The following is a 56,871-nucleotide window of genomic DNA, read 5'->3' as shown; positions in this document are numbered from 1 at the left end:
GAGCCGAAGGCGCCGGCCACCCAGCCGGCCTCGCTGTTCACGCTGATGACCCAGGGCCCGGTGGCCGCCGTGCTGGCCTACGCCGACAAGATGCGCCCGCTCAGCGGCGCCGAGCTGAACGCCGAGATCCAGCGCCTGGGCGACCCCGGCGACGCGCCCACGGCGCAGATGCACCTCGCGATCCTGCTGTCGCAGACCCGCGTGCCGGCCGACCTGGCGCGCGCGCTGGGCCTGCTGCAGCGCGTGATCGCCAATCCCGCGCCCGAGGCCCAGCCGCTGCAGCCGCTGGCACGCGCGCTGGCCGCGCGCTACATCGAGCAGCGCCGCGTCGAGGACGACCGCGACAAGCAGGTGCAACAGCTGCGCGACAGCCAGCGCCGCATCGACCAGCTCAACGACCGCATCGAAGCCCTGCGCGCCATCGAGCGCAGCTTTGCGCGGCCCAACACGCCCGCGGCACCGGCCTCGGCACCCAACGGAAGCAGGTCCACTCCATGAGTACTTCGGGCGCCCGCCTGCTGGTCGTCGACGACGATCCGGACATGCTGCGGCTGCTGTCGATGCGGCTGAGCTCGGCGGGCTACCAGGTCACGGCCGTGACCTCGGCCGAGACGGCGCTCACGCAGCTCGAGATCGAGCATCCGCAGCTGGTGCTCAGCGACGTGCGCCTGCCCGGGCGCGACGGCCTGGCGCTGTTCGACGAGATCCGCAAGCGCCATCCCTCGCTGCCGGTGATCCTGCTGACCGCGCACGGCACCATCCCCGACGCGGTGGAAGCCACCGCGCGCGGCGTCTTCACCTACCTGACCAAGCCCTACGACGGGCGCGAACTGCTCGACAAGATCGCCCAGGCGCTCGCGCTGGGCGCGCCGGCCACGGTGCCGAGCAAGACCGGCGACGACAGCTGGCGCGTCGACATCGTGAGCCGCAGCAACCGCATGGCCGAGCTGCTGGCCGAGGCGCGCATGGTCGCCAAGTCCGACGCCTCGGTGCTGCTGCGCGGCGACTCGGGCGCCGGCAAGGAGATGCTGGCGCGCGCCATCCACAAGGCCAGCGCGCGCGCCGACAAGCCCTTCGTGGCGGTCAACTGCGGCGCCATCCCCGAGGCGCTGCTCGAGTCCGAGCTGTTCGGCCACATGAAGGGCGCCTTCACCGACGCCCACGCCAACCACAAGGGCCTGTTCCAGCAAGCCGATGGCGGCACCCTGCTGCTCGACGAGATCGGCGACATGCCGCCCGCGCTGCAGGTCAAGCTGCTGCGCGTGCTGCAGGAGCGCGCGGTGCGCCCGCTGGGCGCCAGCCAGTCGATCGAGGTCGACGTGCGCATCATCTCGGCCACCCACCGCGACCTCGATGCCGCGATGGAGGCCGGCCAGTTCCGCGAGGACCTCTATTACCGGCTCAACGTGGTGACGCTCACGCTGCCGCCGCTGTCGGCGCGCCGCGAGGACATCCCGCTGCTGGCCAACCACTTCCTTCAGAAGCTCTCGACCAAGTACGGCAAGCGGCTGTCGGGCTTCGCGCCCGAGGCGCTGAAGGCGCTGACCACCGCGGCCTGGCCCGGCAACGTGCGCCAGCTCTACAACGTGGTCGAGCAGGTCTGCGCGCTGTCGAGCTCGCCGCTGATCCCGCTGGCGCTGGTGCAGCGCGCGCTGCGGGTGCCGACCGTGGAGGTCCAGACCTATGCCGAGGCCAAGCAGCGCTTCGAGCGCGAATACCTGGTCGGCCTGCTGAAACTGACCGACGGCAACGTCGCCGACGCGGCCCGCCTGGCCGACCGCAACCGCACCGAGTTCTACCGCCTGCTGCAGAAGCACGAGCTCACGCCGGGCCACTTCAAGGCCGACGCTGTCGCTCCGGGTGGCGAGGGTGTCGCTGACGAGCGACGCCCCTAAGTCGTTGATTCATATGGTTGTTTTTCGGCAGGCCGGTGAGCTTGTCGGGATTCGGCGACAAAAACGGGGGTTTTGAGGCCCTTTTTGCCCTCCGGCCCCCGGAAATTCCGGCCGAAGCGGCCCAAGTGCTTGATTCCAAAGCACTTTTCCATGCTGGCACAGGGTTTGCCCCTGTAGTGGCATGACAGCATTCAACAGCCCATCTTTCGCACTGCGTCCGCAGCGCGACGGCCTGCGTCAAAAGCAGTTTTCCGCCTCGCGGCCCCGTGCCGCGGGCCATTCGCCAGCCGCGCTCGCCAGCGCCGGCGGCGTCGCGACGGATTGCGTCTTCAAGCGCTTTCCGGCCATTGGCGACACCTCCTCCTCCCTCGACAAGCAACGTTGGTAAACACCATGAAGCCGAACGACTTCTCCCAACTCAATGTCCTGGCCGATTCCGACTTCTCGCGCCGCAGCCCGGTGCGTGAGGAACGCCATCCCAACGCCGTCACCGCGCCTCCGGTCAACCGCGGCTCGATGACGCCCCGCCCCTGGCGCGGCTTCTGGAACAGCATCGGGACCGCCCTGCTGGTCCGCCTGGGTGCCGGCGGCAAACGCGAAAGCGCCCCGGCCGAAGCCAGGCAGCCGTGGCAGCGCGCCGCCTCGCAGCGCCGCCTGGCCTTCATGCTGCTGACCGTGCTGAGCACCGTGGTCGCTTCCACGCTGTTCGCGGGCGTGCAGCCCGACTACGACAACGTCTGGCTCGAATACGGCCAGATCGGCCTCTACGGCCTGCTCTCGGGCTGGGTCGTGACCGGCTTCGTGACCGCCCTCATGGGCTTCTACGTCTCGGTGCGCGGCGACAAGCATGCGCTCTCGGTCAAGCAGGTGGCCAACCACCCGATGAACCCCGAGGCCCGCACCGCGATCATCATGCCGATCTGCAACGAGGACGTGGCCACCGTGTTCGCCGGCCTGCGCGCCACCTGCGAATCGGTCGCGGCCACCGGCCACGCGAAGCAGTTCGACGTGTTCGTGCTGTCCGACAGCTACAACCCCGAGACCGCCGCCGCCGAGCGCGCCGCCTGGGAAGACCTGCGCGCAGCGCTGGCCGACAGCCCGAACCAGCCGCAGGTCGAGGTCTACTACCGCCTGCGCACCCGCCGCACGCACCGCAAGGCCGGCAACGTGGCCGACTTCTGCCGCCGCTGGGGCAAGGACTACCGCTACATGGTCGTGCTCGACGCCGACTCCGTGATGAGCGGCGACTGCCTGACCTCGATGGTCAAGCTGATGGAAGCCAACCCGAGCGCCGGCATCATCCAGACCGCCACCCAGGCCATCGGCCACGTGACGCTGCATGCCCGCGCCCAACAATTCGCTTCCCGCGTGACGGGCCGCCTGTTCACGCTGGGCATGCAGTTCTGGCAACTGGGCGAATCGCACTACTGGGGCCACAACGCGATCATCCGCGTCGAGCCCTTCATGAAGCATTGCGCGCTGGCCCCGATCAAGGGCACCGGCGGCATGTCGGGCGGCATCATGTCGCACGACTTCGTCGAAGCCGCGCTGATGCGCCGCGCCGGCTACAACGTGTGGCTGGTGTCCGACCTGGTCGGCAGCTACGAACAGCAACCGCCGGACCTGCTGGCCGAACTGCAGCGCGACCGCCGCTGGTGCCAGGGCAACCTGCAGAACGCCCGCCTGATGGCCGAGCCCGGCATCCACTCGGTGCACCGCGCGATGTTCGTGACCGGCACCATGGCCTACGTTTCCGCTCCGCTGTGGCTCGCGTTCCTGACGCTGGGCACCGCGCTGTGGCTCAGCGGTTCCAGCCTGATCTCGAGCTGGAGCGTGCTGCCGGCCGAACTCGCCGGCCTCTGGATCTGGACCCTGTGCCTGCTGTTCCTGCCCCGCGTGCTCGGCATCGTTGCCGTGCTGATGCGCGGCGAGCAACGCCAGTTCGGCGGCCTGTGGGGCCTGATCAAGAGCTCGGTGATGGAAAGCGGTCTCGCGATCGTGCAGGCACCGGTGCGCATGCTGGCCCACTCGCTGTTCGTGCTGGTCGCCCTCACCGGCATCAAGCTCGACTGGAAGTCGCCCCCGCGCGAAGCCGCCGCCGTGCCGTGGAGGGTTGCCGCCTCGCAGCTGGCCCCCATGACGCTGGTGATCGCGCTGCTGGCCGTCGGCGTCGCGATGATCGACCCGAGCGCCCTGATGTGGCTCATGCCGGTCGGCCTGCCGCTGCTGCTGGCGATCCCGCTGACCGTGCTGACCAGCCAGATCGCGCTGGGCACCACGCTGCGCGACCGCGGCTTCCTGCTGATCCCCGAGGAATCGCGTTCGCCGGCCGTGCTGCGCCGCGCCTGGATGCATGCGCTGCGCCTCTCGCGCCCCGCGGCGCTGGCCACCGCCTGACGCGCGCACGCCACACGCCTCGCACGAAGCCGGCCCCGAGGGGCCGGCTTTTTTCATGGCGCGCCTAGAATCGCGCCTTCCTTTTTTCCACCCACGGATCTCCCGATCCCCTGGAGCGCCAAGTGCCCCGATTCGCCGTCACCACCCTCTGACGCCGACAACACCACTTCACTGGTCATGTCGGGCGCCAAGCTGCGCATCCGCTGACCGGACACGGCCCTTCGCTGGAAACGGCGCCCGTCGAAGTCGCTCCCGATCCCTCTCAGCTTCGCTCCCGCACGTTGTCGGTTCTTCCTGGTTTCCATCCGGAGAACAAACGTGTTTCCCCTTTCTTCTTCCCTCTCGTCGCTGCCGCTGCTGAAGTACCCGCGGACCGCGCACCTCGAAGGCTCGCGGCTGCAGCCCGGCGACAGCGACGACGGCCAGACGCCGTTGGCGGCGCTGCACGGACTGCACGTGGTCATCGAGGAAAAGCTCGATGGCGCGAACGCCGCCGTGTCGTTCAGCGCGGCCGGCGAGCTGCTGCTGCAGTCGCGCGGCCACTACCTCGCGGGCGGTGCCGGCGAGCGCCAGTTCAACCTGTTCAAGCACTGGGCCGCCACGCACGAGGCGGCGCTGCTCGAACGGCTCGAGGACCGCTACGTGATGTACGGCGAGTGGTGCTTCGCCAAGCACAGCTGCTGGTACGACCGGCTGCCGGCCTTCTTCCTGGAGTTCGATCTCTACGACCGCCAGGCGCAGCGCTTTCTCTCGACGCCGGCGCGGCAGGCGCTGCTCGCGGGCGGCCCGGTGCTGTCGGTGCCGGTGCTCTACGAGGGCGCGATGCCACGCCAGCCGAAGGCCCTGCGTTCGCTCGTGCGGCCTTCGCTCGCGCGCAGCACCGACTGGCGCTCGGCCTTCGAGCAGGCCGTGGCCGACGAAGGCCAGCCGCTCGCGCTGGCGCGGCAGCAGACCGACCTGTCGGACCTGGCGGAGGGCCTGTACCTCAAGGCCGAGTCGGACGGCCAGGTGACGGGCCGCTACAAGTGGGTGCGCCCGGACTTCGTCCAGACCATCCTCGACTCGGGCTCGCACCACAGCCGCCGACCGCTGCTGCCGAACCGGCTGGCGCCGGGCGCGGACCTCCATGCGCCGGTGCCGCCGCTCGGCTGGCACGACCTGGGACTGCGCACGCTGCGCGATCCCGCCGAACTCACGACCACCGGGAGGCCGCGATGACTTTCGACGAACTTCGCACGCTGGTGCCCGCGCCCGGAGCAGGCGCCGAGTGGGCGCGCTGCTGCGAACTGCTGCCGGGCCTGCTGCGCCTCGAGGAGACGCCGCAGGATCCGTACTACCACGCCGAGGGCAACGTCGGCCTCCACACGCGCATGGTGCTCGATGCACTGCTGCAGGACGAGCACTACCGGCGCGCCGATGCCGACGGCCGCTTCGTGCTGTTCATGGCCTGCCTGCTGCACGACATCGCCAAGCCCGACACCACGGTGATCGACGAGGCCAGCGGCCGCATCGGCCAGCCCGGCCATTCGCGCCGCGGCGCGGTCGACGTGCGCGTGCTGATGTGGAAGGCGCGCGTGCCGTTCGCGCTGCGCGAGGCCGTGTGCCGGATCGTCGCGGTGCATCAGTTGCCGTTCCATGCCTTCGCCTCGCGCAAGGGCGAGCGGCCCGAGCGGCTGGTGCACCGGCTGTCGTGGGAGCTGAGCCTGCCCGACCTGTGCTGCGTCGCGCGCTGCGACATGCTGGGGCGCCATTACGAGAAACGCTCCGACAGCCTGGCCGACATCGCGCTGTTCGAGCAGCTCGCGCAGGAGGAAGGCTGCTGGGACGGCCCGCGACAGATGGTCGACGCCCACACGCGCCTGGCGTACTTCCGCGGCGCCGACACCAGCCCCGACTACCCGCTGTTCCAGAACCCGGGCTCGCGCGTGACGGTGATGTGCGGCCTCCCCGCGAGCGGCAAGAACCACTGGGTGGCGCAGCAGCGCAAGGGCTGGCCGGTCGTGTCCTTCGACGATGCGCGCGCCGGGCTGGGCCTGAAGCACGGCGAGAACGACGGGCTCGCCGCGCACCACGCGGTCGACCAGGCGAAGGCGCTGCTGCGCAGGCAGGAACCCTTCGTCTGGAACGCCACCCACCTGAGCCAGCAGATGCGCACCAAGACGCTGGACCTGCTGTGGGCCTACCACGCCCGGATCGAGCTGGTGTACCTCGAGGTGCCGCATGCCGAGCTGATGCGCCGCAACCGCGAGCGCGACACGACGCTGTCGAACGCGGGCATCGAGCGCATGCTGCACCGCTGGGAGCTGCCGACGCCGATCGAGGCGCACGCGACGGTCTACGAGGTGCAGACCTGAAAACGACGAAGCCCGCCGGGTCATCCCCAGCGGGCTTCGTCCATCTCTCTATATATGTACGCGGCTCAGAACGGCAGCTTCGGCCCGCCGGGACCACCCATCCCGCCCATGCCCTTCATGCCGCCCATCTTCTTCATCATCTTCATGAGGCCGCCGCCCTTCATCTTCTTCATCATCCCCTGCATCTGCTCGAACTCGTTGAGCAGGCGGTTCACTTCCTGAACCTGCACGCCCGCGCCGGCCGCGATGCGGCGCTTGCGCGTGGCCTTGAGCAGCTCGGGCTTGCGGCGCTCCAGCGGCGTCATGCTCTGGATGATCCCTTCCTTGCGGCGGATGTCGCGCTCGGCGCGCGTCATGTCGGCCTCACTGGCCTTGGCGGCCATCTGCGTGGGCAGCTTGTCCATCAGGCTCGAGAGGCCGCCCATCTGCTTCATCTGCTGCAGCTGGCCGAGGAAGTCGTTGAGGTCGAAGCCCGCGCCGCTCTTGACCTTGGCCGCGAGCTTCTGCGCCGCCGCCACGTCGACGCCGGCCGTGACCTGCTCGACCAGCGCGACGATGTCGCCCATGCCCAGGATGCGGCCCGCATGGCGCTCGGCGTCGAACACCTCGAGGCCGTCGATCTTCTCGCTCACGCCCGCGAACTTGATCGGCACGCCCGTGACCTGGCGCACCGACAGCGCCGCGCCGCCGCGCGAATCGCCGTCGGTCTTGGTCAGGATGATGCCGGTGAGCGGCAGCGCCTCCTTGAAGGCGCGCGCCGTGTTGATCGCGTCCTGGCCCTGCATGGCGTCGACCACGAACAGGGTCTCGACCGGGTTCAGCGCGCCGTGCAGCTGCTGGATCTCGGCCATCAGCACCTCGTCGATCGCGAGCCGGCCGGCCGTGTCGACCAGCAGCACGTCGAAGAAGTGGCGCTTGGCGTGGTCGAGCGCGGCGCGCGCGATGTCCAGCGGCTTCTGGTCGGCCGTGCTCGGGAACCATTCGGCGCCGGCCTGCTTCGTGACGGTCTTGAGCTGCTCGATGGCGGCGGGCCGGTAGACGTCGCCCGAGACCGTGAGCACCTTCTTCTTGCGCTTCTCGATCAGGTGCTTGGCGAGCTTGGCGGTGGTGGTGGTCTTGCCGGCGCCCTGCAGGCCGGCCATCAGGATCACCGCCGGCGGCTGGGCCGCGAGGTTGATGTCCGAGACGCCCTCGCCCATGGTGGCGGCGAGCTCGCGGTTGACGATGCCCACCAGCGCCTGGCCCGGCTTGAGCGAGCCCAGCACTTCCTGGCCGAGCGCCTTTTCCTTCACGCGGGCGACGAAGTCGCGCACCACGGGCAGCGCCACGTCGGCTTCGAGCAGCGCCATGCGCACTTCGCGCAGCATGTCCTGCACGTTGCTTTCGGTGATGCGCGCCTGGCCGCTCATCGTCTTGACGAGGCGGGAGAATTTTTCGGTGAGAGCGCTGGCCATGGAGGGGATGCCTTGCTTGCTGCCCCGCTGCGGCGGGACGGATGGGAGAAGTCGCGGGAGACGGGTAGGAGGGAAGCTGGCGCGCGGCACCCGGAAATGCAAGGGTGAGCGGCTAAACTCCGATCGATGATTTTAGCGATCCCCTCCCCACTCGGCGTGGCGCTGGGCATCGCCGCCGCGGCCGCCTACGGTTTTGCCGCCGCCGCAGGCGCCCGGCTGAGCCGGCAGGCCACCCAGTGGGCGCTCGGCCTGGCCTGGCTGCTGCATGCCGCGGTGCTCGGCCATGGCCTGGTCGGCCACGAACCCCGCTTCGGCTTCGCGCCCGCCCTGTCGGTCACGGCCTGGCTGGTGCTCACCGTCTACGCGGTCGAAAGCCGCATGTATCCGCAGCTGCAGGTGCGCCGCGCGCTGGCCTGGCTCGGCGCGGCGGCGGTGCTGCTCGCGATCCTCTTTCCCGGCACGCCGCTGCACGTGTCGGCCTCGCCCTGGCTGCCGCTGCACCTGGCGCTGGGCATCGCCTCGTATGGCCTGTTCGCCGCCGCGGTGGTGCACGCCTGGCTCACGACGCGCGCCGAGAAGCAGATTCGCCTGGCCACCGAGCCGCAGGGCGGCGTGCCGCTGCTGACGCTCGAACGCCTCACCTTCCGCTTCGTGACGGCCGGCTTCGTGCTGCTGTCGGCCACGCTGCTGGCCGGGCTGCTGTTCAGCGAACAGCTCTACGGCGCCGCGGGCCGGGCCTGGAAGTGGGACCACAAGTCAGCCTTCTCGGTGCTGGCCTGGATCAGCTTCGCGGTGCTGCTGATCGGCCGCGCGCGCTTCGGCTGGCGCGGGCGCACCGCGCGGCGCGTGCTCTACGCGGGCTCGGCGCTGCTGCTGCTGGCCTACGTGGGCTCGCGCTTCGTGCTCGAAGTGGTGCTGGCGCGTCCGCCGGCCTGAAGACACCTCATGAAATACCTTCTCGTCCTCGCGGTGGTCTGGGTCGCGATCTGGCTCTGGCGCAAGAACCGCCGCGAAGAAATGCAGGAGCGCGCCGCCCGCACGCCGCGTCCCGCCGCGCCGCCCGCGGTGGGCGCGCCGCAGGCGATGGTGCGCTGCGCCCACTGCGGCCTGCACCTGCCCGCGAGCGACGCGGTGCGCGGTACCGACGGCACCCCCTACTGCAGCGCCGCGCACCGGCAGGTCGCCGAGCGCGCCTGAACGGCGCCGAGCCGGCTTCGTCGCAGCGATGGGCAGCAGCTCCTCCCTCTGGGCCAGCGGCGAACCGGTCACCGACTGGGACGTGCTGGAGCCCGGCGCGCGCGAGAGCGCCGCGCTGCTGCGGCTGTGGCGCGGCTTCATGGGCGCGCGCTGCTTCGTCGCGCTGGTGCTGGTGCTGCTGCAGGGCGTGAGCTTCGCGCTCGGCCAGACCATGCAGCCGGTGGCGGTGGTGCTGTCGGCCAGCTACCTCGCGGCGGCGGCACTGGGCGCGCGCTACGTGCATTTCGAGCCGCCGATGCGCGGCTTCGGCGCCACCTGGATGCTGAGCACCGGCGTCGACCTCGCGGTCTTCGCCGCGCTGCAGGTCACGCAGGGCGGCAACATCAACTACACACCGCTGTTCGCGTTGCCGGTGCTCATGAGCGCGGTGCTCGGCACGGTGATGGTGAGCATGGGCACCACCGCCACCGTCACGCTGCTGCTGCTGGCCGACGCCGCCTGGCACTGGGTGCAGCAGCCCGGCGACTCGCCCGCGCGCTTCGTGCAGGCGGCGCTGACGGGCACCGGGCTGTTCGTGGTGGCGCTGCTGGCGCACGAGCTCGCGCGCCGGCTGGCGCGCGAAGAAGCGGTGTCGCAGCACAACCGCAGCAGCGCGCAGATGCAGGCGCAGGTCAACGACCTGGTGATCGAGACGCTGAGCGAAGGCGTGCTGGTGATCGACGCCGAAGGCCTGGTGCATGCGGCCAACCCGGCGGCCGATGCGATCCTGGGCCAGGGCCTGGGCCAGTTGCGGCTGCCCTTTCCGCTGCATGCCCAGCCGGCCTGGCATGCGCTGGCCGCGCTGGCGCGCCAGACCTATGCGCGCCGCGAATCGCAGTCCGAGGAGATCCCGGTCGCGCAGGCGCGCGGCGCGGCGCGCGAGGTGCGCGTGCGCACCCGCCTCACGCCCTCGAGCGACCAGCGCATGGGCAGCCTGTGCGTGATGTTCCTGCAGGACCTGCGCGAGCTCGAGGCCCGCATCCGCACCGAGAAGCTGGCCGCCATGGGCCGCATGTCGGCCGCGGTCGCGCACGAGATCCGCAACCCGCTGGCCGCCATCACGCAGGCCAGCGCGCTGCTCAACGAGGACCTGACCGATCCCGCGCACCGCCAGCTCACGCACATGGTGCAGCACAACGCGCAACGCCTCGCGCGCATCGTCGACGACGTGCTCGACGTCTCGCGCGCGCGCCAGCAGCGCGTGCTGTCGCTCGGCGAGCAGGTGGTGCTCGACCCCACCGTGCAGGCACTGACCGAGGAATGGATGCGCCAGACCCAGCGCAAGGGCGTGACCGTGGTGCTCGACGCACCGGGCGTGGAGGTGCGCTTCGACGTCGAGCACCTGCGCCGCCTGCTGGTGAACCTGCTCGACAACGCGGCGCGCTACGCGAGCCTGCGCGAGGGCGCGATCCAGGTCGTGACCACGCTGCAGCGCGCGGGCAGCCCGGGCCGGCCGACCCTGCAGGTCTGGAGCGACGGCGCACCGCTCGAACCGGCGGTGCAGCGCCACCTGTTCGAACCCTTCTTCTCGTCGGAAAGCCGCTCGAGCGGGCTCGGCCTGTTCCTGTGCCGCGAGCTGTGCCGGCGCCACGGCGCGGCCATCGGCTACGAGCGGCGCGCGCTGGCGGGCGAGGCGCCCGAGGGCAACGAATTCTTCGTCGGCTTCGCCGCGAGCGAAAACCGGCTGACACAATAGCGGCGTGAGCAGCTCCCATCCGCCCTCCCAGCGTCCCGCGCAGATCCTCGTCATCGACGACGAACCCGACCTTCGCACGCTCTACGAACTCACGCTGCTGCGCGAAGGCTACCGGGTCGAGGCCGCGGGCAGCGTCTCCGAAGCCTGGCAGCACCTCGAGGCCACGCGCTTCGACGCCGTGATCACCGACATGCGGCTGCCCGACGGCCAGGGCATGGAGATCATCCAGCGCATCCAGAAGAACCAGCGCAGCGAGCGCTGCGTCGTGATGACCGCCTACGGCTCGGCCGAGAACGCGGTCGAGGCACTGAAGGCAGGCGCCTTCGACTACCTCACCAAGCCGGTCGACCTGAAGCAGTTCCGCGCGGTCGTCGCCTCCGCGGTGCAGGCGCAGCAGCCGCCACCGGTCGCGCAGGCCGCGGCGCGCCCGGCCAAGGCCGCCGATGCGAGCGACGGCACGTCGGCGCTGGCCGCCGCGGGCAGCGCAGGCGCTTCCGCGCTCGAGCGGCTGGTCGGCGATTCGGAGCCGATGCGGCTCGTGAAGTCGCGCATCGCCAAGGTGGCGCGCGGCATGGCGCCGGTGCTGGTGCGCGGCGAATCGGGCACCGGCAAGGAGCTGGTGGCGCGCGCGGTCCATGCCTGCAGCCAGCGCAGCGACGGTCCCTTCGTCGCGGTGAACTGCGGCGCGATTCCCGAGAACCTGCTCGAGGCCGAATTCTTCGGCGCGCGCAAGGGTTCGTACACCGGCTCGGCGCAGGACCGCGACGGCTACTTCCAGGCCGCGCGCGGCGGCACGCTGTTCCTCGACGAGATCGGCGACCTGCCGCTGGCGATGCAGTCCAAGCTGCTGCGCGCGATCCAGGAACGCAGCGTGCGGCCGATCGGCTCCACGCAGGAAGACGCGGTCGACGTGCGCATCGTGAGCGCCACCCACAAGGACCTGCACGCCGAGGTGCAGGCCGGCCGTTTCCGGCAGGACCTGTTCTATCGGCTCAACGTGATCGAGATCGCGGTGCCCGCGCTGCGCGAGCGCCGCGAGGACCTGCCCGCGCTGTGCGTCGCGCTGCTCGCGCGCATCGCGCAGGACGGCGGGCTGCCCGCGCCGCGCCTGTCGGACGCGCTGCTGCGGCAGCTCGCGCAGCATCCGCTGCACGGCAACGTGCGCGAGCTCGAGAACCTGCTGCACCGCGCGGTCGCGCTCTACGACGGCGACGAACTGCAGCTCGACCTGATGGATGGCGCGGGCGGCGGCTGGATGACGGCCGCGCCCGGGCCTGCCGCGCCGCAAGCCGTAAGCGCCGCGACGACTGCGGCGCCGCTCGCGCAGCCCGAGGCCTTCGACGCGAAGCCCGTCGTGGCCGCGCCGCCGCCCGCGCCGCGCCCCGTGGTACCCACGCCGCTGCCCTCCGACCTGCAGGCCTACCTCGATCAGCAGGAGCGCGAGATCCTCGTGCGCGCGCTGCACGAGAGCGGCTTCAACCGCACGGCGGCCGCCGCGCGCCTGGGCATGAGCCTGCGCCAGATCCGCTACCGCATCGCGCGCCTGGGGATCAACACGCCCAACGGCGACGATGGCGCGAGCAGCCATGTCGACGACTGAAGACGGCCTGCGCGCCTCCGCGGGCGATGCGCTCTGGCGCGACGGCTGGTACCGCTTCGCGAAGGCGCTGCCCTCGCCCAACTTCGGACCGCGACCCGCGCCGGCACGCGAGCGCATCGACCTCGTCGTGCTGCACTCGATCAGCCTGCCGCCCGGCGAGTACGGCGGCGACGCGGTGCAACGGCTCTTCACCAACCGGCTCGACTGGGACGCGCATCCTTACTTCGAAAGCATTCGTGGGCTCGAGGTGTCGTCGCATTTCTACGTGCGCCGCAACGGCGAGCTCTGGCAGTTCGTGAGCGGCGACGATCGCGCGTGGCATGCGGGCGTGTCGTCGTGGCGCGGCCGGGACAACTGCAACGACGACTCCATCGGCATCGAGCTCGAGGGCCTCGAGGGCGGGCCGTTCGAGGACGCGCAGTACGAGACGCTCGCGAGCCTCGCCGCGGCGATCGCGCAGCACTATCCGATCGCACACATCGCAGGCCACGAGCACATCGCACCGGGCCGCAAGCAGGATCCCGGCGCCGGCTTCGACTGGCATCGGCTGCGCGATCATCTCGGCTGGGGTCCACACATGTTTCCCTCGCAGGTGGTGGAGCGCTAATTTTTTCAATCGCTGCACGCCGTGCGATGCCCTGGGCTCGCAGTGCAGCAATCGCTCCATTCGCAAGCGCGATGCGTAGCAACCATGCGCCCTGCAGGCCCAAATCGGCTCGAAAGCCGCATGGAACGTGGGTTGCGAGAGGATGATCCACTGTTCATGCGGCATGGATGGCCGCGAAGCGCGAAAACAGCTTTCCCCTCCCTCTTGAAGCCTGAAGGAAAACGCTACATCTAGTGGGTTGTACACCCCCCGCACCCTAGATATAGTGTGTCCCGGCCGGCCTCAGAGCCGACGAAGCGGCCCCAGCAGCGCCGCTCATCCAACAAGAATTGCCAACCGAGAGGAAGCGAATGCAAACAGCACTGAATACACCTACCGCCGCGCGTGCCATCCCCTCCACGCCGCCCCAGTCCCCCCGCGACACCGCCGGTTCGCCCACCGGACAGAACCTCGCGCACTACCAGATCATCCGCCGCAACGGCGCAGTGGTCCCGTTCGAGCCCAACAAGATCGCGATCGCGATGATGAAAGCCTTCCTGGCCGTGCATGGCACCCAGGGCGCGGCCTCGGCCAGCGTGCGCGAGACCGTCGACGCGCTGACCCAGGCCGTCGTGAAGGCGCTGGTGCGCTCGCGTCCGGGCGGCGGCACCTTCCACATCGAAGACGTGCAGGACCAGGTCGAACTGGGCCTGATGCGCGGCGGCCACCAGGAAGTGGCGCGTGCCTACGTGCTCTACCGCGAACGCCGCACCCAGGAACGCGCGAAGCAGGGCGAGCAGGATGTGCAGGTCGCGGCCCCCGCGCTGCACGTGCTCGACCGCGGCGAACGCGTCGCGCTCGACCTCGGCGAACTCAAGGGCCTGATCGAATCGGCCTGCCAGGGCCTGGGCGACAGCATCACGGCCGCGCCGATCGTGGCCGAGACGATGCGCAACCTGTACGACGGCGTGCCGCTCGACGAGGTCTACAAGGCCTCGATCCTCGCGGCCCGCACGCTGATCGAGAAGGATCCCGACTACACCTTCGCCACCGCGCGCCTGCTGCTGCACACGATCTTCAAGGAGATCGTCGGCCGCGAAGTCATGCCGGCCGACCGCGCCACCGCCTACGCCGACTACTTCCCCTCCTTCATCAAGAAGGGCGTCGAGAACGAGCTGCTCGACGAGAAGCTGCTGCAGTACGACCTGCCCCGCCTGGGCGCGGCGCTGAAGGCCGAGCGCGACAACCAGTTCGACTACCTCGGCCTGCAGACCCTGTACGACCGCTACTTCCTGCACGTGCGCAAGAGCCGCATCGAGCTGCCGCAGGCCTTCTTCATGCGCGTCTCGATGGGCCTGGCGCTCAACGAGATCGACCGCGAAGCCCGCGCCATCGAGTTCTACGAAGTGCTGTCGTCCTTCGACTTCATGTCGAGCACGCCGACGCTGTTCAACAGCGGCACGCTGCGCTCGCAGCTGTCGAGCTGCTACCTGACCACCGTGCCCGACGACCTCGACGGCATCTACGAGTCGATCAAGGAAAACGCGCTGCTCTCGAAGTTCGCGGGCGGCCTGGGCAACGACTGGACCCGCGTGCGCGCGCTCGGCAGCCACATCAAGGGCACGAACGGCGAATCGCAGGGCGTGGTGCCCTTCCTCAAGGTGGTCAACGACACCGCCGTGGCCGTGAACCAGGGCGGCAAGCGCAAGGGCGCCGTCTGCACGTACCTCGAGACCTGGCACCTCGACATCGAGGAGTTCCTGGAGCTGCGCAAGAACACCGGCGACGACCGCCGCCGCACGCACGACATGAACACCGCCAACTGGATCCCCGACCTGTTCATGCGCCGCGTGATGGAAAAGGGTTCGTGGACGCTGTTCTCGCCCTCGAACGTGCCCGACCTGCACGACCTGTTCGGCGCCGACTTCGAGAAGGCCTACGTCGCCTACGAAGAGAAGGCCGCGCGCGGCGAGATCAAGCCCAGCCGCACCGTGCAGGCCACCGACCTGTGGCGCAAGATGCTCACGATGCTGTTCGAGACCGGCCATCCCTGGATCACGTTCAAGGACGCCTGCAACGTGCGCTCGCCGCAGCAGCACGCCGGCGTGGTGCACTCGTCGAACCTCTGCACCGAGATCACGCTGAACACCAGCGACACCGAAACCGCGGTCTGCAACCTCGGCTCTGTCAACCTGCTGCAGCATCTGAAGGACGGCAAGGTCGACCAGGAGAAGCTCAAGAAGACGATCTCGACCGCGATGCGCATGCTCGACAACGTGATCGACATCAACTACTACGCCGTGAAGAAGGCGCGCGACTCGAACCTGCGCCACCGTCCGGTCGGCCTGGGCCTGATGGGCTTCCAGGACGCGCTGTACGACCTGCGTATTCCTTACGCCTCGCAGGAAGCCGTGCAGTTCGCCGACGAATCGATGGAAGCGATCTGCTACCACGCCTACTGGGCCTCGACCGAGCTGGCGCGCGAACGCGGCAAGTACTCGAGCTACAAGGGCTCGCTGTGGGACAAGGGCATCCTGCCGATCGACTCGCTCGACCTGCTCGAGAAGGCCCGCGGCGGCTACGTCGAGGTCGACCGCTCGTCGACCCTCGACTGGGACGCGCTGCGCGCCAAGATCAAGGCCGACGGCATGCGCAATTCGAACTGCGTGGCCATCGCCCCGACCGCGACCATCTCGAACATCATCGGCGTCGACGCCTCGATCGAACCCTGCTTCGGCAACCTCTCGGTCAAGTCGAACCTGTCGGGCGAATTCACCGTGATCAACCACTACCTGGTGCGCGACCTCAAGCGCCTGGGCCTGTGGGACGACGTGATGGTGATGGACCTGAAGCACTTCGACGGTTCGCTGCGTCCCATCGACCGCGTGCCGCAGGACGTGAAGGCGCTCTACGCCACCGCGTTCGAAGTCGAGACGACGTGGCTGGTGGAAGCCGCCGCGCGCCGCCAGAAGTGGATCGACCAGGCGCAGTCGCTGAACATCTACATGGCCGGCGCCTCGGGCAAGAAGCTCGACGACACCTACAAGCTCGCATGGCTGCGCGGCCTGAAGACCACCTACTACCTGCGCACGCAGAGCGCGACGCACGCCGAGAAGTCGACGGTGCAGTCGGGCCGCCTCAACGCGGTGTCCTCGGGCAACGACGCACCGTCGGGCATGAGTGCACTCGAGGCCGCGGCTGCCGCAGCGAAGGCACAGATGAGCGCGATCCCCGCGACCGACATCGCCTTCTGCGGCGTCGACGATCCGACCTGCGAAGCCTGCCAGTGATGCACGCAGCGCACCGCGAACACAGCGCGGTGCGCTGCGCTACGAAGAGTGAGGCGCATGCGATGTCGTGCGATGACGGAGGCCACTTGAAGGCGTTGACCGACATCGCGCGATGCATGCGAGCAACATAACAACCACATAAATGGAGTGCGATGTGAACGAGCACTTTGCAACTCACATCGTTGCTCGGATAATTTGAGCATTGGATTTTTCTATGTTGACCTGGGACGAAGAAGTCAAGCCCTCCTTGCCAAAGGACATGCAACAAGGTTTGCATCACCACCCCTCGACCGGCGCTGCCGCCGGCCGTGCGGTGGATGTGTCGGCTTCATCGATGGCAAAACCTTCGCTGCAACCCGTGCAGCAGCCTGCCCGCCAGGCCGCGCCCGCATCGAGCGGCGCCAGCGCTCCGGCTGAAACGCGCCGCGTCAGGGCCGCCGACAAGCGCATCATCAACGGCGAGACCGACGTCAACCAGCTGGTGCCGTTCAAGTACAAGTGGGCGTGGGAAAAGTACCTCGCCACCTGCGCCAACCACTGGATGCCGCAGGAAGTGAACATGACGCGCGACATCGCGCTGTGGAAAGACCCGAACGGCCTGACCGAAGACGAGCGCCGCATCGTCAAGCGCAATCTCGGCTTCTTCGTCACCGCCGACTCGCTGGCCGCCAACAACATCGTGCTGGGCACCTACCGCCACATCACGGCCCCCGAATGCCGCCAGTTCCTGCTGCGCCAGGCCTTCGAGGAAGCGATCCACACGCACGCCTACCAGTACATCGTCGAGTCGCTCGGCCTGGACGAGAGCGAGATCTTCAACGCCTACAACGAGGTGCCGTCGATCCGCGAGAAGGACCAGTTCCTGATTCCGTTCATCGACGCGATCAGCGACCCGAACTTCAAGACCGGCACGCACGAGACCGACCAGACGCTGCTCAAGTCGCTGATCGTGTTCGCCTGCCTGATGGAAGGCCTCTTCTTCTACGTCGGCTTCACGCAGATCCTCGCGCTGGGCCGCCAGAACAAGATGACCGGCGCCGCCGAGCAGTACCAGTACATCCTGCGCGACGAGTCGATGCACTGCAACTTCGGCATCGACCTGATCAACCAGCTCAAGCTCGAGAACCCCGGCCTCTGGACGGCCGAGTTCAAGGCCGAGATCAAGGCGCTGTTCATGCGCGCCGTCGAGCTCGAATACAAGTACGCCGAAGACACCATGCCCCGTGGCGTGCTCGGCATGAACGCTTCCATGTTCAAGGGCTATCTGCGCTACATCGCCAATCGGCGCGCACAGCAGATCGGCCTCGAAACGCTCTTCCCGAACGAGGAAAATCCGTTCCCGTGGATGAGCGAGATGATTGACCTGAAGAAAGAGCGCAATTTCTTCGAGACCCGCGTGATCGAATACCAATCGGGTGGTGCGCTCTCCTGGGATTGAATATTTCGATAACAATAAATGAATTCAAGAATTGCCCTTGCCACCGACTGCGCCGAAGAGCGCGGCATGGATGAGGGCTCAGGTGTTCATGGTGCTGGAGCACGGAATCCAACGCCATGAATCACTCCAGCGCTACCAACATGCGCGGAGTGCTTCAATAGGTTGATTTTTTCAACTTGATCAAGGAGAAAACAGAAATGGCAACTGCAAAGAAAGCACCGGCTAAGAAAGCCGCAGCGAAGAAGGCTCCGGCCAAGAAGGTCGTAGCGAAGAAGGCTCCGGCCAAGAAGGTCGCCGCCAAGAAGGCTCCGGCCAAGAAGGTCGCTGCCAAGAAGGCTCCGGCCAAGAAGGTCGCTGCCAAGAAGGTAGCCGCGAAGAAGGTCGTCGCGAAGAAGGCACCGGCGAAGAAGGCAGCTCCGGCGAAGAAGGCCGCAGCGAAGAAGGCACCGGCGAAGAAGGCCGCTGCCAAGAAGGCGCCTGCGAAGAAGGCTGCCGCCAAGAAGGCCCCTGCCAAGAAGGCTGCGGCCAAGAAAGCCGCGAAAAAGCCCGCTGCCAAGCCTGCCGCTGCTGCCAAGAAGCCTGCTGCGAAGAAGGCTGCCAAGGCACCCGCCAAGGCCGCTGCTGCGCCCGCTCCCGCTGCGCAGACGACGCTGAATCCCCAGGCAGCCTGGCCGTTTCCCACGGCCAGCAAGCCCTGAGTTTTCTCGGCAGCCCTGAAAAGGCATCAAGCCCGGCACCGCAAGGTGTCGGGCTTTTTCATTGGGCGAAGACGATCGCGAAACGACGAGGCGGCGGCATCCACCGCCGCGCCATCGCCCGTCAAGCCAGGCCGAGTGCCTGGCGATCGACCTGGTAGTTCTGCGGGCCGCGTTGCGCGATCTTGAGCGCGCCGACCTGGTTGCCGAGCGCCGCGCACTGCGCGAGCGGCCAGCCCTTCTCCAGGCCGAACAGCAGCGCGCCGCGCCATGCGTCGCCGCAGCCCGTGGGCTCGATCACCGCGGTCGGCACCACGCCCGGCACATGCTCGCGCTCTCCGTTCGTCCACACCTCGCAGCCCTCGGCCGCGAGCGTGACCACGAGGCCGCGCACGCGCTGCGAGATCTCCGCCAGGCTCCAGCCCGTGCGCTGCGACAGCATCTTGCCTTCGTAGTCGTTGACCACCACCCAGCTCGCGAGCTCGACGAAATGCTTGAGCGCCTCGCCGTCGAACATCGGCAGGCCCTGGCCCGGATCGAACACGAAGGGGATGCCGGCGGCCGCGAACTGCTCGGCATGCTGCAGCATCGCCTCGCGGCCATCGGGCGCGACGATGCCGAGCCGGATGTCCTCGCGCGCCGCGACCTTCGTGATGTGCGCCTGCTGCATCGCGCCCGGATGGAAGGCCGTGATCTGGTTGTTGTCGGCGTCGTTCATGATCATCGCCTGCGCGGTGAAGGTGTCGTCGAGCTGGCGCACGAACTCCGTGCTGATGCCCAGCGAGCGCATCCGCTCGATGTAGTCGGCGCCATCGCTGCCGAGCGTGGCCATCGGCAGCGCCGTGCCGCCGAGCGCGTTGAGGCTGTAGGCGATGTTGCCGGCGCAGCCGCCGAAGTCGCGGCGCAGGCCCGGCACCAGGAAGGACACGTTGAGGATGTGCAACTGGTCCGGAAGGATCTGGTCGGCGAACCGGCCCTCGAAGGTCATGATGGTGTCGAAGGCGAGGGAACCGCAAATCACTGCTGCCATGGGCTGATCCGTTGAGGTGAGGGAAAGAAAAAAGGAAGGAAGGCGTGGAGGCGAAACCGGCGGCTCGCCCCAGGCCTAGGGATAGAAGGCTTCCACGCGATAGCCAGCGATCGGCGGCAAGGCGTCCGCCTCGGATGCCGTCAGCGTCATCGGCAGCGAAGCCGCGCGTTCGCCGCGCGCCGCGAGCACCGCGGGCGCGCCATAGTCCGCCGGCGAGAGCACGCGCCGCACCACGGCACGCTCCTGCGTGTCGAGCAGCACCAGCTCGATCGACGGCATCGCGAGCGGCACCGCGGCGTTGTTGCGCAGGTTGAAGCTGAGCCGGTAGTCGTTGCCGCCGCTCTTCTCGCGCGCGAAGGCCGCGCCCTCGATGACGATGTCGCCGATGCGGCGCAGCGGCGCGAGCTCGCAGCCCGTTGCCTGGCACAGCGCGGCCAGTGCGGGGCGCAGCGAGGGCTGGCGCGCGACGATGCCGTCGCGCTCGTGGCGCAGGACCTGCACGGCGAGCAGCAGGCCCGCGAGCACCGCGAGCGCGATCAGCCCGCGGCGCGTGCCGATGCGCTGCCAGAGGGACTTCGGCCGATCGTCGCTCTCGTCGTCGTCCGCCTCGTCGGTGAAGCGATGCGCCGCGCGATCCTCGGTCTCGTCCGCCGCGTCGAGCACGGAGGCGAAGGGCAGCAGCGCAGGGTCTTCGCTGTTCGCGCGCGCCTCTCGTTCATCGCGTTCGTCGCGCGCCTTGGCGCTGGCGGCGATCTTGGCCGACCTGGCGCGCGCTCTGCGCAGCGCCTTCTGCATCTGCAGCTGGTCCTTGTCGTCACCCGCCTCGGGCGCATCGGCGTCGTCGCGCTCGAGCTCGGTGTCCTCGTCGCTGTCTTCGTCGGAGCCGGAACGGCGCAATGTTGCAAAGCCCGCGGGCTTGCCATTCGCCGGTGCCGCGGCCGCATCGGATCGACGCGTCCACACCGCGGGCAGCGGTGGCACCGGTGCGGGCGGCGGCGATGGCGGCGCAGCGAGGTTGAGGTCGATGTCGGGAAACGGCGGCAGCGAACTCGGCGGCGGCCGCCATGGCGGCTCGCGCGCCTCGAGGTCGGACCAGGGCTCGTCGGCGACGATGCCGTGCGCGGGCAGCGTGAAGTCTGCGCTGTCGCGCACCTCCAGGGGCTGCGGTGGCGCGGGTGGTGGCGACGGCTCGGGCTGCGCCGGCGGTGGATCTTCGTTGACCTCGTCGTCGAGGAAGTCGGACTCCTCGACCTGCGGCGGAGCCGGTGCGAAGGAAGGCGGCGCCGACAGGCCGTCGAATCCGCCGGCCGGCTCTTGCGGCGGCGCTGCGCCTTCGTCGGCACGCGCATCGAATCCGAAGCCGGTGTCGATGGAAGGGGCCGCGGACGCTGGCGGCGTCGAAGCCTCGGGTTCAACGGGCTCTGCGCTCGGCGCGACTGCCGGCACCGATGACACCTGTTCCTGCGGCGGTGCGACGCCACCCGGTCGAGCCACCCCATCGGGCGTCTCGTGCAGATCGAGCGTCGCATCGAACACGTGGCTGCAGCGACCGCAACGCACCCACCCGTCCGAGATCCGGAGCTGGTCGCGCACCACCTTGAAGGTGGTGGCGCAGGCGGGGCAACGCGTGACGAGGCTCATGAGGGGGCGATTGTAGGGTTGGGCCCTCGGCGCGACGTGGTGCCGGCAGCGCCGTTTGCGCCGGGCCGCGGCCCCGGCGCGAACGCGTTCAGCGGCGTGCCGTCATGAGGATCCAGCCGTCCTCGCTGTCGCTGACTTCGAGCGCCACGTAGGGCGCGTACGCTTCCTTCAGCTCGTCGGCCTGGCGCTCGAGGATGCCGGCGAGCACCAGCGAGCCACCGCTCGCCACGCGCTCGCACAGCAGCGGCGCGAGCACCTTGAGCGGGGTCGCGAGGATGTTCGCGAGCACCGTGCCGTACTGGCCCTGCGCCGCCTCGGGCAGGCCCGTGTGGAGCGTCACGCCGTTGGCCTCGGCATTGAGGCGCGTCGAGCTCACGGCGGCCTCGTCGATGTCGACTGCGTCGATCTCGCTCGCACCGTACTTCGCGGCACCGATGGCCAGGATGCCGGAGCCGCAACCGTAGTCGAGCACGCGCTGGCCCGCGAGCGCGCCGCGGGTCGCGATCCAGCGCAGGCACATGCGCGTGGTGGGATGGGTGCCGGTGCCGAAGGCCAGGCCCGGATCGAGCCGGATCACCTGCGTGGCCTGCGCCGGCGCCTCGTGCCAGCTCGGCACGATCCAGAACTCGGGCGTGATCTCGACCGGCGCGAACTGCGATTGCGTGAGCCGCACCCAGTCCTGGTCCTGCAGCTCAGCGATGCCCAGCAGCGTGCAGCCTTCGAAGAAATCCTGCAGCGCGAGCACCGAGCCCGCGTCGCGCGCCAGTTCCTCGGTGGCGAACAGCGCGATCACGCGCGAGCGCTGCCAGCCCTCCTTGGGCGGCGGCATGCCGGGCTCGCCGAACAACGCCTGCTCGGCATCGGTCTGCGCGTCGGCGTCCTCGACCGAGATGCTCAGCGCGTCGAGCGCATCGAGCGCGTCGCCGAGGGACTCGATGCGCTCCTCGGGGGCCAGCAGGCGGAGTTCGAACATGGCGGGCAGGGACGGCTCAGCGCTTGTGCGCGGCCAGCCACTCTTCGAGGTAGTGGATGTTGGTGCCGCCGGCCATGAACTTGGCGTCGACCATCAGCTCGCGGTGCAGCGGGATATTGGTCTGGATGCCTTCGATCACGGTCTCGTTGAGCGCGGTGCGCATGCGCGCCATGGCCTGCTCGCGGGTGTCGCCGAAGACGATGATCTTGCCGATCATCGAGTCGTAGTTCGGCGGCACGAAGTAGTTGGTGTACGCATGCGAATCCACGCGCACGCCCGGGCCGCCCGGCGGATGCCACATCGTGATGCGGCCTGGCGACGGCGTGAACTTCCACGCGTCCTCGGCGTTGATGCGGCACTCGATCGCGTGGCCGTGCATCTGGATCTGGCGCTGCGTGAACGGCAGCTTCTCGCCGGCCGCCACCATGATCTGCGTCTTGACGATGTCGATGCCGGTCGTGAGCTCGGTCACCGGATGCTCCACCTGCACGCGGGTGTTCATCTCGATGAAATAGAACTCGCCGTTCTCGTAGAGGAACTCGAAGGTGCCGGCGCCGCGGTAGCCGATCTTCTTGCAGGCGGCCGCGCAGCGCTCGCCGATCTTCTCGATCAGCTTGCGCGGAATGCCCGGCGCGGGCGATTCCTCGATCACCTTCTGGTGGCGGCGCTGCATCGAGCAGTCGCGCTCGCCGAGGTAGACCGCGTTGCGGTGCTTGTCGGCCAGCACCTGGATCTCGACGTGGCGTGGGTTCTGGAGGAACTTCTCCATGTAGACCGAGGGATTGTTGAAGGCCGCCGCGGCCTCCGCCTTGGTCATTTGGATCGCGTTGATCAGCGCGGCCTCGGTATGGACCACGCGCATGCCGCGGCCACCGCCGCCGCCCGCGGCCTTGATGATCACCGGGTAGCCGATGGCGCGCGCGATGCGCTTGTTGGCCGTCGCGTCGTCGGAAAGCTCGCCGTCGGAACCGGGCACGCAGGGCACGCCGGCCTTGATCATGGACTGCTTGGCCGAGACCTTGTCGCCCATCGTGCGGATGTTGTCGGGCGTCGGCCCGATGAACTGGAAGCCGCTCTGCTCGACGCGCTCGGCGAAATTGGCGTTCTCGCTCAGGAAGCCGTAGCCGGGGTGGATCGCCTCGGCATCGGTCACTTCGGCCGCCGAGATGATGGCCGGCATGTTGAGGTAGCTCAGCGACGAGGGAGCCGGGCCGATGCAGACGGCTTCCTCGGCCAGCTTGACGTACTTGGCCTCGCGGTCGGCCTCGGAATAGACCATCACGGCCTTGATGCCGAGCTCGCTGCACGCGCGCTGGATGCGCAAAGCGATCTCGCCGCGGTTGGCGACCAGGATCTTCTTGAACATGGTCACTCGATGATGAACAGCGGCTGGCCGTATTCGACCGCCTGACCGTTTTCTCCGAGGATCTGGGTGACGGTGCCGGCCTTGTCGGCCTCTATTTCGTTGAGGATCTTCATCGCCTCGATGATGCAGAGCGTGTCGCCCTCGTTGACCTTGCTGCCGACCTCGACGAAGGCCGGAGCGCCCGGGCTGGCCGAGCGGTAGAAGGTGCCCACCATCGGGGACTTCACCGGATGGCCGGCCGGAGCGGCCTCGGCCACGGGTGCGGCAGGTGCCGTTGCGCCGGCGGGAGCTGCTGCCACGGCGGGCGGCGCCGCCAGGGTCTGCACGTACTGAACGGGGGCGGCACCGCCGCCCTTGACGATGCGGACCTTGCCTTCGGTTTCAGTGATTTCCAGTTCGGAAATATTCGATTCGGACACCAGATCGATCAGTGTCTTGAGTTTGCGCAGATCCATGGGACTCCAGTGCCGGGTTTTCCGGTTATTAGGATACAACTAGGCCGAACATCGTTGATTGTCGGCTTTCGGCGGTTAACGCCGACCTGTGTATCTAATTCTAACTGTGAACGAGTTCACGTCGCCAACCCTCCAGGTCGGCCTCTTCGAGCTTGCCCATTTTACGGGCCGCCACCGAACCGTCGGCATTCAGCACCAGCGTGAACGGCAGGCCGCCGCCGGTGTTGCCGAGATTCTTGACCAGTTCCGTGCCCTGCAGGCCGGCCAATCCGGTCGGATAGGTGACCGGCGTGCGTTGCAGGAACTTGCGCACGGCGCTCGGCTGATCGATCGCCAAGCCGACGACTTGCCAGCCGTTGGCACCATGATCGCGGAAGAAGCGATCGATCATGGGCATTTCTTCCACGCACGGCGGGCACCAGGTGGCCCAGAAGTTGAGCAGCACCGGCTTGCCGCGCAGGCTGGTCATGGCGAGCTCGCCGCCCTCGGGCCGCTCGAAGCGCTGGGCCCAGAAATCGGCGCCGAGCGTTTCGCCGGCCGCGCCGCTGCCGCGATGGCGCCACCAGGCACCACCGAGGCCGGCCGCGGCGGCCACCACCGCCACGCCGCCGTACAGCAGGCCGCGTCGTGTGGTCGAAGAAGTCATCCGTTGTCCTTTTCTCTTTCAATCAGCCGCCGCAGCGCCGCCAGGTCGCCGCGCGGCGAACGGCCCTGGGCGTCGGGCTTGAGCGCGCCGCGCAGGTCGTCGAGGTCGTAGACCAGCAGGTGCACGCCGATTTCCTCGCCGAGGGCCCGGCTCGGCGCATGCACGCTCAAGGCCTCGACCTGCTCGCCATGGAAACCGGTCACCATGCGCGGCTCGTAATCCACGTGATGGTCGATCAGCGCGATCTCGGCCGACTTCGAATCATCGCAGAACAACTGAATATAAATGTCTGACAGCCGGGTGGCCGTGCCGTGCCAGACGGCGCCGCCCACATGGGGCCGGAACACGGCCATCCGCTCCATCCATTCGAGCGCCAGCAGGCGCAGCGCCTGGAGTTCCTTGGGCTGGGTGTCGGCGCAGAACAGCGCGATGTAGTCGCGGACCTCGGCCTCGACATCGTCGTTGCTCGGCAACGCGGTGCGCGCCGACAGGCCCAGGTCACGCAGCGCCCGGCGCTTGGCCGGGCCGTATTCGAGCCCCTCCTCGACCACGAGACGGGCGGCGGTGGCGGCGATTTCGCGCTTGGACGTGTCCATCGGGGCATTTTGCCCGCAGAGCATGGTCCGTACGATGAACATCAGTACCGCGGCCAAGGCCGTGGCCTCGGGCCGGGAGGATCGGCCTCCCTAGAATCGCCCCCCATGCATATTCATGTTCTGGGCATCTGCGGCACGTTCATGGGCGGTCTGGCCGCCCTGGCGCGCGAGGCAGGCCACCGGGTCACCGGCTGCGACGCCGGCGTGTACCCGCCGATGAGCGACCAGCTGCGCGCGCTCGGCATCGACCTGATCGAGGGATTCGGCGCCGACCAGCTCGCGCTGGCACCCGACGTGTTCGTGGTCGGCAACGTGGTGTCGCGCGCCCGGCTGGCCGACGGCACGCCGAAGTTTCCGCTGATGGAAGCCATCCTCGACGCCGGCAAGCCCTACACCAGCGGCCCGCAGTGGCTGGCCGAGCACGTGCTGCTGGGCCGCCACGTGATGGCGGTGGCCGGCACGCACGGCAAGACCACCACCACCTCGATGCTGGCCTGGGTGCTCGAACGCGCGGGCAAGGCGCCGGGCTTCCTGGTCGGCGGCGTGCCGCTGGACTTCGGCGTCTCGGCCCGGCTCGGCGACGGACCGGCCTTCGTGATCGAGGCCGACGAGTACGACACCGCCTTCTTCGACAAGCGCAGCAAGTTCGTGCACTACCGCCCGCGCACGGCGATCCTCAACAACCTCGAGTTCGACCACGCCGACATCTTCGACGACCTTGCGGCCATCGAGCGGCAGTTCCATCACCTGGTGCGCACCGTGCCGTCCACCGGCCGGCTGGTGGTGAATGCCACCGAGCCCAGCCTGGAGCGCGTGCTGGCCCAGGGCTGCTGGAGCGAACTCGCGCGCTTCGGCGGCGAAGGCCCGGGCGCGCAGTGGCAGGCGCGCGGCACGCACGACGCCTTCGACGTGCTGCACGAGGGCGAGCAGGTCGGCCGCGTCGAATGGACGCTGTCGGGCCTGCACAACCAGATGAACGCGCTGGCCGCGATCGCGGCCGCCGAGCACGTGGGCGTGTCGCCGGCCGAGGCGGCGCGCGCGCTCGGCAGCTTCCGCAACGTGCGCCGGCGCATGGAACTGCGTGGCACGGTGGAGCGCGCGGGCGGCGCGATCACGGTCTACGACGACTTCGCCCACCATCCGACCGCGATCCGCACCACGCTCGACGGCCTGCGCCAGAAGCTCGATGCCACGGGCCACCAGGGCGAGCGCATCCTCGCGGCCTTCGAGCCGCGCAGCAACACGATGAAGCTCGGCGTGATGGCGGCGCAACTGCCCTGGAGCCTCGAGTCGGCCGACCTGTCGTTCTGCCACACGGCCGGGCTCGACTGGGATGCGGCCGCGGCGCTGGCCCCGATGGGCGAGCGCGCCCGGGTGGCTGGCGACATCGGCACGCTGGTGGGCCAACTGGTCGCCACGGCGCGGCCCGGCGACCACATCGTCTGCATGAGCAACGGCGGCTTCGGCGGCGTGCACGACACGCTGCTGCAGGCCCTGCGCGACAGCGCAACCTGAGACAACGCGCATGGCGGCCGCGGCACCCGACGACACGTTGCTCGGCCTGCTGCGCCGCGTGTACGACAACGGCAACAGCTACTTCGACGCCGACGGCAACCACTGCCACCGCATTCCCGACACCTTCAGCGAGGCCGAGCGGCAGGCGCTGGCCGACGCGGGCCTCGCGCCCAATCGCTTCGTCGCGATTCCGCACGACGAGGCGGTGAACCGACTGCGGCAGGCCGCGGCCGGCGTGGACCTGCGCCGCGCGGCCGATGCTTTTGTCGCTTCAATGACCTCGAGCGACCTGGCCTGGCTCACGGTGCTGCCCGCCACCGCCCTCGGCCTCGCGATGCCGGCCCATTCGATGGAGGCCATGGGCGGCGGCAGCTGCCGCGTCTGCTTCCACCGCGACGAGCGCGCCGACCCGACGCTGCGCGCCTACCTCCGCCATCTGCAGGGCGCGGGCTGGGGCACCGGCGGACCGGTCGAAGGCCTGCTCGCGCTGGAAGCCACCGGCCCGGCCGATGGCTGGCCGCGGCCTACACCGCGCGATATCTGGGTCTTCCATCGCCTGCTCGACCTGCTGCGCGCCCTGCCGGCCGACACGCGCTACGGCAAGGCACGCACGGCGCTCAAGGACGCGAAGCTGCTGCGCGTGAACAATCCCTACCGCTGCGAGACGGTGCTCGAGGCGCTGGCCACGCTCGGCGTCATGCAGACGCCCGAGCATCCGGGCCTCTTCACGCGCTGGACCACCGCCGTCGAACGCGACCAGCGCCCTTCCACCAAGGTCGAGGCACCGGCCCCGCTGGGCTGGTGGCGCGCGGCCGATGGCCTCGACGAGCAACTGGTGGCGCGGCTGTTCGGCCATCTGAAGCGCCCCAGGCAGGAACCGCCCGCCGAGGCCACCGAGCCGGTCCGGCGCAAGCCCGCCGCCGGTGCGCGCGCCAAGTCGATCCCCGGCCCGCCGGCCGCGGGCGACGTGCATGCCGTGCGCCTGCGCGAGGACCTGTGGACCGCCGCCTACTGCCACGAAGTGAAGGCCGACCATCGCGGCATCGTGCGCGGCCGCGTGGAATACCTGGACCTGCTCTCGCCCACGCCGCCCACCGCCGAGCAGATCGCCGGCACCGGCTTTCGCGACCGCCGCAACGGCGAGCGCTGGCAGAGCTGGGTCGCCGGGCTCGGCAAGACCACCGGCGTGACGCGGATCGCGGTCGGCGTGCCGGCACCATCGCATGCCCAGCCCCTGCCGGAGCGCATTCCCGGCGGCCAGGCCAGCGACCTGAAACACCTGGCCGGCTGGCACTTTCCCGCCACACCCTGAACGAGGACCCGCCCATGACCCAGCGCGCCACCCAACTCATCGACACGCTGGGGCTGCAGCCGCATCCCGAGGGCGGCTGGTACCGCGAGGTGTTCCGCTCCGCGGTGCAGGTGACTCCCGCCGACGAGCGCGCGGCCCGCAGCGCGCTCACCAGCATCTACTTCCTGCTCGAAGCCGGCCAGCATTCGCGCTGGCACCGGGTGCTGTCCGACGAGGTCTGGGTGCATCTCGAAGGCGTGCCGCTGGCGCTGTGGACCTGCGATGCCGCGCTGCGCACCGCGCCGGCCCATGTGCGGCTCGGGCCGGTCGACGTGCACGGCACGCGGCCCCAGCACGTGGTGCCCGCGGGCCAGTGGCAGGCCGCGCGGCCGATCGAAAGCCATTCGGCGGGCGACTTCACGCTGGTCGCCTGCATGGTCGGGCCGGGCTTCGACTTCGCCGACTTCTCGCTGATGGCGCCCGACGGCGACGAGGCCGCCGCGGTGCGCCATCACTGGCCCGAACTCGCCGCGCTGATCTGAGCGATCAGCCGCGGCGCTGCTTGACCGCCTGCGACAGCGTCTCGAGCACCTGGGTCGAATCGTCCCAGCCCAGGCAGGCGTCGGTGATGCTCTTGCCGTACTCGAGGCCCGCGATCTTGTCCTTGCCCGGCGTGAACTTCTGGGCGCCGGCCTGCAGATGGCTCTCGACCATCACGCCGAACACGCGGCGCGAACCGCCGGCGATCTGGTCGGCGATGTCCTTCGCGACGTCGATCTGCTTCTGGTGCTGCTTCGAGCTGTTGGCATGGCTGCAATCGACCATCAGCGTGGGCGGCAGCTTGGCCGCCTCGAGGTCCTTGCAGGCCGCCTCGACGCTGGCCGCATCGTAGTTGGGCGCCTTGCCGCCGCGCAGGATCACGTGGCAGTCGCGGTTGCCGTTGGTCTGCACGATCGCGACCTGGCCGTTCTTGTGCACCGAGAGGAAATGGTGGCCGCGCGCCGCGGCCTGGATGGCGTCGGTGGCGATGCGGATGTTGCCGTCGGTGCCGTTCTTGAAGCCGATCGGTGCCGACAGCCCCGAGGCCAGTTCGCGGTGCACCTGGCTCTCGGTGGTGCGCGCGCCGATCGCGCCCCAGGCGATCAGGTCGCCGATGTATTGCGGCGAGATCACGTCGAGGAACTCGCTGCCCGCCGGCAGGCCCAGGCGGTTGATGTCGATCAGCAGCTGGCGCGCGATGCGCAGGCCTTCGTCGATGCGGTAGCTCTCGTCGAGGTAGGGGTCGTTGATCAGGCCCTTCCAGCCGACCGTGGTGCGCGGCTTCTCGAAGTACACGCGCATCACGATCTCCAGCGTGTCGGCGTACTTCTCGCGCTCGACCTTGAGGCGGCGCGCGTAGTCGAGCGCGGCGGCCGGGTCGTGGATCGAGCAAGGCCCCATCACCACCAGCAGCCGGTCGTCCTTGCCGCCCATGATGTTGTGGATGTTGCGGCGCGTGCCCGTGATCAGCGTTTCGACCGGCGTGCCGCGAATCGGGAAGAAGCGGATCAGATGTTCGGGAGGGGGGAGCACGTTGATGTCCTTGATGCGTTCGTCGTCGGTCTTGCTGGTTTTTTCGACGCTCGCATACCAGCTCTCGCTGGCCGGGGCAGTGTTCGTGCTCATGAGGGTTCCTTGTTGGATTGAATATCGTCAGGGCATAAAAAAACCGCCGGGGCTGCTTGCGCCGGCGGTTCTGGGAGGGGTGCCTGTCTGCTTTACGCGCTCGCCTCTCGTCCGCCGGAAACCGGGAACCAAAAGTAGGCAAAGAAATAGGCGCGGAGAGCGGCGGACATGGGCGCGAATGTAGCACGGAAAAACAAAACCCGGCTTGGAGGCCGGGCGTTCGTTGTTTTGGCGCCGGGCGGGCCGGCGCCTCGGTGCGGGCTCAGCGGTAGCCCGACTCGTTGGCGTTATGGATGATCCAGATCAGGTTGCCGCTCGAGTAGTCGCCCATGCCGCCGCCCGCGAAGATCAGGCGGCCCTGGCCCTTGTAGGTCATCTCGAAGCGATGGCGGTCGCTGCCGAAATAGAACGGGATGAAGGCCTTGCCGGTCACGTAGGCGCCCTGGTCGGTGGGCTGGCCCGCGAGGTCGGTGACCTGCTTGGCGCTCATGCCGATCTGCAGCCGGGCGAACTTGCTGTTGCGCGCCGGGTTGCCGGTGATCTCGCCCTCGTAGCCGTTGAGGCCCTTGACGGTGCGGCCGCTGCCGGCCTCGACCTTGGACGAATCGACGACGTTGCCCTGGGCATCCATGCCGGCCCTGGAGCCGCTGCGCGCGGGGGCGGCCGGGGCAGCGGACGCCGCGGGCGCGGCCTCGCTCTGGCTGCCCGAACCGCCGCGCGATGCGCAGCCGGCGCTGGCCAGCGCGACCAGGGCGGTCATGGCCCAGAGGGCGGCGGGCGAGTGGATCCTGTTCCCCATTGAAATGCTCCTTGAATGCGTCGTTCGCAAAAGGGCGCAGCTTAGCAACGGGAGGAAACGCTCCGCAAGTGACGAAAGTCTTAAGCCGTTCCGCCTACAGTCAGCCCGTCGATGCGCAAGGTGGGCTGGCCGACGCCCACCGGCACGCTCTGGCCTTCCTTGCCGCAGGTGCCCACGCCCGAGTCGAGCGCCATGTCGTTGCCGATCATCTTCACGCGGGTCAGCGCGTCGGGGCCGTTGCCCACGATGGTCGCGCCCTTGACCGGGTACTGGATCTTGCCGTTCTCGACCCAGTAGGCCTCGCTGGCCGAGAACACGAACTTGCCGCTCGTGATGTCGACCTGCCCGCCGCCGAAGTTGACGGCGTACAGGCCCTTCTTGATGCTCGCCACGATCTCCTCGGGCACCTTGTCGCCGCCCAGCATGTAGGTGTTGGTCATGCGCGGCATCGGCACGTGGGCATAGCTCTCGCGGCGGCCGTTGCCGGTGGGCTTGACCTTCATCAGGCGCGCATTGAGCGCGTCCTGGATGTAGCCCTTGAGGATGCCGTCCTCGATCAGCACGTTGCGCTGGCTGGCGTTGCCCTCGTCGTCGACGTTGAGCGAGCCGCGGCGGTCGGCGATGGTGCCGTCGTCGAGCACGGTCACGCCCTTGGCGGCCACGCGCTCGCCGATGCGGCCCGAGAAGGCGCTCGAGCCCTTGCGGTTGAAGTCGCCCTCGAGGCCGTGGCCGATGGCCTCGTGCAGCAGGATGCCGGGCCAGCCCGGGCCGAGCACCACGGTCATCTCGCCCGCGGGCGCGGGACGCGACTCGAGGTTGGTCAGCGCCGACTTGACGGCATGGTCGACGTACTCGGCGATCTGCTCGTCGTCGAAGTAGGCCAGGCCGAAGCGTCCGCCGCCGCCGCCAGAACCCACCTCGCGGCGGCCGTTCTGCTCGGCGATGACCGTGACCGACAACCGCACCAGCGGCCGCACGTCGGCCGCCAGCGTGCCGTCGGCGCGCGCCACCAGTACCACGTCGTACTCGCTCGCGAGGCCGGCCATGACCTGCGACACGCGCGGATCGCGCGAACGGGCCAGCTGCTCGACCTTCTCGAGCAGCTTCACCTTGGCGGTGCTGTCGAGCGTGGCGATGGGATCGAGGCCGGCGTAGAGCGAGCGGCTCGAGGCGATCTTGCGCGGAACGGTCTTCACGCGGCCGGTGCGGCCCGCGGAGGAGATCGAGCGCACCGTGCGCGCCGCGTCGAGCAGCGAGGCCTCGGAGATGTCGTCGGAATAGGCGAAGGCCGTCTTCTCGCCGCTGACCGCGCGCACGCCGACGCCCTGGTCGATGCTGAAGCTGCCGGTCTTGACGATGCCTTCCTCGAGGCTCCAGCCCTCGCTGCGGGTGTACTGGAAGTACAGGTCGGCGTCGTCCACGCGGTGCGCGGTGATCTCGGCCAGGGCCTTGCTCAGGTGCGATTCGTCGAGGCCGAACGGCGTGAGCAGCAGTTGTTGCGCCGTGGCGAGGCGCTCGATGGTGGGTTCGCGAGAGATCATGAAGGATTATTGCTCGCCCCCAGGCTCCGCGCACTGCGTGCGCTCCTCCAACCCCCTACCGGGGGCAACACCAGCGGCCCGGCAAAGCCGGTTCCGCGGTGTTTCCCGCTACGACTGCGCCAGTTTTCGAGCTCGCGCGATCGACATCAGGATCCCCAGCCCCAACCCCAGCGTGACCATGGCCGTGCCGCCATAGCTGATGAAGGGCAGCGGCACCCCCACCACCGGCAGGATGCCGCTGACCATGCCCATGTTCACGAAGGCGTAGGTGAAGAAGATCATGGTCACCGCGCCCGCCAGCAGGCGCGAGAACAGCGTGGGGGCATTGAGCGCGATCGCCAGCCCGCGGAAGATCAGCAGGATGAAGGCCGAGATCAGCGCCAGGTTGCCCACCAGGCCGAATTCCTCGGAATAGGCGGCGAAGATGAAGTCGGTGGTGCGCTCGGGAATGAACTCGAGGTGCGTCTGCGTGCCCTGCATGAAGCCCTTGCCGCCGACGCCGCCCGAGCCGATGGCGATCATCCCCTGGATGATGTGGAAGCCCTTGCCCAGCGGGTCCTTGCTCGGGTCGAGCAGCGTGCACACGCGCTGCTTCTGGTAGTCGTGCAGCACGCGCCAGTCGACGCCGTCGGTGCACAGCTGCGATTCGAAGCTCACGATCAGCGTGATCGCCACGGCGCCCAGCAGCACCGGCGGCACGATCAGCTTCCAGGGCAGCCCGGCGAAGAAGATCACCGCCAGGCCGGCCGCCAGCACCAGCAGCGAGGTGCCGAGGTCGGGCTGCTTCATGATCAGGCCCACCGGCACCGCGAGCAGCACGGTCGCCACCACGAAGTCGAGCGGCCGCAGCTGCCCCTCGCGGCGCTGGAACCACCAGGCCAGCATCAGCGGCATGGCGATCTTCAGGATCTCGCTGGGCTGGATCACCATGCCCACGTTGATCCAGCGCGTGGCGCCCTTCTTGGTGATGCCGAACAGCGCCACCGCGATCAGCAGCGCCACCCCCGCCGCGTAGAGCGGCACGGCGGCCAGCATCAGCCGCTGCGGCGGCACCTGCGCCACCACGAACATGATGAAGCCGGCCAGCAGCATGTTGCGGCCATGGTCGAAGAAGCGGGTGCCGTGGTCGTAGCCCGAGGAGTACATCGTCAGCAGGCCCGCGAAGGCCAGCAGCAGCACGGCGAAGGCCAGAAAGCCGTCGAAGCCCTGGAAGATGGGCGCGACCCGGCGCGCCAGGGAGGGCTGATTGAACACGGCGGACATGGGCGCGGATTATCCGCGCCCGCTGCCTCCGCTCAATCGAAGACCAGTTGAACGACCGTGCGGCCCGGTCGGCTTTCGAGCGCCAGCCGGGCCCCGATGGCCCCCGCGCGCTCGGCCAGCGAGCGCGGCGGCTGGCTGGCGTCGAAGCCGCGCCCGTCGTCGATCACGCGCAGCGCCACCGCCGTGCCCTCCATGCACGCCTCCAGCCGCAGCACCCGCGCCCGGGCGTGCTGCAGCACGTTCGAGATCGCCTCGAACAGCAGGAACTGCAGCTGCCGCATGCCGTGCGCATCGAGGTGCGCCACCGGCGTCACCTCGTCCACCGCCCAGTCGAGCGCGATCTCGGCCGTGGCCAGCCGCGGCTCGAGCCGGTAGCGGAACGCCGCCAGCAGCGCGCCGACGTCGCCCGGCGGCAGGTGGATCGAGTCGATCGACAGCTTGAGCTGGTCCATCGAGTCGCGCAGCGTGCGCAGCAGCTCCTCGGAACTGGTCTGGCCCGACTGCAGCTGGCGAATGGCCGAGCTGATGTGCGAGCCCACGCCGTCGTGCATGTCGCGCAGGATGCGCTCGCGCTCGTGGGTGCGCGCCTGGTCGCGCGCCGCCCGTTCGAGCTCGGCATAGGTCGAGGCCAGCTCGCGCTCGCGCTGCGCCACCCGCTCGGCCAGGGTGCGGACCGCGCCGCGCGCCGCCACGCTGGCCGCGCGGAAGCGCCGCAGCACGATCAAGAGCAGCGCGATGCCGAAGAACACCGACGAATAGCGCACCCAGGTGGTTTCGCCATAGGCGTCGCTCAGGCGGATCACCAGCCAGTCGCGCACGCCGAAGGCCAGCGTGAGCAGGGCCGCGGCCGCCACCAGCAGCCGCTCGGCGCTGGGCCGCCGCGCCGTGGACCCGACGAAGGCGCCGACGAAGACCGCGATCACCACGATCTCGATCGCGAGCCAGCCGGTGAGCCAGATCGGCTCCTCGCGCTGCAGCGCGAGCGTGGTCGAGACCACGGTGCCCAGCACCACGGCCAGCAGCGGCCAGCGCAGCCAGCGCGTGTGCGCCGTGCGGCCCCAGTCGGCCAGGTGGTAGCAGAACATCATGGCCGAGGCCGCCCAGCCGGCATAGCAGGCCGCCATCAGCACGCCCCAGGGCACCCAGGGCAGCGGCGGCTCGGCGATCACGCCGTCGGCCACCCGGATCGCCCAGCAGAACTCGGCCAGCGCCGCCCACAGGTAGATGCCGTCGCGGCGCGGCTGCCCGGCCGTGGTCGCGTCGACCTGCGTGACCCATAGCGCCAGCGCGATGGCGCCGACGATCAGGCTGAAGGCCGTCAGCAGCACCGAGGCGGTGAAGCGCCAGGCGTAGGCCGGCTCGAACAGCCCGTTGCGCACCGGGTCGGCCGGGCCGATGAACACGGGCGACAGCCCGGCACGGCGCGCGCTGTCGGCGCGGATGCGGATCTGCAACTGGTTGCGGCCGGCCTTCAGCAACTCGCTGGGCACCGGCACGTAGATCGGCGCCTTGGCGTAGTCGGCGCCGTTGCCCTGCGAGAGGTCACCGTAGACCTGCAGCAGCGCGTCGTTGAGCTCCACCTCGAACACGTTGCCGGTGCGCGGAATGAAGATGCCCCAGGGCATGCTCGGCGCGGCCGCCAGCTCGAAGGGCAGGTCGAAGCTCGCGAAGCCGGAGCGGCCGCGGTGCTGCCGGTCCCAGTGGTAGGACAACTCGACCGGCTCGCTGCGCCGCACGCCGTCGACCTCGGTGGTGACCGTGCCGCGGCGCAGCTCGATCGGCGCGTCGGCGGCATGCGCCCATCCGGCCCACCCGCTCCAGAGGGCCAGGACGAGCAGCAGCAGCCACGGCGCGATCGGCATCGCGGGCAGCCGCCCGCGCAGGGTCCGGAGCACGGATGTCCCGTCTCAGCCAGAGCGCGACAGCAGCCCCAGTCGCGTGGCTTCGAACACGGCTTCGCTCTTGGAATGCACCGCGAGCTTGCCGTAGAGGTTCTTGATGTGGGTCTGCACCGTGTGCACGCTCAGGCCCTTGAGGCGCGCGATCTCGGCGTACGAGAAGCCGCGCGCGATCAAGGTCAGCACCTCGTGCTCGCGCGCCGACAGCAGCGCGCGCTCGCCCGCGTCGGGCGCGGCCTCCGGCTCGGCCGTGCCCGGCACGCTGGCCGACTGCAGGCTGCGGTACTTGGCGAGCACGCGGCGCGCGATCATGGGCGAGATCGGCGAGGCGCCGGCCTTCATCTCGACGATGGTCTGGGCGATGTCCTCGGGCGCGGCGTCCTTGTGGATATAGCCGACGGCGCCGGCCTCGATGCTCGCGAGCACGTTCTCCTCGTCACCGAACACCGACACCACCAGCGGCTCGCAGCCCGGAAAGCGCGCGACCGCGTCGCGGATCACGTCGAGGCCGGTGCCGTCGGGCATGCCGAGGTCGACCAGCAGGACGTCGGGAATGGTGGCGGTGCGCGCGAGCCAGCCCAGCGCCTCGTTCACCGTGCCGGCGCTACCGAGCCAGAACAGCTGCGGGCTGCGCTGCACGCTGGTCTCGAAGAAGGCGCGCGCGCGGCTGTCGTCCTCGACCACGAGCACGCCCCAGCGGCGGGACGTAGCGTCATGGGGGTCCTCGTTAGTCATGGGGCCGAAGCATAAGCCTGCGCACGCTGTCGCAGGTCCGCGAAGCCTCACCCTTTCATGGGATGTGCATCGCGCGCTTCGCCCACACACTCGAACCGTCTTCGAATTTGGTCGACCCCCGAAGCGCACGGCATGCGAACACGCGATGAATACTTTCGCGTTGTGCCCCGGCCGCGCCACGCAGGCATCGAGGACCTCCTCCCGTTCCGGGAAGCCCGCATCGCGGGGTTTTTGTCGCCTCGACGCCATCTGATGGGCACGGACCTCATGCAAAATTACCTGGACTTCGCAAGCAGCGCGCCATCGACGCGCTTTCCGTCGCCCCCCCGCATGGAACCACAAACCACCCATCTGCTGTACCTGCACGGCTTCCGTTCCTCGCCCCGTTCCACCAAGGCGCGCGCGGTGGCGGACCGGGTGGCGCAGCGGCATCCGAACCTGCACTGGTGGTGCCCGCAATTGCCGCCCTCGCCCAAGGATGCGATCGACATGGTGATGAAGGGCATCGCCGACTGGCCGCGCAAGTCGATGGCGGTGGTGGGTTCCTCGCTCGGCGGCTTCTACGCCACCTACGTCGCGGGCATGACGCGCTGCCGCGCCGTGCTGCTGAACCCGGCCGTCCATCCGGCGCGCGACCTCACGCTCTACATCGGCGACCAGAGCGCCTGGCACGACCCGGCCGAGCATTTCTATTTCCGCCCCGAGTACATCCACGAGCTGCGCGCCATGGAAGTCGGCTCGCTGACCCGCCCCGAGCGCGTGTTCGCGGTCATCGCCAAGGGCGACGAGGTGCTCGACTGGCACGAGATGTCGGCGCGCTACGCCGACAGCCGCGTCAAGCTGATCGAAGGCGGCGACCACGCCCTCTCCGACTTCAAGAAGAGCCACCTGGACGACGTGATGGCCTTCATCAACCCCGTTCCATAACGCGCCAATCGGGGGCCTGCGGCTCCCGCGCCACAGGCCCGCCCCGCCTGCATGGGAGAATCCGGCCCATGTTTGTATTGTTTGAAGAAGCCGGCAAATACCTCGGCGGGCGCGTGCTGTCGGAGGCGGAAGCCTCGGCGCAGGTCGAGCTCGAGACCGGCAAGCGCGTCAAGGTCAAGGGCGCCAACATCGTGCTGCGGTTCGAGAAGCCCTCGCCCGCCGAATTGATCGCCGAGGCGCGCGCGCTCGCGGCCGCCATGGACCTCGACCTGGCCTGGGAGTTCGCGGCCGAGGGCGAATTCGGCTTCGCCGACCTGGCGGCCGACTATTTCAGCGACAAGCCCTCGCTGGCGCAGCAGGCCGCGGCGCTGTTCGCGCTGTTCGAGGCGCCGCACTACTTCCGCCGCGCGGGCAAGGGGCGCTTCAAGAAGGCGCCGGCCGAGATCGTGCAGCAGGCGCTGGCCGCGATCGAGAAGAAGAAGGCGGTCCAGGCGCAGATCGTGGAATGGGCCGGCCAGCTCGCCGAGGGCGTGTGCCCCGCGCCGGTGCGCGAGCAGCTCTACCGCATCCTGTTCAAGCCCGACAAGAACGCGCCCGAATACAAGGCGGTGGTGGAAGCCTCGCGCGCCTCGCAGCGCGCGCCGCTCGAACTGCTCGAACGCGCGGGCGCGATCGACTCGCCCTACCAGTTCCACTGGCGCCGCTTCCTGTTCGAGAACTTCCCCAAGGGCACGGGCTTCCCCGCGCTCACGGCGCCCGCCATCGCCGACGAACTGCCGCTGGCCGAAGGTGTCGAGGCCTTCTCCATCGACGACTCGCAGACCACCGAGATCGACGACGCGCTCTCGGTGCAGGGCCTGGGCAGCGGCACGGTCACGGTCGGCATCCACATCGCCGCGCCGGGCCTTGCGCTCGCGCCCGGCAGCGCGATCGACCAGGTGGCACGCGCGCGCATGTCCACGGTCTACATGCCGGGCTACAAGATCACGATGCTGCCCGACGCGGTGGTCGACACCTACACGCTGCTCGAGGGCGCCGACCGCCCGGCCGTGTCGCTCTATGCGCGCTTCGACGAAGCCACGCTCGAACTGCAGTCCACCGAGACCAGGCTCGAGCGCGTGCCGATCGCTGCCAACCTGCGCCATGACCAGCTCGACCACGTGGTGACGCAGTCCTGGCTCGAGGACAGCTCGGTGATGCACGAGGACACGCCGGCCGCCGCCGCGCGCTTCCGCCCGCAGCTCTCGTTCCTGCACCGCCTCGCGCGCCAGCTGAAGGCGCAGCGCGAGGTCGTGCGCGGCAAGCCCGAGAACTTCAACCGGCCCGACTACAACTTCCGCCTGGTCGGCAACGACGGCGCCGAACCCACGGGTGCCGAGCAGGTGCAGATCACGACGCGCCAGCGCGGCGCGCCACTCGACCTGATCGTGTCCGAGGCCATGATCCTGGCCAACAGCAGCTGGGGCGGCTGGCTCGGCGAACTCGGCGTGCCCGGGCTCTACCGCAGCCAGGCCAGCCTCGCGCCCGGTATCAAGGTGCGCATGGGCACGCGCGCGCTGCCGCACGCGGGCCTGGGCGTGAAGAGCTATGCCTGGAGCACCTCGCCGCTGCGCCGCTACACCGACCTGGTGAACCAGTGGCAGATCATCGCGGCCGCGCGCCACGGCAAGACCGCCGCGCTGGCCGCGCCGTTCAAGCCCAAGGACGCCGACCTGTTCTCGATCCTCTCGGGCTTCGACGCGGCCTATGCGGCCTACAACGGCTACCAGGGCGGCATGGAACGCTTCTGGACGCTGAAGTACCTCGAGCAGCAGGGCATCACCGAGCTCGAGGCCACCGTCATCAAGGACCTGCCCAACGGCGCGCTGGTGCGCGCCGACGCGCTGCCGCTGGTGTTCCCGGTGGCCGGCCAGCAGGAACGCGGCGCGCGTCTGCGCGTGAAGCTCGGCGAGATCGACGAGATCGCGCTCGACGTCAGCGGCACCGTGCTCGAGCGCCTCGATGCGCCCGCGGCCGGCGCGGTGGACGACGTCGAGGACGAGGAAGAGGTGGTCGCCGGCCCGATCGCGATCGCGGTCGACCTGGCCGATGGCGATGCCGCCCCCGACACGGGAGCGGCCGTGGAGAACGCGCCCGCATGAACCTCAAGGATCTGAGCACCCTGCAGATTGCGCTGGGTGTGTCCGTCATCGCGCATGCCGCGCTGCTGGCGGTGCGTTTCGTCGACCCCGAGGCCTTCAACCGCGCGTTCACCGAGACGCCGCTCGAAGTGATCCTCGTCAACTCGAAGACCAACGAAGCGCCGGATCCCCAGGCCCGTGTGATGGCCCAGACCTCGCTCGCCGGCGGCGGCGACCTCGAGCGCGGCCGCGCCACCAGCCCGCTGCCGCCCTCCTCCTTCAGCGCGGTCGGCGATTCCGCCGAGGAGGCGCAGCGCCAGGTCGACCTGATGCAGCAGCAGCAGATGCAGCTGCTGACCCAGCTCAAGCGCGATCTCGCGGCCATGCCGCCGCCCGATCCGCGCGTGAGCGGCGACCCCAAGGAAGCCACCGCGCGCGAGGAGAAACGCCGCCAGATGGTCGAGCTGCTGGCCGAGATCGAGCGCCGCGTGAACGAGGAGAACGCGCGCCCCAAGAAGCGCTACCTGAGCCCGTCGACGCGCGAGGCCGCCTATGCGCTGTACGTCGATTCGCTGCGCCGGCGCATCGAGGTGCGCGGCACCGAGAACTTCCCGACCGCGGCCGGCAAGAAGCTCTACGGCGAACTCAAGATGACGATCACCATCAACCACGACGGCAGCCTGCTCGACACCGTGATCGACGAGAGCTCGGGCAACACCACGCTCGACCGCCGCGCCCAGGCCATCGTGCGCAGCATCGGCAGCTTCGGCAAGTTCACCGACGCGATGCGCCGCCAGACCGACCAGATCGTGATCCAGTCGCGCTTCCGCTTCACGCGCGACGAGACCATCGAGCTGTCGTCGCAGTAGCCGCGACGGCCCGCCGAAGAAAAAAAAGCCAGGAGACCCGCGCCATGGATCTGTACTGCGTGATGGGCAACCCGGTCGAGCACAGCCGCTCGCCGTGGATCCACGCCCGCTTCGCCGAGCTCTGCCACCAGCCGATCGCCTACGAGCGCCGGCTGGTCGCGCTCGGCGCCTTCGCCGAGGGCATCGCCGCCTTCCGGCGCGAGGCCGCCGAACGCGGCGACCACGCGGGCGGCTGCAACGTCACCGTGCCCTTCAAGTTCGACGCCGCCAGCATCGCGCAGCACACCAGCGAGCGCGCCACGCTGGCGGGCGCGGTCAACACGCTGCGCTTCGCGGCCGATGGCGACATCCATGCCGACAACACCGACGGCATCGGCCTGGTCAACGACATCGAGCGCAATGCGCGCGTGCCGCTGGCCGCCAAGTCGCTGCTGCTGATCGGCGCCGGCGGCGCCGCGGCCGGCGTGCTCGGGCCGCTGCTCGACGCGGGTGCGGCGCGCGTGGTGGTGGCCAACCGCACGGTCGACAAGGCCGTGTCGCTGGTGCGCCGGCATGCGGCGCTCGCGCTGGCCCACGGCGCCTCGCTCGAGGCCTGGGCGCTCGACGCGGTGCCGGGCGACTTCGACCTCGTGGTCAATGCCACCGCCTCCAGCCTCGCGGGCGACGCGGTGCCGGTCGGCGCGCAGGTGCTGCGCCCGGACGCACTGGCGGTCGACATGATGTACGGCCCCGCGGCCGCGGGCTTCCTGCAATGGGCGCGGGCCCACGGCGCCGTGGCGCGCGACGGCCTCGGCATGCTGGTCGAGCAGGCCGCCGAATCCTTCGAGATCTGGCGCGGCGTGCGTCCGCCTTCGGCCCAGGTGCTCGACGAGCTGCGTGCGCGGCTCGCCGCCGCCTGAAGCACCATGAAAGCCGCGCTGCGCTGGATCGCCTGCCTGCTGCTGGCCGGCCTCGCGCTCGAACTGTTCTTCGTCGTGCGCATCGCGGCCATGGCGGTCATCGATCCGCAGAGCACCGCCTTCCAGCGTTCCGAGGCCTGGCAGATCGCCATCCACAAGGGCAGCGAGGGCGCCTGGCGCCAGGAGTGGGTGCCCTATGCGCAGATCAACGACAGCCTCAAGCGCGCGGTGATCGCGAGCGAGGACGCCAGCTTCATCGACCACGACGGCGTGGAATGGGAAGCCATCGAGCGCGCGCGCCAGCGCAATGCGCGCGCCGAGGAACTGGCCGCCAAGCGCATGGCACGCGCGGCCGCGCGCGGCAAGACGGTGCAGGCGGCACCGTTGCGCGGCGGCTCCACCATCACGCAGCAGCTCGCGAAGAACCTGCTGCTGTCGGGCGAACGCACCATGCTGCGCAAGGGCCAGGAGCTGGTGCTCGCCGTGCTGCTCGAGACGCTGCTCGACAAGCGGCGCATCCTCGAGATCTACCTCAACAGCGTCGAATGGGGCGAAGGCGTGTTCGGCGCGGAGGCGGCCGCGCAGTACTACTTCAAGAAGCCGGCCGCGCGCCTGAGTTCGTACGAAGCGGCGCGCCTCGCGGTGATGCTGCCGAGCCCGAAGTTCTACGAGCGCCGACCCAACTCGCCCTACCTCAACGGACGGGCATCGACGATCGTGGCGCGGATGCCTTCGGCCGACCTGCCCTGAACAGGGCCTCGCCCGCGAGCACCGCCGCGAAGCCGATCGCATAGGCCAGCACGTCCCACCAGTCGGCCGTGCTGCCGAGCACGATGCGCAGCGCGCGATTGGGAATGTGCAGCTGCCACGCGGCCGCCAGGTACTGGCCCAGTTCCACCAGCAGCCCCACGCCGAAAGCAGCGAGCGCCAGCGGCAGCACGCGCGCCTCGATGAAGGCCTTGAACACCAGGTAGACCCAGACCACGGCCAGCACGTCGCCGAGGAAGCTGCGCACCCAGCCCCAGCGCGCGCCCACGGTCGCGAGCAGTGCCAGCAGCACGAACAGGGCCGCGGCCCCGGCCAGGGAAAGAGGAGCAAGACGCCATCGCATGCCCCGTATCATCGCCTCCATGCTGGCGAAGCTCGTGGGATGGTTGCTGTTGGGCGTGGTGCGATTGCTCACCGGTGCCCAGGCACGCTGGTACGGCTGCCCGCCGAAGGCCGAGCAGCGCATCTATTTCGCCAACCACCAGAGCCATGCCGACCTGGTGATGATCTGGGCCGCGCTGCCCGAGGAGCTGCGCAGCATCACGCGGCCGATCGCAGCGCGCGACTACTGGGCCAACACGCCGGTCAAGCGCTGGATCACGACCGAGGTGTTCAACGCGGTGTACGTGGAGCGGCAGGCGGCCGCCGGTTCGCCGCCCGCACCTGTCGTGCCGGTCGCGGCCGAGACGCCCGTGCAGCCTGTCGCGGCGCCCGCCGCCGCCGAACGCATCGAGCCATCGATGGAGCCGCTGCTGCCGCGCTCCGCGCCCGTTGACACGGCGCCGGCCCGCAAGGAGATCCAGGGCGAACTCGACCTGCCCGCGCAACCGGTCTCCGCCCCCGAAGCGCCAACCGCGCCACCTGCGCCGCCCATGCCCCCAGCAGCCCGCGAGGCCGACCCGCTCGCCCCGCTGATCGACGCGCTGCGCAGCGGCGACTCGATCATCATCTTCCCCGAGGGCACGCGCGGCCACACGGGCGAACCGCAGAAGTTCAAGTCGGGCCTCTATGCGCTCGCCACCCAGTTCCCCGAGGTGGTGTTGGTGCCGGCCTGGATCGACAACGTGCAGCGCGTGATGCCCAAGGGCGAGATCGTGCCGGTGCCGATCCTCTGCTCCGTCACCTTCGGCGCGCCGATCCGCGTCGAGGCCGGCGAGGAGCGGCGCCCTTTCCTCGACCGCGCGCGTGCCGCCGTGATCGCCTTGCGCGACGTTTGAAGAAGAATGAACCAGTTCCTGCGCAGCCTCAGCCCCACGCAGCAGGTCGCGGCGCTGTTCCTGATCGTCTTCGGCGTGCTCGTGATCGTGAGCACCGCCGCCTTCTTCCTGAGCTTCAGGGAGCGGCGCAACCCGGTGCACGACGCCGCCTGGCAGGCCGAGCTCGCGCACTTCCGCAAGCTGCTGGGCACCACCTGGTTCATGGCCGTGATCTTCTGGATCGGCTGGGCGCTCGGCGAGACCGTGGCCACGGTGCTGTTCGCGCTGATCGCCTTCTTCGCGCTGCGCGAGTTCATCACCCTCTCGCCGACGCGGCGCGGCGACCACCGCAGCCTGATCCTCGCCTTCTTCGTCGTGCTGCCGGTGCAGTTCTGGCTCGTGGCCACCGCGCGCTTCGACCTGTTCACCGTGTTCATCCCGGTCTACGTGTTCCTCGCGATCCCGGTGGCCAGCGCGCTGGCCGACGACCCGAGCCATTTCCTCGAGCGCAATGCCAAGCTGCAGTGGGGGATCATGGTCTGCGTCTACGGCATGAGCCACGTGCCCGCGCTGCTGCTGCTGAGCTTTCCGGGCTACGAGGGCAAGAGCGCCTTCCTGGTGTTCTTCCTGGTCTTCGTGGTCCAGACCTCGGTGCTGGTGCAGCACCTGATCTCGCGCCGCAGCCAGCGCGCGCCCTTCGCGCCCAACGTGAGCCGCAGCTTCAACTGGACCAGCTGGGGCATCGGCATCGCCGTGGCCAGCCTGGTGGGCGCCCTGTTCTCCTTCATCACGCCCTTCAAGTTCGGCCAGGCGCTCGCGGTCTCGGTCATCGCCTGCATCGCGGGCTCGATGGGCCACCTCGTGATGAAGGCGCTCAAGCGCGACCGCGGCATTCCCAACTGGGGCCAGAAGGGCGTGGGCGTCACGGGTGCCAACGGCCTGCTCGATCGCGTCGATGCGCTGTGCTTCGCGGCGCCGATCTTCTTCCATTCCGTGCGCTGGTACTTCGGGGCCTAGAGAACATATGCGCATCCTGGGCATCGACCCCGGCCTCAACACCACCGGCTTCGGCATCGTCGACGTCGACGGCCATGCGCTGCGCTACGTGGCCAGCGGCACCATCAGCACGCGCAGCGTCACCAGCGGCAGCCTGCCGCAGCGCCTCAAGGTGCTGTTCGACGGCATCGCCGAGATCACCGAGCGCTACCGGCCCGACGCCTCGGCGGTCGAGATCGTGTTCGTCAACGTCAATCCGCAGTCCACGCTGCTGCTGGGCCAGGCGCGCGGCGCCTGCGTGACCGCGCTGGTCACCAGCGACCTGCCGGTGGCCGAGTACACCGCGCTGCAGATGAAGAAGGCGGTGGCGGGCCATGGCCAGGCGGCCAAGGCGCAGGTGCAGGAGATGGTGAAGCGCCTGCTCGACCTGCCGGGCCTGCCCGGCAGCGACGCGGCCGACGCGCTGGGCATCGCGATCACGCATGCGCAGGTCGGGCGTTCGCTGGCGCGGCTGGCGGAAGCCGCCACGCTGACGACCTCGACGACCGGACGCTACCGCCAGGGCCGCTCGCGCTGAAGCGCCGGCGCGCTCAGGAAGCGATGACGCGCATGCCGCGGCGGTTGCGATGGCCGCGTTCGCCGCGCGCATGCTGCGGCGGACGCCGGACCAGCAGCGGCACCTCCACCAGCCGGTACGACAACTCGGCCAGCACGGCGGTGGCCAGGCAGGCCAGCAGCACGCCCTCGCGCGGCTGCAGCACGCCGTCGAGCATCAGCCGGCGCGCGAACTCCATCACCGACAGGTGGACGACGTACATGCCGTACGAACGCTGGCTGGCCCAGCGCACCGGCGCCTCCATGCCCCGGCCCGGCTGCCGCATCCGCACGACGGCCGGAAAGCACAGCGCGAAGCCCGTCGAGGTCAGGCTGAAGAAGCCCGCGCGCCACGACGCGCTCTGGTAGGAGGCCGGCTCCAGGCTGCTCAGCACCGAGGCGCCGACCAGCGCAAGGCCCAGCGCCAGCATCGGCTGCGCGAGCGCATCGCAGGCCCGGCGCCGGCTGCGCATCAGCCAAGCCATGGCCACGCCATAGGCGATCGCGTCGAGGCGCAGCAGCACGACCTTGCGAATCCGCGCGTCCCAGTCGGCGGCGACCGCGTCGTCGGCGATCCAGCGCGCCAGCAGGGGCAGCACGATGAAGAGCGCGCAGCTGATCCCGAGGGCCCGCGAGGCGCGCATGACGCCGGCCAGCGCGATCAGCAGGGTGGCGAACAGCAGGTAGAACCACTCCTCGACCATCAGCGACCACGAGACGTCGAACCAGGCGCTGGTCATGGGCCAGGCCAGGTTCTGCGTGAAGCTCAGGAAGAACCAGGGCCATCGCGTGGCACCGGCCCAGGTCCCGCACAGCAGCAGCACGCCGAGCCACAGGTAGTACAGCGGGACCGTGCGCATCCAGCGCCGCACCAGAAAGGTCCACAGCGCCCGCGGGCCGGCGCCCTGCTCGAGGATGTCCAGCAGCAGGCCGCCGATGAGGAAGCCGCTGAGGACGAAGAAGAGTTCGACGCCCAGAGTGCCCAGGACGCCGGCCAGCGCCGAGCGACCGCCCCAGAACACCAGTTGCAGATGGCTGACGAGCACACCGCCAATGGCCAGTGCCCGCAAGAGGTCCAGTCCGAAGATCCGCCCCGCCACCCTTTCTTCCTGCGGCTTGGCCACGCCGCAGACGCCACCCTGTTGCGATGGATTCATCCGTCCCTCCCCGATCAAATTTTTTCGGGGCGGATATTACAAAAGGAATTCTTAATGAAATCTCCTCCGGACGGAGGAGCGTAGATCGCCATCCACGCGGCGAAGGGGGGCCGGCGGCGCCGGTCCGGATCAGGCCACGCGCTCGGCGATCAGCACCGCGAAGAAGCCGCAGGCCGCGAGCAAGGTCCACTTGAGCACGATCCAGCCGAAGCGCCGGTACTTGGGTTGGCCGGTGCCGGCATAGAACGCGAACGAGACGCCGGCCATCAGCAGGAGGAACAGCAGGGCCCAGCGAAAGAGGAGCATGCGAGGTGGATCGGCCGCGGCTCGCCTACCAGGCGCGAGCGACTTCGTTGAAGCCGCGCGGCGCGCGCTTCTCGTCCGCGAAGGTCACGATCTCGTAGGCGTCGTCGTGCGCGAGCAGTTCGCGCAGCAGCTTGTTGTTGAGCGCATGGCCCGAACGGAACGCGGTGTAGGCCGCGAGCAGCGGCTTGCCGATGATGTAGAGGTCGCCCATCGCGTCGAGGATCTTGTGCTTCACGAACTCGTCGTCGTAGCGCAGGCCGCCGGCATTGAGCACCTTGGTGTCGTCCATCACCACGGCGTTGTCGAGGCCGCCGCCGAGCGCGAGGCCCCGGGTGCGCATGTACTCGACGTCTTTCGTGAAGCCGAAGGTGCGCGCGCGCGCGATGTCGCGGCTGTACGAATCGCTGCCGAGATCGAACTCCACACGCTGGCCCGTGGAATTGACCACGCGGTGGTCGAAGTCGATCTCGAAGCTGAGCTTGTAGCCGTGGTACGGCTCGAGGCTGGCCCATTTCTCGTTGGCGCCGTCGCCCTCGCGCACCTCGACCTTGCGCAGCACGCGGATGAAGCGCCGCGGCGCCTTCTGGAACTCGATGCCCGCGCTTTGCAGCAGGAACACGAAGGACGAGGCCGAGCCATCGAGGATCGGTACCTCGTCGGCGGTGATGTCGATGTAGAGGTTGTCGATGCCCAGGCCGGCACAGGCCGACATCAGGTGTTCGACGGTCTGGACCTTGGCGCCGCCGGTGGAGACGGTCGAGGCCAGCCGGGTGTCGGTGACCGCCTCGGCGGTCATGCGGATCTCGGCGGGTTCGGGCAGATCGACGCGGCGGAACACGATGCCCGTGTCGGCCGGGGCGGGACGCAGCGTGAGTTCCACGCGCTGCCCGCTGTGAAGCCCCACGCCCACGGCGCGGCTGATCGACTTGAGGGTTCGTTGTTGCAGCACGCCTGCGATTTTAGGCGCGCGACGTGCGTGGCGCGCCAATCCCCTGGCTATTACACCCATAGGCATCGTTCGATCGGCATAGCCGGGCTCACTCCGCAAATGGACGCAAAGGGATGAAGAAAACGCGCCTGATACAGGCGGGAAGGCTTTATCTGGGCCTCCTCCTGCGCCTCTTGCGAGTTCTTCAAACCCTCTGCGTCCGGTCGGGCCCGCCGCGCGGCATCTCTTTCGAAATACCCGCGACGGGCCCTGGTCCGGTTCTCAATCGGCCTGGCGACGCAGGAAGGCCGGGATCTCGAAGTCGTCCATGCCGCCCGAGGACAGCGCATCGACCTTCGCGGCCGCCATCGTGCGGTTGGTGCGCCACACGCTGGGCACGGCCATGCCTTCGTAGTTGGGCTGGTGGCCGCCACCGCCGTGGCCGGTGCCCATCGAGGGCACGTTGAACGGGATGTTGTCGGTGCCGGTGCGGATCACCTCGAGCGTCGGTGCCTGGCGGCGCGCGTCGGCGCGCGACAGGCCGGTGGCGACCACGGTCACGCGCATCTCGTCGCCAAGGGCGTCGTCGTAGGCCGCACCGTAGATCACGTGCGCGTCGGGCGAGGCGTAGGCGCGGATGGTGTTCATCGCGAGCTTCGACTCGTTGAGCTTCAGCGAATTCTTCGATGCAGTCACCAGCACCAGCACGCCCTTGGCGCCCGAGAGGTCGATGCCTTCGAGCAGCGGGCAGGCCACGGCCTGCTCGGCCGCGATGCGCGCGCGGTCGGGACCCGAGGACACGGCCGTGCCCATCATCGCCTTGCCCGGCTCGCCCATCACGGTGCGCACGTCCTCGAAGTCGACGTTCACGCCGCCGTACTCGTTGATGATTTCCGAGATCCCGCCCACGGCGTTCTTCAGCACGTCGTTGGCCTGCGCGAAGGCTTCTTCCTGGGTGATGTCCTCGCCCAGCACGTCGAGCAGCTTCTCGTTGAGCACCACGATCAGCGAGTCGACGTTGGCCTCGAGCTCGGCCAGGCCGGCTTCGGCGTTGGTCATGCGGCGGCCGCCTTCCCAGTCGAAGGGCTTGGTCACCACGCCCACGGTGAGGATGCCCATTTCCTTCGCCACGCGCGCGATCACCGGCGCGGCGCCGGTGCCGGTGCCGCCGCCCATGCCGGCCGTGATGAACAGCATGTGGGCGCCGTCGATGGCCGCACGGATCTCGTCCACGGCGGCTTCGGCCGCTTCACGGCCCTTCTCGGGCTTGCTGCCGGCGCCCAGGCCGCTCAGGCCGAGCTGGATGTTGCGCTGCGCGCTGCTGCGCTGCAGGGCCTGCGCGTCGGTGTTCGCGCAGACGAACTGCACGCCCTGCACGCCGCGTTCCATCATGTGCGCGACCGCGTTGCCGCCGCCACCGCCGACACCGATCACCTTGATCTGCGTGCCCTGGTTGAACTCTTCGACTTCGATCATTTCGATGGTCATCTTCTACTCCTTGAATCTTGCAGTTGCCGTTGTCTATGAATGAATCTTTTTTGGGATACCCGACGAGAACGAATTCATCGTCGTGATGGTGGACCTGTTCGTCGCCATCGCTCGTTGAAATGCAAGGGTGGGCTGCCGCGCGCAAGCCAGAGTGGGGAGTGGCTCATGGTCAGAAGTTCCCCACGATGAAGTCCTTGAAACGTCCGAACGCGGTTTTTACCGACCCGTTCTTCTGTGCCACCTTGAAGCCGCGCATGCGTGCGAAGCGGGCCTCCTCGAGCAGGCCCATCACGGTGGCCGCGCGCGGCTGCGCGACCATGTCCGACAGCGCGCTCGAATACTTCGGGATGCCGCGGCGCACGGGCTTGAGGAAGATGTCCTCGCCGAGCTCGACCATGCCGGGCATCACCGCGCTGCCGCCGGTGAGCACCACGCCCGAGGAGAGCACCTCCTCGTAGCCCGACTCGCGCACCACCTGCTGCACCAGCGAGAAGATCTCCTCGATGCGCGGCTCGATCACGCCGGCCAGCGCCTGCTTGCTCAGCATGCGCGGACCGCGGTCGCCGAGGCCGGGCACCTCGACCTGCGTGTCGGGATCGGCCAGCAGCTGCTTGGCGAAGCCGTTCTCGACCTTGATGTCTTCCGCGTCCTTGGTCGGCGTGCGCAGCGCCATCGCGATGTCGCTGGTGATCAGGTCGCCCGCGATCGGGATCACCGCCGTGTGGCGGATCGCGCCGTTGGTGAAGATCGCGACGTCGGTGGTGCCGGCGCCGATGTCCACCAGCACCACGCCGAGCTCGCGCTCGTCCTCGGTCAGCACCGCCTGGCTCGAGGCCAGCGGGTTCAGCATCAGCTGGTCGACCTCGAGGCCGCAGCGGCGCACGCACTTGATGATGTTCTCGGCCGCGCTCTGCGCGCCGGTCACGATGTGCACCTTGGCCTCGAGCCGCATGCCGCTCATGCCGATCGGCTCCTTCACGTCCTGGCCATCGATCACGAACTCCTGCGGCTCCACCAGCAGCAGGCGCTGGTCGCTCGAGATGTTGATGGCACGCGCGGTCTCGACCACGCGCGCCACGTCGGCCGGCGTCACTTCCTTGTCCTTCACCGCCACCATGCCGCTGGAGTTGATGCCGCGGATGTGGCTGCCGGTGATGCCGGTGTAGACGCGGCCGATCTTGCAGTCGGCCATCAGCTCGGCTTCCTTGAGCGCCTGCTGGATGCTCTGCACGGTCGCGTCGATGTTCACCACCACGCCGCGCTTGAGGCCATTGCTCGGCGCGATGCCGAGCCCCGCGAGCTTGAGCTCGCCGCCGGGCAGCACCTCGGCCACGACCACCATCACCTTCGCGGTGCCGATGTCGAGGCCGACAACCAGGTCTTTGTATTCTTTGGGCATCGATATGTCCTCGGTATTCGTCTATTTCTTCTTGGGCGTCTTGGGGTCGGTCACCACGGTGGTGACGCCGCGCAACCGCAACGCATAGGCGTCGTTGTGGCGCAGGTCGGCGCCCTCGACGTCCTCCATGGTCCGGCGGTACTGCCCCGCGACCTGCGTCACGGTCTTCAGGAAGCGCTGCAGCCGCGCCGCCACCTCCTCGCCCTGACCCCGGCCCAGTTCGATCGTGGCGCCGCTGTCGAGCTGCGCGCGCCAGCTGCCCCGGCTCGACAGCGTGAGCGCGTCGAGTTCGAGGTCGTAGGGCGCGAACATCGGCTGCAGCACGCGGTACATGCCCAGCACCTGTCCGGCCTGCTCGATCGGGCCGTCGAGTCGCGGCAGCTTGTCGTCGACCTCCGCCACGTTGGCCTCGAACACATCGCCGAAGCCATTGATCAGCTTGGAGCTGGCTTCGTCGCCCCAGTTGGCCACCGGCACCTGCTCGGTCAGCGTCACGCGCAGCTTGTTCGGGAACTCGCGCCGCACCACCGCGCTGCGCACCCACGGCACCGACTCGAAGGCGGTGCGCGCGCGCGCGAGGTCGACGGTGAAGAAGTTGCCGTTGAGCTGCGGCGCCACGTTGGCACGCAGGGTGACGGCGTTGTTGTGCGTCACCTCGCCGTCGACCTTGATGCCCGCGATCGGAAAGAAAGGCTGGCGCAGCACCCACCAGGCGCCCGCGGCGAGCAGCATCAGGCCCACCGCCACGAATGCGAGGTTCGCGACGATGTTCATGAGCTTGACGTCGAAGGGCGTGGGGATGCTGTCGGCCATCTTCAGTGCGCGCCTCCCGTGGCGTCGAGCGTGGCCGTGGCCAGCACGCGCAGGCAGAGTTCCTCGTAGGCGATGCCCGCCGCGCGTGCCGACATCGGCACCAGCGAATGGCTGGTCATGCCCGGCGAGGTGTTCATCTCGAGCAGGAAGGGCTTGCGGTCGCTGGCGCGGATCATCACGTCGGCGCGGCCCCAGCCACGGCAGCCGAGCGTGCGGTAGGCCGCCAGCGTGATGCGCTGGATCTCGCGCTCCTCCGCCTCGGGCAGGCCGCTCGGGCAGTGGTATTTCACGTCGTCGGTGAAGTACTTGTTCTGGTAGTCGTAGGCGCCCTCGGGCGCGGCGATGCGCACCACCGGCAGCGCATGCGCGTCGAGGCCGCTGCCGAGCACGGCGCAGGTGACTTCCTCGCCCTCGATGAACTCCTCGCAGAGCACGTCGGCGTCGTACTTGACCGACAGCGTCACCGCGTCCTGCATCTGCGAGTAGCCCTCGACCTTGGTCACGCCGATCGAGGAACCCTCGCGCGGCGGCTTCACGATCAGCGGCAGGCCCAGCACGTCGGGCACGGCCATCACCTGTTCGCGGCTCTGCTGGTCGAAGGCCAGGCGCACGTACTTGGGCGTGGGCAGGCCGTCGGCCTGCCAGATGCGCTTGGTCATGACCTTGTCCATCGCCACGCTCGAGGCCATCACGCCCGAGCCGGTGTAGGGAATGCCGAGCATCTCGAGCGCGCCCTGCACCGTGCCGTCCTCGCCGTGGCGGCCATGCAGCGCCACGAAGCAGCGCGCGAAGCCCTCGCGCCGGAGTTCGGACAGGTCGCGCTGCGAAGGGTCGAAGGCATGGGCATCGACGCCGCGCGAGCGCAGTGCCTCGAGCACGCCGGTGCCCGACATCAACGAGACCTCGCGCTCGGCCGAACTGCCGCCGAACAGCACGGCGACCTTGCCGAAGAGTTTGGGATCCTGAAGGCTCACGACGCCTCCCCCTTGTGCGCAGCGTGCTGCGATGTCGTGGATGAAGAAGATGCGGCCACCGCCGGCGCCGCGCCGAGCTCGACCACCTTGCCCGGCACCGCGCCGATGGAGCCCGCGCCCATGCACAGCACCACGTCGCCGGCACGCGCGTTGTCGAGGATGGCCTGCGGCATCGCGGCGATGTCGTCGACGAACACCGGCTCGACCTTGCCGGCCACGCGCAGCGCCCGCGCCAGCGTGCGGCCGTCGGCCGCCACGATGGGCTGCTCGCCGGCCGCGTAGACCTCGCCGAGCAGCACCGCGTCGGCGGTGCCGATGACCTTGACGAAATCCTCGAAGCAGTCGCGCGTGCGGGTGTAGCGGTGCGGCTGGAAGGCCAGCACCAGGCGCCGGCCGGGGAAGGCACCGCGCGCGGCCGCGAGCGTGGCGGCCATCTCCACCGGATGGTGGCCGTAGTCGTCGATCACGGTGAAGCTGCCGTCGCCGGCCCGGGCCGCGACCTCGCCATAGCTCTGGAAGCGCCGGCCCACGCCCTTGAAGTCGGCCAGCCCGCGCTGCACCGCCTCGTCGGCGATGCCGAGCTCGACCGCCACTGCGATCACCGACAGCGCATTGCGCACGTTGTGCTCGCCCGGCAGGTTCAGCACCACCGGCAGGTCGGGCAGGGTCACGCCGTTGCGGCGCTGCGCGGTGAAGTGCATCTGGCCGCCGACGGCGCGCACATCGACCGCGCGCACCTGGGCGTCCTCGCCGAAGCCGTAGCTGGTGACCGGGCAGGTCACGTCGGCCACGATCTCGCGCACCGCCGGATCGTCGGTGCACAGGATCGCCGTGCCGTAGAAGGGCATGCGGTGCAGGAAGTCGACGAAGGCCTTCTTCAGCTTGCCGAAGTCGTGCCCGTAGGTCTCCATGTGGTCGGCGTCGATGTTCGTGACCACCGCCATCACCGGCAGCAGGTTCAGGAACGAGGCGTCGGATTCGTCGGCCTCGACCACGATGTAGTCGCCGCTGCCGAGCTGCGCGTTGGCGCCCGCGCTGTTGAGCCGGCCGCCGATCACGAAGGTGGGATCGAGCCCCGCGGCCGCGAGCACGCTCGCCACCAGGCTGGTGGTGGTGGTCTTGCCGTGCGTGCCGGCGATGGCGATGCCCTGCTTCAGGCGCATCAGCTCGGCCAGCATGACGGCGCGCGGCACGACCGGGATGCGCTTCTCGCGCGCGGTCAGCACCTCGGGGTTGTCGGCCTGCACCGCGGTCGAGGTCACGACCGCGTCGGCGCCCTCGACGTTCGAGGCCGCATGGCCCACGAAGGTGCCGATGCCCAGGCCCGCGAGCCGGCGCAGCGTGGCGCTGTCGGACAGGTCGGAGCCGGTGATGCGGTAGCCGAGGTTCAGCAGCACTTCGGCGATGCCGCTCATGCCGGAGCCGCCGATGCCGACGAAGTGGATGTGGCGAATCGCGTGTTTCATCGTGCCAGCTCCTCGCAAGCGCGCACCATCGCCTCGACGGCCTCGGTTTTCTGCATCGTCCTGGCGCGTTCGGCGCGTTCGATCAGTTCGGTTCGTTGTGTCTTCTGTAGCAAATCGGCCAGCAATTCAGGGGTGAGATCGGTCTGTTGCACCAGCCAGCCGCCGCCGGCATCGACGAGGAAGCGCGCGTTGGTGGTCTGGTGGTCGTCGACCGCGGAAGGAAAAGGCACGAACAGCGCCGCGGCGCCGACGGCCGCGATTTCGGTCACGGTGCTGGCACCGGCGCGCGCGACGATGAGGTCGGCCTCGGCATAGGCCAGGGCCGTGTCCTCGATGAAGGGCGTGAGCTCGCCCTCGACGCCGGCGGCCGCGTAGTTGGCGCGCAGCTCGTCGATCTGCTTGGCGCCGCTCTGGTGCAGCACCTGCGGGCGCGTGCCCGGCTCGATGCGCGCGAGCGCCTGCGGCACCACCGCGTTGAGCGCCTTGGCGCCGAGGCTGCCGCCGACCACCAGCAGCTTGAGCGGACCGCTGCGGCCCGCGAAGCGCTCGGCCGGCGCAGGCTGCGAGGTGAAGGCCGCGCGCAGCGGGTTGCCGATCCACTGCGCCTTCTTGAGCACGTCGGGGAAGGCGGTGAAGACGCGGTCGGCCACGCCCGCCAGCACCTTGTTGGCGAGGCCCGCGACCGAGTTCTGCTCGTGCAGCACCAGCGGCTTGTTGAGCAGCACGCCCATCATGCCGCCCGGAAAAGTGATGTAGCCGCCCAGGCCCACGAGCACGTCGGGCTTCACGCGGCGCACCACGCGCAGGCTCTGCCAGAAGGCACGCAGCAGGCGCAGCGGCAGCAGGAACAGCGTGAGCGGGCCCTTGCCGCGCACGCCGCCGAACTGCACCGGCTCGAAGGCGAAGCCGCGCGGCGGCACCAGCTTCTCTTCCATGCCGCCGGGCGCGCCCAGCCAGTGCACGCGCCAGCCGCGCTCGCGCAGTGCCTCGGCCACGGCGAGGCCCGGGAAGATGTGGCCGCCGGTGCCGCCGGCCATCACGAGCGCGGTGCGGCCGGTCATACGCGGCCTCCCCGCATCAACACTCGATTCTCGTAGTCGATGCGCAGCACGATCGCCAGCGCCACCATGTTCATCAGGATCGCCGAGCCGCCGAAGCTCATCAGCGGCAGCGTGAGGCCCTTGGTCGGCAGCGCGCCGAGGTTCACGCCCATGTTGATGAAGGCCTGGAAGCCGATCCACACACCCACGCCCTGGGCCACGAGGCCCGAGAACACGCGGTCGAGCGCGATGGCCTGGCGGCCGATGTGCATCACGCGGCGCGTGAGCCAGAGGAACAGGCCGATGATCAGCAGCACGCCGACCAGGCCGAACTCCTCGCCGATCACGGCCAGCAGGAAGTCGGTGTGGGCCTCGGGCAGCCAGTGCAGCTTCTCGACGCTGCCGCCGAGGCCGACGCCGAAGATCTCGCCGCGGCCGATGGCGATCAGCGAATGCGAGAGCTGGTAGCCCTTGCCGAGCGCGTGCTCCTCGCTCCACGGATCGAGGTAGGCGAAGATCCGCTCGCGCCGCCACGGGCTGGTGGCGACGATGGTGCCGAAGGCCACCACCACCAGCGCGGCGATCACGAAGAACATGCGCGCGTTCACGCCACCCAGGAACAGGATGCCCATCGCGATCACCGCGATCACCATGAAGGCGCCCATGTCGGGCTCGGCCATCACCAGCATGCCGACCACCACCACCGCGATGCCCATCGGCAGCACGGCGCGGAAGAAGCGCTCCTTGATCTCCATCTTGCGCACCATGTAGCTGGCGGCATAGAGCACCATCGCGACCTTCGCGAGCTCGGAGGGCTGGAAGCGCATGAAGCCCATCGGCAGCCAGCGCCGCGCGCCGTTCACGCTGATGCCGATGTGCGGGATCAGCACCGCAACCAGCAGCAGCAGCGAGGCCACGAACAGCCAGGGCGCGGCGCGCTCCCAGGTCTTCATCGGGATCTGGAAGGCCAGCAGCGCGGCGATGAAGGCGAACACCACCGAGGCCGCGTGCCGCGTGAGGAAGTACGAGGCGCTGTAGCCGGCGCGCGCGAAGCGCGGGTTGTCGGGCAGCGCGATCGAGGCCGAATAGACCATGATCAGGCCCCAGGTCAGCAGCGCGACCGTGACCCACACCAGCGCCTGGTCGAAGCCCAGCACGCGGATCGGCGTGGCCTTGGTCTGCGTGAAGCCGGCGCCGCCGAGGCGCACCGGCAGGTGCACCGGCAGCGCATCGATGCCGCTGCGCGCGCGCCGGAACCAGCCGCTGAAGCGGCCGGGCCGGGTGTTGGGCGTGGCGCCCGCGGCGGCGGAGTTCACGATGCCGGTCCTTCCGTCGAATCGGTTTCCCCGAAGTCGCGCGGCTCGTCCTCGAGCGCCTGCACGGCCTCGCGGAACACCGCCGCGCGGTGCGGGTAGTTCTTGAACATGTCGAAGCTCGCACAGGCCGGTGACAGCAGCACCGCATCGCCGGGGTGGGCGCGACGCGCGGCCAGCTGCACGGCCTCGTGCATCGAGCCCGCATGCATCAGCGTGACGCCGGTGGCAGCCAGCGCGGCCTCGATCAGCGGCGCGTCGCGGCCGATCAGCACCACGGCGCGCGCGTACTGGCGCACCGGCAGCGCGAGCGGCTCGAAGTCCTGGCCCTTGCCCTCGCCACCGAGGATCACGACCACGCGGCGGTCCTCGCCGAGGCCGCCGAGCGCCGCCACGGTGGCGCCCACGTTGGTGCCCTTGCTGTCGTCGAAGTACTCGACGTCGTCGATCAGCGCCACCGGCTCGACGCGGTGCGGCTCGCCGCGGTACTCGCGCAGGCCGTAGAGCATCGGGCCGAGCGGGCAGTCGGCCGCGTTCGCGAGCGCCAGCGCGGCCAGCGCGTTCATCGCGTTGTGGCGGCCACGGATGCGCAGCGCATCGGCCGGCATCAGGCGCTGCACGAAGATCTCTTCCTCGACCACCTGGCCGCGCTTGCGCTTCTGCGTCTCGTCGGCCTCGTGCGCGCGCACCAGCCAGCTCATGCCGTTGACGCGCTCGATGCCGTAGTCGCCGGGGCGCTGCGGCATGCTCGCGCCGAAGGTGACGTGCGGGCGCACCTGCACGCGCTGCGCCTTGGGCTTGGCCGGCGCGCGCCGCGCGCCGCGGGCGTTCACCACTTCCTCGACGGGCTTGACGGGCTCCTGGCCCGCGGTGGCGAGCATCGCCATCACGGCCGGGTCGTCGCGGTTGAGCACCATCAGCGCGGTCTTGCCGAAGATGCGCGACTTGGCCTGCGCATAGGCCGGCATGTCGCCATGCCAGTCCAGGTGGTCCTGCGTGAGGTTGAGCACCGTCGCGGCCGCGGGCTCGAAGCCCTGCACGCCGTCGAGCTGGAAGCTCGAGAGCTCGATCACCCAGGCCTCGGGCAGCGTGCCGGCGTCGAGGTGCGCGCTCAGCGTGTCGAGCAGCGTCGGGCCGATGTTGCCGGCCACCGCCACGCTCTTGCCGCCGCGCTCGATGAGCTGGCCGGTCAGCGCCGTGACCGTGGTCTTGCCGTTGGTGCCGGTGATCGCGAGCACGACCGGCGTGTAGCCCTTCGCGGGTTCGGGCGCGGGGGCCGGCTCGGGCTGGGCTTCGGGCTGCGGCGCGGGCTCTTCCTCGGCCACGGCCGAGGCGGGATTGGTGGCGGCGAACTCGGCGATCTTCGCGACGAAGTCGGCCGCTTCCTTCGCGGCCGTGGCGACGTAAGGCTTGCCGACCGTGAAGGCCGGCAGGTTCGACGCGGGCTTGGAAGCCGGTGCGGCGACGGGCGCGGCGGGCGCCTCGGACTCGGCGGGCTCGGCCGGTTCGGGCTGCGTGCCTTCGGCGGCCGCCGGCGTTTCGATCGCGGCGGGTTCGGCGCCC

The 56,871-nt window shown here is 69.3% G+C and carries 51 protein-coding genes (2 of these 51 running past the window's edge); 25 read left to right on the top strand and 26 right to left on the bottom strand.

The genetic code is table 11. The annotated features are described in order from the left end of the window. The 6 genes from BM109_RS34800 to BM109_RS34775 form a co-directional block, all read left to right on the top strand. Window positions 1–498: the 3' portion of a hypothetical protein gene (locus BM109_RS34800; RefSeq protein WP_093353480.1), read on the top strand. The gene continues 168 nt to the left of window position 1, outside the view; only the last 498 of its 666 coding nucleotides appear in the window; its start codon lies off the left edge, out of view; the stop codon is at window positions 496–498. Next, window positions 495–1,895, top strand: coding sequence for a sigma 54-interacting transcriptional regulator (locus BM109_RS34795; protein WP_093353476.1), 1,401 nt, complete (start codon window positions 495–497; stop codon window positions 1,893–1,895). The genes BM109_RS34800 and BM109_RS34795 overlap by 4 nt, the downstream gene beginning before the upstream one ends. A gap of 181 nt (window positions 1,896–2,076) precedes the next feature. Further along, window positions 2,077–2,283, top strand: coding sequence for a hypothetical protein (locus BM109_RS34790; protein ID WP_057591126.1), 207 nt, complete (start codon window positions 2,077–2,079; stop codon window positions 2,281–2,283). A gap of 5 nt (window positions 2,284–2,288) precedes the next feature. Beyond that, window positions 2,289–4,292 (top strand): glucans biosynthesis glucosyltransferase MdoH, encoded by a 2,004-nt coding sequence (gene mdoH / locus BM109_RS34785; RefSeq protein WP_093353473.1) that lies wholly within the window; start codon window positions 2,289–2,291, stop codon window positions 4,290–4,292. A gap of 318 nt (window positions 4,293–4,610) precedes the next feature. Then, on the top strand, window positions 4,611–5,510 hold the full coding sequence (locus tag BM109_RS34780) for an RNA ligase family protein (protein WP_093353471.1): 900 nt from the start codon (window positions 4,611–4,613) through the stop codon (window positions 5,508–5,510). After that, window positions 5,507–6,646, top strand: a complete 1,140-nt coding sequence (locus BM109_RS34775) for an AAA family ATPase (protein WP_093353468.1) — start codon at window positions 5,507–5,509, stop codon at window positions 6,644–6,646. Before BM109_RS34780 ends, BM109_RS34775 begins: the two co-directional genes overlap by 4 nt. A 65-nt stretch (window positions 6,647–6,711) precedes the next feature. On the opposite strand, the gene ffh is transcribed toward BM109_RS34775, so the two are convergent. Continuing rightward, window positions 6,712–8,100: a signal recognition particle protein gene (gene ffh, locus BM109_RS34770; protein ID WP_057591131.1), complete on the bottom strand. Its 1,389-nt coding sequence runs from the start codon at window positions 8,098–8,100 to the stop codon at window positions 6,712–6,714. Window positions 8,101–8,226: 126 nt separating this feature from the next. On the opposite strand from ffh, the gene BM109_RS34765 reads away from it, so the two are divergent. The 8 genes from BM109_RS34765 (at window position 8,227) to BM109_RS34730 (ending at window position 18,644) form a co-directional block, all read left to right on the top strand. Next, entirely contained in the window at window positions 8,227–9,036 is an 810-nt protein-coding gene (locus BM109_RS34765) for a cytochrome C assembly family protein (RefSeq protein WP_093353466.1), read from the top strand. Between the two features lie 9 nt (window positions 9,037–9,045). Then, the gene (locus BM109_RS34760) at window positions 9,046–9,297 is read left to right on the top strand and encodes a PP0621 family protein (RefSeq protein ID WP_093353463.1); all 252 of its coding nucleotides are present in this window, start codon (window positions 9,046–9,048) and stop codon (window positions 9,295–9,297) included. Between the two features lie 418 nt (window positions 9,298–9,715). Then, window positions 9,716–11,032, top strand: a complete 1,317-nt coding sequence (locus BM109_RS34755; protein WP_371269243.1) for a two-component system sensor histidine kinase NtrB — start codon at window positions 9,716–9,718, stop codon at window positions 11,030–11,032. Between the two features lie 4 nt (window positions 11,033–11,036). Further along, window positions 11,037–12,632: a sigma-54-dependent transcriptional regulator gene (locus BM109_RS34750; RefSeq protein ID WP_093353458.1), complete on the top strand. Its 1,596-nt coding sequence runs from the start codon at window positions 11,037–11,039 to the stop codon at window positions 12,630–12,632. After that, the gene (ampD, locus tag BM109_RS34745; protein ID WP_093353455.1) at window positions 12,619–13,239 is read left to right on the top strand and encodes a 1,6-anhydro-N-acetylmuramyl-L-alanine amidase AmpD; all 621 of its coding nucleotides are present in this window, start codon (window positions 12,619–12,621) and stop codon (window positions 13,237–13,239) included. Before BM109_RS34750 ends, ampD begins: the two co-directional genes overlap by 14 nt. Before the next feature lie 350 nt (window positions 13,240–13,589). Next, window positions 13,590–16,508, top strand: a complete 2,919-nt coding sequence (locus BM109_RS34740; protein WP_093353452.1) for a ribonucleoside-diphosphate reductase subunit alpha — start codon at window positions 13,590–13,592, stop codon at window positions 16,506–16,508. A gap of 214 nt (window positions 16,509–16,722) precedes the next feature. Next, window positions 16,723–17,946, top strand: a complete 1,224-nt coding sequence (locus tag BM109_RS34735; RefSeq protein ID WP_093353450.1) for a ribonucleotide-diphosphate reductase subunit beta — start codon at window positions 16,723–16,725, stop codon at window positions 17,944–17,946. 197 nt (window positions 17,947–18,143) lie between these two features. Continuing rightward, window positions 18,144–18,644 carry a histone H1-like DNA-binding protein gene (locus BM109_RS34730; protein WP_082321630.1) on the top strand — a complete coding sequence of 167 codons (501 nt, stop codon included), beginning with the start codon at window positions 18,144–18,146 and terminating at the stop codon, window positions 18,642–18,644. A 121-nt stretch (window positions 18,645–18,765) separates the two neighbouring features. On the opposite strand, the gene BM109_RS34725 is transcribed toward BM109_RS34730, so the two are convergent. The 7 genes from BM109_RS34725 to BM109_RS34695 all read right to left on the bottom strand — a co-directional run bounded on the left by BM109_RS34725 (window position 18,766) and on the right by BM109_RS34695 (window position 25,348). Continuing rightward, a complete protein-coding gene (locus tag BM109_RS34725) occupies window positions 18,766–19,671 on the bottom strand; it encodes a carbohydrate kinase family protein (RefSeq protein ID WP_093353447.1) in 906 nt (301 codons plus the stop codon). Between the two features lie 75 nt (window positions 19,672–19,746). Next, window positions 19,747–21,312 (bottom strand): zinc-ribbon and DUF3426 domain-containing protein, encoded by a 1,566-nt coding sequence (locus BM109_RS34720; RefSeq protein ID WP_093353445.1) that lies wholly within the window; start codon window positions 21,310–21,312, stop codon window positions 19,747–19,749. 88 nt (window positions 21,313–21,400) lie between these two features. Further along, the gene (prmA, locus tag BM109_RS34715; RefSeq protein WP_093353442.1) at window positions 21,401–22,285 is read right to left on the bottom strand and encodes a 50S ribosomal protein L11 methyltransferase; all 885 of its coding nucleotides are present in this window, start codon (window positions 22,283–22,285) and stop codon (window positions 21,401–21,403) included. A 16-nt stretch (window positions 22,286–22,301) separates the two neighbouring features. Beyond that, entirely contained in the window at window positions 22,302–23,651 is a 1,350-nt protein-coding gene (gene accC, locus BM109_RS34710; RefSeq protein WP_093353440.1) for an acetyl-CoA carboxylase biotin carboxylase subunit, read from the bottom strand. 2 nt (window positions 23,652–23,653) lie between these two features. Further along, the gene (gene accB, locus BM109_RS34705; protein ID WP_093353437.1) at window positions 23,654–24,106 is read right to left on the bottom strand and encodes an acetyl-CoA carboxylase biotin carboxyl carrier protein; all 453 of its coding nucleotides are present in this window, start codon (window positions 24,104–24,106) and stop codon (window positions 23,654–23,656) included. Window positions 24,107–24,206: 100 nt separating this feature from the next. Next, complete coding sequence (locus BM109_RS34700) at window positions 24,207–24,752, bottom strand: TlpA family protein disulfide reductase (RefSeq protein WP_093353434.1); 546 nt, start codon at window positions 24,750–24,752, stop codon at window positions 24,207–24,209. Then, window positions 24,749–25,348 carry a hypothetical protein gene (locus tag BM109_RS34695; RefSeq protein ID WP_093353432.1) on the bottom strand — a complete coding sequence of 200 codons (600 nt, stop codon included), beginning with the start codon at window positions 25,346–25,348 and terminating at the stop codon, window positions 24,749–24,751. Before BM109_RS34695 ends, BM109_RS34700 begins: the two co-directional genes overlap by 4 nt. A gap of 105 nt (window positions 25,349–25,453) precedes the next feature. Between BM109_RS34695 and mpl the strand changes: the two genes are divergently transcribed. The 3 genes from mpl to BM109_RS34680 are packed head-to-tail and all read left to right on the top strand — an operon-like array spanning window position 25,454 to window position 28,696. Beyond that, window positions 25,454–26,863 (top strand): UDP-N-acetylmuramate:L-alanyl-gamma-D-glutamyl-meso-diaminopimelate ligase, encoded by a 1,410-nt coding sequence (gene mpl, locus BM109_RS34690; RefSeq protein ID WP_093353429.1) that lies wholly within the window; start codon window positions 25,454–25,456, stop codon window positions 26,861–26,863. Window positions 26,864–26,873: 10 nt separating this feature from the next. Continuing rightward, entirely contained in the window at window positions 26,874–28,175 is a 1,302-nt protein-coding gene (locus tag BM109_RS34685) for a hypothetical protein (protein ID WP_218159440.1), read from the top strand. Between the two features lie 14 nt (window positions 28,176–28,189). Further along, window positions 28,190–28,696, top strand: coding sequence for a cupin domain-containing protein (locus BM109_RS34680; protein ID WP_093353427.1), 507 nt, complete (start codon window positions 28,190–28,192; stop codon window positions 28,694–28,696). Window positions 28,697–28,700: 4 nt separating this feature from the next. On the opposite strand, the gene BM109_RS34675 is transcribed toward BM109_RS34680, so the two are convergent. From BM109_RS34675 to BM109_RS34650, 6 genes are all read right to left on the bottom strand, one after another. Then, window positions 28,701–29,819 (bottom strand): 3-deoxy-7-phosphoheptulonate synthase, encoded by a 1,119-nt coding sequence (locus BM109_RS34675; protein WP_093353424.1) that lies wholly within the window; start codon window positions 29,817–29,819, stop codon window positions 28,701–28,703. A gap of 262 nt (window positions 29,820–30,081) precedes the next feature. Then, on the bottom strand, window positions 30,082–30,618 hold the full coding sequence (locus BM109_RS34670; RefSeq protein ID WP_093353422.1) for a hypothetical protein: 537 nt from the start codon (window positions 30,616–30,618) through the stop codon (window positions 30,082–30,084). Window positions 30,619–30,698: 80 nt separating this feature from the next. Continuing rightward, window positions 30,699–32,159 (bottom strand): metalloprotease TldD, encoded by a 1,461-nt coding sequence (gene tldD / locus BM109_RS34665; protein ID WP_093353419.1) that lies wholly within the window; start codon window positions 32,157–32,159, stop codon window positions 30,699–30,701. 108 nt (window positions 32,160–32,267) lie between these two features. Next, window positions 32,268–33,422: a rod shape-determining protein RodA gene (gene rodA, locus BM109_RS34660; protein WP_093353417.1), complete on the bottom strand. Its 1,155-nt coding sequence runs from the start codon at window positions 33,420–33,422 to the stop codon at window positions 32,268–32,270. 32 nt (window positions 33,423–33,454) lie between these two features. Further along, window positions 33,455–35,317, bottom strand: a complete 1,863-nt coding sequence (locus BM109_RS34655) for a sensor histidine kinase (protein WP_256222973.1) — start codon at window positions 35,315–35,317, stop codon at window positions 33,455–33,457. A gap of 12 nt (window positions 35,318–35,329) precedes the next feature. Beyond that, window positions 35,330–36,055, bottom strand: coding sequence for a response regulator (locus BM109_RS34650; protein ID WP_093353415.1), 726 nt, complete (start codon window positions 36,053–36,055; stop codon window positions 35,330–35,332). A 330-nt stretch (window positions 36,056–36,385) separates the two neighbouring features. Here BM109_RS34650 and BM109_RS34645 point away from each other — a divergent pair, with 330 nt between their 5' ends. The 5 genes from BM109_RS34645 (at window position 36,386) to BM109_RS34625 (ending at window position 41,620) form a co-directional block, all read left to right on the top strand. Then, entirely contained in the window at window positions 36,386–36,982 is a 597-nt protein-coding gene (locus BM109_RS34645) for a YqiA/YcfP family alpha/beta fold hydrolase (RefSeq protein ID WP_057591165.1), read from the top strand. 68 nt (window positions 36,983–37,050) lie between these two features. Continuing rightward, window positions 37,051–39,123, top strand: coding sequence for a ribonuclease catalytic domain-containing protein (locus tag BM109_RS34640; RefSeq protein WP_093353412.1), 2,073 nt, complete (start codon window positions 37,051–37,053; stop codon window positions 39,121–39,123). Then, complete coding sequence (locus tag BM109_RS34635) at window positions 39,120–39,971, top strand: energy transducer TonB (protein WP_093353410.1); 852 nt, start codon at window positions 39,120–39,122, stop codon at window positions 39,969–39,971. Before BM109_RS34640 ends, BM109_RS34635 begins: the two co-directional genes overlap by 4 nt. Before the next feature lie 44 nt (window positions 39,972–40,015). After that, window positions 40,016–40,870 (top strand): shikimate dehydrogenase, encoded by an 855-nt coding sequence (aroE, locus tag BM109_RS34630; RefSeq protein ID WP_093353407.1) that lies wholly within the window; start codon window positions 40,016–40,018, stop codon window positions 40,868–40,870. A gap of 6 nt (window positions 40,871–40,876) precedes the next feature. Beyond that, the gene (locus tag BM109_RS34625; protein WP_093353405.1) at window positions 40,877–41,620 is read left to right on the top strand and encodes a transglycosylase domain-containing protein; all 744 of its coding nucleotides are present in this window, start codon (window positions 40,877–40,879) and stop codon (window positions 41,618–41,620) included. Here the strand turns inward: BM109_RS34625 and BM109_RS34620 are convergent. Then, window positions 41,565–41,993, bottom strand: a complete 429-nt coding sequence (locus BM109_RS34620; protein WP_093353695.1) for a ribosomal maturation YjgA family protein — start codon at window positions 41,991–41,993, stop codon at window positions 41,565–41,567. The genes BM109_RS34625 and BM109_RS34620 overlap by 56 nt on opposite strands. A gap of 7 nt (window positions 41,994–42,000) precedes the next feature. On the opposite strand from BM109_RS34620, the gene BM109_RS34615 reads away from it, so the two are divergent. From BM109_RS34615 to ruvC, 3 genes are read left to right on the top strand one after another with little or no spacing between them, the layout of a single operon-like run. Continuing rightward, on the top strand, window positions 42,001–42,855 hold the full coding sequence (locus BM109_RS34615) for a lysophospholipid acyltransferase family protein (protein WP_093353402.1): 855 nt from the start codon (window positions 42,001–42,003) through the stop codon (window positions 42,853–42,855). A 6-nt stretch (window positions 42,856–42,861) separates the two neighbouring features. Continuing rightward, the gene (locus tag BM109_RS34610; RefSeq protein WP_093353400.1) at window positions 42,862–43,851 is read left to right on the top strand and encodes a phosphatidate cytidylyltransferase; all 990 of its coding nucleotides are present in this window, start codon (window positions 42,862–42,864) and stop codon (window positions 43,849–43,851) included. A 7-nt stretch (window positions 43,852–43,858) separates the two neighbouring features. Continuing rightward, a complete protein-coding gene (gene ruvC / locus BM109_RS34605; RefSeq protein ID WP_093353397.1) occupies window positions 43,859–44,407 on the top strand; it encodes a crossover junction endodeoxyribonuclease RuvC in 549 nt (182 codons plus the stop codon). Window positions 44,408–44,420: 13 nt separating this feature from the next. On the opposite strand, the gene BM109_RS34600 is transcribed toward ruvC, so the two are convergent. From BM109_RS34600 to BM109_RS34555, 11 genes are all read right to left on the bottom strand, one after another. Next, on the bottom strand, window positions 44,421–45,581 hold the full coding sequence (locus tag BM109_RS34600) for an acyltransferase family protein (RefSeq protein ID WP_093353394.1): 1,161 nt from the start codon (window positions 45,579–45,581) through the stop codon (window positions 44,421–44,423). 129 nt (window positions 45,582–45,710) lie between these two features. Further along, window positions 45,711–45,887, bottom strand: coding sequence for a hypothetical protein (locus tag BM109_RS41395; RefSeq protein ID WP_172705536.1), 177 nt, complete (start codon window positions 45,885–45,887; stop codon window positions 45,711–45,713). A gap of 25 nt (window positions 45,888–45,912) precedes the next feature. After that, window positions 45,913–46,836 (bottom strand): UDP-3-O-acyl-N-acetylglucosamine deacetylase, encoded by a 924-nt coding sequence (lpxC, locus tag BM109_RS34595; RefSeq protein WP_093353392.1) that lies wholly within the window; start codon window positions 46,834–46,836, stop codon window positions 45,913–45,915. Window positions 46,837–47,097: 261 nt separating this feature from the next. Beyond that, window positions 47,098–48,303: a cell division protein FtsZ gene (ftsZ, locus tag BM109_RS34590; protein WP_093353389.1), complete on the bottom strand. Its 1,206-nt coding sequence runs from the start codon at window positions 48,301–48,303 to the stop codon at window positions 47,098–47,100. A 169-nt stretch (window positions 48,304–48,472) separates the two neighbouring features. Beyond that, window positions 48,473–49,702 (bottom strand): cell division protein FtsA, encoded by a 1,230-nt coding sequence (ftsA, locus tag BM109_RS34585; protein WP_093353387.1) that lies wholly within the window; start codon window positions 49,700–49,702, stop codon window positions 48,473–48,475. Between the two features lie 21 nt (window positions 49,703–49,723). Next, entirely contained in the window at window positions 49,724–50,515 is a 792-nt protein-coding gene (locus tag BM109_RS34580; protein ID WP_093353385.1) for a cell division protein FtsQ/DivIB, read from the bottom strand. Window positions 50,516–50,517: 2 nt separating this feature from the next. Next, window positions 50,518–51,489, bottom strand: coding sequence for a D-alanine--D-alanine ligase (locus BM109_RS34575; protein WP_093353382.1), 972 nt, complete (start codon window positions 51,487–51,489; stop codon window positions 50,518–50,520). Further along, a complete protein-coding gene (murC, locus tag BM109_RS34570; RefSeq protein ID WP_093353380.1) occupies window positions 51,486–52,955 on the bottom strand; it encodes a UDP-N-acetylmuramate--L-alanine ligase in 1,470 nt (489 codons plus the stop codon). The genes BM109_RS34575 and murC overlap by 4 nt, the downstream gene beginning before the upstream one ends. Beyond that, window positions 52,952–54,016: an undecaprenyldiphospho-muramoylpentapeptide beta-N-acetylglucosaminyltransferase gene (gene murG / locus BM109_RS34565; protein ID WP_057591185.1), complete on the bottom strand. Its 1,065-nt coding sequence runs from the start codon at window positions 54,014–54,016 to the stop codon at window positions 52,952–52,954. Before murG ends, murC begins: the two co-directional genes overlap by 4 nt. Next, window positions 54,013–55,311 carry a putative lipid II flippase FtsW gene (ftsW, locus tag BM109_RS34560; protein WP_093353377.1) on the bottom strand — a complete coding sequence of 433 codons (1,299 nt, stop codon included), beginning with the start codon at window positions 55,309–55,311 and terminating at the stop codon, window positions 54,013–54,015. Before ftsW ends, murG begins: the two co-directional genes overlap by 4 nt. Further along, window positions 55,308–56,871 carry the 3' portion of a Mur ligase family protein gene (locus BM109_RS34555; protein ID WP_093353375.1) on the bottom strand. It continues 776 nt past the right edge of the window, so only the last 1,564 of its 2,340 coding nucleotides appear in the window; the start codon falls outside the window, past its right edge; its stop codon occupies window positions 55,308–55,310. The genes ftsW and BM109_RS34555 overlap by 4 nt, the downstream gene beginning before the upstream one ends.

Origin of the sequence: Variovorax sp. PDC80, from assembly GCF_900115375.1 — a bacterium.
Classification (GTDB): domain Bacteria; phylum Pseudomonadota; class Gammaproteobacteria; order Burkholderiales; family Burkholderiaceae_C; genus Variovorax.
The sequence above is the reverse complement of the archived record's forward strand: the minus strand, read 5'-3'. Positions and strand labels throughout refer to the sequence as shown.

Bases quoted from the DNA above. Each gene is read 5' to 3' on its own strand.
- murC (WP_093353380.1), bottom strand. From the start codon at position 52,955: ATGAAACACGCGATTCGCCACATCCACTTCGTCGGCATCGGCGGCTCC.
- ftsZ (WP_093353389.1), bottom strand. From the start codon at position 48,303: ATGACCATCGAAATGATCGAAGTCGAAGAGTTCAACCAGGGCACGCAG.
- tldD (WP_093353419.1), bottom strand. From the start codon at position 32,159: ATGATCTCTCGCGAACCCACCATCGAGCGCCTCGCCACGGCGCAACAA.
- BM109_RS34625 (WP_093353405.1), top strand. From the start codon at position 40,877: ATGAAAGCCGCGCTGCGCTGGATCGCCTGCCTGCTGCTGGCCGGCCTC.
- prmA (WP_093353442.1), bottom strand. From the start codon at position 22,285: ATGTTCGAACTCCGCCTGCTGGCCCCCGAGGAGCGCATCGAGTCCCTC.
- ampD (WP_093353455.1), top strand. From the start codon at position 12,619: ATGTCGACGACTGAAGACGGCCTGCGCGCCTCCGCGGGCGATGCGCTC.
- BM109_RS34795 (WP_093353476.1), top strand. From the start codon at position 495: ATGAGTACTTCGGGCGCCCGCCTGCTGGTCGTCGACGACGATCCGGAC.
- BM109_RS34610 (WP_093353400.1), top strand. From the start codon at position 42,862: ATGAACCAGTTCCTGCGCAGCCTCAGCCCCACGCAGCAGGTCGCGGCG.
- BM109_RS34645 (WP_057591165.1), top strand. From the start codon at position 36,386: ATGGAACCACAAACCACCCATCTGCTGTACCTGCACGGCTTCCGTTCC.
- mdoH (WP_093353473.1), top strand. From the start codon at position 2,289: ATGAAGCCGAACGACTTCTCCCAACTCAATGTCCTGGCCGATTCCGAC.
- BM109_RS34695 (WP_093353432.1), bottom strand. From the start codon at position 25,348: ATGGACACGTCCAAGCGCGAAATCGCCGCCACCGCCGCCCGTCTCGTG.
- BM109_RS34760 (WP_093353463.1), top strand. From the start codon at position 9,046: ATGAAATACCTTCTCGTCCTCGCGGTGGTCTGGGTCGCGATCTGGCTC.
- BM109_RS34635 (WP_093353410.1), top strand. From the start codon at position 39,120: ATGAACCTCAAGGATCTGAGCACCCTGCAGATTGCGCTGGGTGTGTCC.
- BM109_RS34640 (WP_093353412.1), top strand. From the start codon at position 37,051: ATGTTTGTATTGTTTGAAGAAGCCGGCAAATACCTCGGCGGGCGCGTG.
- BM109_RS34685 (WP_218159440.1), top strand. From the start codon at position 26,874: ATGGCGGCCGCGGCACCCGACGACACGTTGCTCGGCCTGCTGCGCCGC.
- BM109_RS34670 (WP_093353422.1), bottom strand. From the start codon at position 30,618: ATGGGGAACAGGATCCACTCGCCCGCCGCCCTCTGGGCCATGACCGCC.
- BM109_RS34720 (WP_093353445.1), bottom strand. From the start codon at position 21,312: ATGAGCCTCGTCACGCGTTGCCCCGCCTGCGCCACCACCTTCAAGGTG.
- BM109_RS34725 (WP_093353447.1), bottom strand. From the start codon at position 19,671: ATGGCAGCAGTGATTTGCGGTTCCCTCGCCTTCGACACCATCATGACC.
- ftsA (WP_093353387.1), bottom strand. From the start codon at position 49,702: ATGCCCAAAGAATACAAAGACCTGGTTGTCGGCCTCGACATCGGCACC.
- BM109_RS41395 (WP_172705536.1), bottom strand. From the start codon at position 45,887: ATGCTCCTCTTTCGCTGGGCCCTGCTGTTCCTCCTGCTGATGGCCGGC.
- BM109_RS34700 (WP_093353434.1), bottom strand. From the start codon at position 24,752: ATGACTTCTTCGACCACACGACGCGGCCTGCTGTACGGCGGCGTGGCG.
- rodA (WP_093353417.1), bottom strand. From the start codon at position 33,422: ATGTCCGCCGTGTTCAATCAGCCCTCCCTGGCGCGCCGGGTCGCGCCC.
- BM109_RS34580 (WP_093353385.1), bottom strand. From the start codon at position 50,515: ATGGCCGACAGCATCCCCACGCCCTTCGACGTCAAGCTCATGAACATC.
- BM109_RS34650 (WP_093353415.1), bottom strand. From the start codon at position 36,055: ATGACTAACGAGGACCCCCATGACGCTACGTCCCGCCGCTGGGGCGTG.
- BM109_RS34730 (WP_082321630.1), top strand. From the start codon at position 18,144: ATGGCAACTGCAAAGAAAGCACCGGCTAAGAAAGCCGCAGCGAAGAAG.
- mpl (WP_093353429.1), top strand. From the start codon at position 25,454: ATGCATATTCATGTTCTGGGCATCTGCGGCACGTTCATGGGCGGTCTG.
- BM109_RS34790 (WP_057591126.1), top strand. From the start codon at position 2,077: ATGACAGCATTCAACAGCCCATCTTTCGCACTGCGTCCGCAGCGCGAC.
- accB (WP_093353437.1), bottom strand. From the start codon at position 24,106: ATGGATCTGCGCAAACTCAAGACACTGATCGATCTGGTGTCCGAATCG.
- aroE (WP_093353407.1), top strand. From the start codon at position 40,016: ATGGATCTGTACTGCGTGATGGGCAACCCGGTCGAGCACAGCCGCTCG.
- BM109_RS34735 (WP_093353450.1), top strand. From the start codon at position 16,723: ATGTTGACCTGGGACGAAGAAGTCAAGCCCTCCTTGCCAAAGGACATG.
- BM109_RS34615 (WP_093353402.1), top strand. From the start codon at position 42,001: ATGCTGGCGAAGCTCGTGGGATGGTTGCTGTTGGGCGTGGTGCGATTG.
- BM109_RS34755 (WP_371269243.1), top strand. From the start codon at position 9,716: ATGAGCGCGGTGCTCGGCACGGTGATGGTGAGCATGGGCACCACCGCC.
- BM109_RS34620 (WP_093353695.1), bottom strand. From the start codon at position 41,993: ATGATACGGGGCATGCGATGGCGTCTTGCTCCTCTTTCCCTGGCCGGG.
- BM109_RS34765 (WP_093353466.1), top strand. From the start codon at position 8,227: ATGATTTTAGCGATCCCCTCCCCACTCGGCGTGGCGCTGGGCATCGCC.
- BM109_RS34775 (WP_093353468.1), top strand. From the start codon at position 5,507: ATGACTTTCGACGAACTTCGCACGCTGGTGCCCGCGCCCGGAGCAGGC.
- BM109_RS34740 (WP_093353452.1), top strand. From the start codon at position 13,590: ATGCAAACAGCACTGAATACACCTACCGCCGCGCGTGCCATCCCCTCC.
- BM109_RS34675 (WP_093353424.1), bottom strand. From the start codon at position 29,819: ATGAGCACGAACACTGCCCCGGCCAGCGAGAGCTGGTATGCGAGCGTC.
- BM109_RS34600 (WP_093353394.1), bottom strand. From the start codon at position 45,581: ATGAATCCATCGCAACAGGGTGGCGTCTGCGGCGTGGCCAAGCCGCAG.
- ruvC (WP_093353397.1), top strand. From the start codon at position 43,859: ATGCGCATCCTGGGCATCGACCCCGGCCTCAACACCACCGGCTTCGGC.
- ffh (WP_057591131.1), bottom strand. From the start codon at position 8,100: ATGGCCAGCGCTCTCACCGAAAAATTCTCCCGCCTCGTCAAGACGATG.
- BM109_RS34680 (WP_093353427.1), top strand. From the start codon at position 28,190: ATGACCCAGCGCGCCACCCAACTCATCGACACGCTGGGGCTGCAGCCG.
- accC (WP_093353440.1), bottom strand. From the start codon at position 23,651: ATGTTCAAGAAGATCCTGGTCGCCAACCGCGGCGAGATCGCTTTGCGC.
- murG (WP_057591185.1), bottom strand. From the start codon at position 54,016: ATGACCGGCCGCACCGCGCTCGTGATGGCCGGCGGCACCGGCGGCCAC.